Consider the following 57671-nt stretch of genomic DNA (forward strand, 5'->3'; position numbering starts at 1 on the left):
GGGTTTTGTCTTTCTGGCTGTTGCACAACACAGTCAGGCTCGCCGAGCATGATAAGGTTTCCCTCTGCCCGCACAGCCTCAAGGATGCCCAATGCCGCACACAAACCCACTCCTACCAGGTTTCATGGTGGTTCACGGCAACCGCCTGGATGAACTGCGCAGCCTGGTGGTGAGCTGGATGCGGCGTTACCCGCTGGCACCGCTGGAAAACGAAATCGCCCTGGTGCAGAGCAACGGCATCGCCCAGTGGTTGAAGCTGGCCCTGGCCGAAGACCCTGAAGACGACGACCAGGGCGGCTGCGGCATCGCTGCGGCGGTCGAGGTGCAGCTGCCCGGCAGTTTCATGTGGCAGCTGTACCGCAAGGTGCTGGGCCGCGAAGAAATCCCCGAGGTGTCGCTGCTCGACAAGGCGCCGCTGACCTGGCGCTTGATGCGCCTGCTACCAGAGGTCATCGACAAGCCGCACTTCGAGCCCTTGCAGCGCTTTCTCACCGACGACAGCGACCTGCGCAAGCGCTACCAGCTGGCCGAGCGCCTGGCCGACCTGTTCGACCAGTACCAGGTGTATCGCGCCGACTGGCTCAAGGACTGGGCCGCTGGCCGTCATGTGCTCAATACCGCCCGTGGCGAATCCAAGCCGCTGCCGCCCGCCAACTGCTGGCAGGCCGAGCTGTGGCGCGCCTTGTTGCTGGATGTCGGCGAAGAGGGCATGGCCCAGAGCCGCGCCGGTGTGCACCAGCGCTTCATCGAACGGATCAACAGCCTGGAGCAGGCGCCCGCTGGCCTGCCGTCCCGGGTTATCGTTTTTGGTATTTCGTCGTTGCCTGCCCAGGCGCTGGAAGCCCTCGCCGGCCTGGCGCGTTTCAGCCAGGTGCTGCTTTGCGTGCACAACCCCTGCCGTCACCATTGGGCCGACATCGTCGCCGACAAGGACCTGTTGCGCCATCAGTACAAGCGCCAGCAACGCAAGCAGGGCATGCCCAGCCTGATTGACGCCGAAACCCTGCACCAGCACGCCCATCCCTTACTGGCAGCCTGGGGCAAGCAGGGCCGCGATTACATCAACCTGCTCGACAGCTACGACGACCCTGGCAGTTACCGCGCAGCCTTCAGCGACGGGCGTATCGACCTGTTCAGTGACAGCGAGCCCAAGACCCTGCTCAACCAGTTGCAGGACGATATTCTCGAGTTGCGCCCGTTGGCCGAAACCCGCGAGCTGTGGCCTGACGTCGATCCCGGCAAAGATCGCTCGGTGCGTTTTCATATCGGCCACAGCCCGCAACGTGAAGTGGAAATCCTCCACGACCAGTTGCTCGCCCGCTTCAGCGCCGATGCGGCGCTGCGCCCCCGCGACATCATCGTCATGCTCCCGGACATCAACACCTACGCGCCGCACATCCGCGCCGTGTTCGGCCAGCTCGACCGCAACGACCCGCGTTTCATCCCCTTCACCCTGACCGACCAGGGCCAGCGTGGCCGCGACCCGTTGCTGATCGCCCTGGAGCACCTGCTGAAGTTGCCCGACAGCCGTTTCGCCGTCAGCGAGATCCTCGATCTGCTCGATGTGCCGGCCTTGCGCGCGCGCTTCGCGATCAAGGAAAGCGACCTGCCGACCTTGCACCGTTGGATCGAAGGCGCGGGCATTCGCTGGGGGCTGAACGCCGAGCAACGCGCCGGTCTCGGTTTACCGGCGGACCTTGAACAGAACAGCTGGCGATTCGGCTTGCGACGCATGCTGCTGGGTTACGCCGTCGGTGTCGGCGAAGGATGCGACGGGATCGAGCCGTTCGATGAGATTGGCGGCCTGGATGCCGCCTTGATCGGCCCGTTGGTGGCCCTGCTCGATGCCCTGGAAATTGCCCACGAGCAGCTCTCCCAGGCGGCGACGGCTGCCGAGTGGGGCGAGCGCCTGCATGCCTTGCTGCAAGTGTTCTTCCTCGCCGAAACCGAGCATGATGACTATCTGTTAGTGCAACTGCAGACCCTGCGTGAGACCTGGTTGCAGACCTGCGAGTCGGTCGGCCTGCAAGACTTGCTGCCGCTCACCGTGGTCCGCGAAGCCTGGCTGGCCGGGCTCGACCAGGGCCGCTTGTCCCAGCGCTTTCTCGCAGGTTCGGTGAATTTCTGCACCTTGATGCCCATGCGCGCGATCCCGTTCAAGGTGGTTTGTTTACTCGGTATGAACGATGGCGACTATCCGCGTGCGCAGCCGCCGCTGGACTTCGACCTGATGGGCAGTGATTACCGTCCGGGTGATCGCTCGAGGCGCGAGGACGACCGCTACCTGTTGCTCGAGGCGCTGCTGTCGGCCCGTGATCAGTTGTACGTCAGTTGGGTCGGGCGCAGCATCCGCGACAACAGCGAACGCCCGGCCTCGGTGTTGATCGGCCAGTTGCGCGATCATCTGTCGGCAGGTTGGCGTCTGGCCGGTGCCGAGGTGGGCGGCAAGCTCAACGCCGGTGAGCAGTTGCTGCATGCGTTGACCGTGGAGCATCCGTTGCAGCCGTTCAGCGCCCGCTACTTTCACAAGGGCAGCAACCTGTTCAGCTATGCCCGTGAGTGGCGCTCCCTGCATCTGCCTGGCGAACAACAGCTCAGGCCTGAGGATGAGCTGCCGGCTTACAGCAGCGATGAACCGCTGACCCTGACCTTGCTGCAAGACTTCCTCCGCCATCCGGTACGGCACTTCTTCAGCCAGCGTTTGAAGGTGTTCTTCGAGTCGGTGGAAGCGCCCCTGGCCGATGAAGAGCCATTCGTGCTCGATGCCCTGCAGCGCTACAGCCTGAGTGAAAGCCTGCTGGCAGCAGCCCTGGCCGACCCGCAAGACAGCGAGCGGGCGCTGACCACCCAGGCCAGGCGCCTGCAGGGCTACGGGCTGCTGCCGCTGGCAGGTTTTGGTGAATGCCTGCAGGCCGAACTGATCGAGCCGTTGCCCGACCTGCTGCAGCGTTATCAACAGCTGCTGCAGCAGTGGCCGTTGCCTGTGGATAACGCCGTGCCGATCCGCTTCGAGTATCGCCAGCTCAAGCTTGAAGGCTGGTTGGGCCGGGTCTACCAGCGCGAAGACGAGTCCTTGCTAAGCATCACCACCTTGCCCAATGGCATCAGCAGTGGCCGCACCCTCAAGTGGCACCGGCTGACGCCAACCTGGGTCATGCACCTGGCCGCCTGTGCGGTGGACCTGAAGCTGCACAGCGCCGTGGTCGCCACCGACGTTACGCTATTGTTGGCGCCGCTCGAACAAGCCCGTGCCGCTGAACTGCTGGGCGACCTGTTACTGGCCCGGCAAACGGGCATGAACGCACCGCTACCGGTGGCGGTGAAAACGGCCTTTGCCTGGCTAGCCCAGAGCGATGCCGACAAAGCCCTGGCCGCAGCGGCCAAGGCCTACGACGGCGATGGCCAGAACAGCTTTGGCGAGCGCAGCGAAAGCACCGCGCTGGCCCGGCAGTTCAGCGATTTTGCTGCACTCAGTGCCAGTGAAGAATTCGAAGGCTGGTGCGAGGCCCTGTACCGCCCGATGTTCGAAGCGCCCTGGCAGACGCTGGGCAAAGAGGAGAGTGCTCGATGAGCCGTGGAGTTGCCCCTGCCCCCCTGGCCCTGACCTTTCCCCTGCACGGCAGCCAGCTTATCGAAGCCAGCGCCGGTACCGGCAAGACTTTCACTATCTCGGCGCTGTACCTGCGCCTGGTGCTCGGCCATGGCGGCGAGCAGGGCTTTGGCCGCGAACTGTTGCCGCCGCAGATTCTTGTCGTGACCTTTACCGACGCCGCCACCAAGGAGTTGCGCGAACGCATTCGTACTCGCCTGGCAGAAGCTGCGCGCTATTTCCGTGGCGAGTTGAGTGAAGCCGACCCTTTGCTTGAGCAACTGCGCGATGACTATGAGCCGTCGCTGTGGGCAGCGTGCGCCAATCGCCTGGACGTGGCCGCGCAATGGATGGACGAAGCCGCGGTGTCGACCATCCACAGTTGGTGCCAACGCATGCTGCGCGAGCACGCTTTCGACAGTGGCAGCCTGTTTACCCAGACCCTGGAAACCGACCACAGCGACCTGCTGGGCCAGGTCATGCGCGATTACTGGCGACGCTTCTGCTACAGCATGCAGGGCGATGCGCTGGCCTGGGTCCGAGCCCATTGGGTCAGCCCGGAAGCCTTGTTGCCACGGGTGCGCGCGTTGTTCGGCCGCCAGCGCATCGAGAGCGACGAAGAAGAGCCCCAGGCTTTGATTGAGGCGGTGCTGCAGCAGCGTACCGAGTTGCTGCAAACGCTCAAGGCACCCTGGGCGCAATGGTCCGACGAGTTGCTGCAGATCTGCCGGGACGGCCTGGCCGCCAAGCAGGTCGATGGGCGCAAGATGCAAGCACGCTATTTCGAGCCCTGGTGCGAGAAGCTCAAGGCCTGGGCCGAAGACCACCAGGCACTGGAGCTGGACCTGGGCACCGGGTTCAGCCGCTTTACCCGCGCCGGCATGGCCGAAGCCTGGAAGGGCGAACCGCCAGCGCACCCGGCATTGCAGGCAATGGAGGCGCTGCGCGACCAGCTTCAGGGCCTGCCCACGCCTGATGCCTGTCTGCTTGAGCACGCTGCGGCCTGGGTTGGCGCCCGCTTCGAGCAGGAAAAGCGCCGCCGCGCCGAAATGGGCTTCGACGACATGCTCCTGCGCCTCGACCATGCGCTGCACGGTGACGCCGGCGAGCGCCTGGCCGGGCTGATTCGCGAGCAGTTCCCGGTGGCGCTGATCGACGAATTCCAGGACACCGACCCGGTGCAGTACCGGATCTTCCAGCGCATCTACCGGATTGAAGAGAACGTCCGCGACACCGGCCTGTTCCTGATCGGCGACCCCAAGCAGGCGATCTATGCCTTCCGCGGCGCCGACATCTTCACTTACCTGGGGGCACGCCGGGCCACGGCCGGGCGCCTGCACAGCCTGGATACCAACTACCGCTCCAGCCAGGCCATGGTCACGGCGGTCAACCATGTGTTCATGCAGGCTGAAGTGCGTGAGTCGGGCCGTGGCGCCTTCTTGTTCCGTGACGGCAATGACAACCCGGTGCCGTTTCTCGAGGTCAAGGCCAAGGGCCGCAGCGAGCAATTGCAGGTCGATGGCGTGCCGGTGCCAGCACTCAACCTCTGGCAACTGATAAGTGAAGAACCGGTTTCCGGCGCCGTTTACCGGCAGCAGCAGGCTGCCAGCTGTGCCAGCCAAATCGTCGCCTTGCTCAATGGCGGACAGCAGGGGCGCAGCGGTTTCATGCAAGCCGATCAGTCGCTGCGTGGCTGCCTGCCTTCGGATATCGCCATCCTGGTGCGCGATGGCCGTGAGGCGCAGCTGATTCGCGGCGAACTGGCGGCTCGCGATGTGCGCAGTGTGTACCTCTCCGACAAGGATTCGGTATTCGCCGCCCAGGAGGCCCATGACTTGCTGGCCTGGCTCAAGGCCTGCGCCGAGCCGGATGCCGAGCGCCTGCTCAAGGCGGCACTTGCCAGCATCACCCTCAACCTGCCGCTCAGCGCCCTGGCGCAATTGAACCAGGATGAGCGGGTATGGGAGCGCTGGGTCATGCAGTTTCGCCAGTACCGGCTGATCTGGCGTAGCCAGGGTGTGCTGCCGATGCTGCGGCGCCTGCTGCACGATTTCGACTTGCCTCAAGTGTTGATGGCCCGCAGTGATGGCGAGCGGGTGCTGACCAACCTGCTGCACCTTGCCGAACTGCTGCAACAGGCGGCCACCGAGCTGGATGGCGAGCAGGCGTTGATTCGCCACCTGGGCGAGCACCTGGCCAGCTCGGGTCAGGCTGGCGAAGAGCAGATCCTGCGCCTGGAAAGCGACGAACAACTGGTCAAGGTGGTAACCATCCACAAATCCAAAGGCCTGGAATACCCCCTGGTGTTCCTGCCCTTCATCTGCACCAGCAAGCCGGTCGATGGCTCGCGCTTGCCCCTGGCCTGGCACGACGGCGAAGGCCAGGCGCACCTGACCCTGACCCCTGATGCCGAACAGATCGCCCTGGCTGACGACGAGCGCCTGGCCGAAGACCTGCGCCTGCTGTACGTGGCCTTGACCCGCGCCCAGCATGCTTGCTGGCTCGGTGTTGCCGACCTCAAGCGTGGCACCGGCAAGGCCTCGACCCTGCATCGCTCGGCCCTGGGTTACCTGTTGGGTGGCGGCACGCCCCTGGCGGCTTCGACCCAACTGGGTGATTGGCTGCAGGCCTTGCAGTCCGGCTGCCCGGCCATCGCCAGCATCGATTTGCCAGCGCCGGATGAACAGGCCTACAGCGCCCCGCGCAACCAGGCCGAACTGCTGCCTGCACGCCAGCCCAAACGCCGGGCTGCGGAGAACTGGTGGATCGCCTCCTACAGTGCTTTGCGCATCGGCGAAGAGGCCATGACCCTGGCAGCCGACAGCTCTCAGGCGCAACAACTGCTCGATGACGAGCGGCCTGACGCGCAGCAGCTGCGTGAAGTGATGCCCGGTAGTGGCGACATCCACCGCTTCCCGCGCGGGCCGAACCCCGGCACCTTCCTCCACGGCTTGCTTGAGTGGGCCGGGCACGAAGGGTTCGCCCAGGTCAGCGCCGACCCCGAGCAATTGACCCGCACCGTCGGCCAGCGCTGCAACCGCCGCGACTGGACCGGCTGGATCCCGACCCTCAGCCAGTGGTTGCAGGAACTGCTCGCACAGCCCATGGCCCTGGCACCTGATAGCTCACCGTTGTCCTTGAGCCAGCTAAGCCAGTACCAGATCGAAATGGAGTTCTGGTTCGCCAGCCACAAGGTCGATGTCGGCCGGCTCGACCAGCTGGTGTGCGAATACACCCATCAGGGCGTCGCGCGCCTGGCTGCGCAACCGGCGCTGCTCAATGGCATGTTCAAGGGTTTTATCGACCTGGCCTTCGAACACGACGGCCGTTATTACGTGGCGGACTACAAATCCAACTGGCTGGGGCCTGATGACCTGGCCTACAGCGAACTGGCCATGGAAGGCGCGATCCTCAGCCACCGCTATGACCTGCAATACGTGCTCTACCTGCTGGCCCTGCATCGCCAGTTGCGCGCGCGGCTGCCGGGTTATGACTACGACCTGCATGTCGGCGGGGCACTGTTCATCTTCCTGCGTGGCGTCGATTCGGCTTCTCGCGGCCTGTATTTCGTCAAGCCACCGCGTGAGCTGATCGAGCAGCTCGATGCGCTGTTCCGCGGCGTCAGCGCCCCGCAGCAACACGACCTGTTTTTCGGAGACGCCCCATGAGCCGTAGCCTCGACGACCTGTTGCCGACGCCGCTGGATGCCGGCCACCTGGCGGCACTGCAGCCGCTGAGCAAGGGCGCAGACCTGCTGGCCTTGCTTGATCGCTGGGTCGAGCGTGGCTGGTTGCGTGCCCTGGACCGGGCCTTTGTGAGTTTCCTCGGTGAGCGCGACCCTGGCGGCGAGCCCTTGGTGCTGCTGGCGGCGGCCCTGGCCAGTCATCAGCTGGGCCACGGGCATGTCTGCCTCGACCTGGGTGAAACTTTGGCCGAGCCGGATTTTGCCCTGTCGCTGCCGCCGGAGGGGGACGCCCTGGCCGGGCCATTGCTGTTGCCCTCGCAACTGCTCGAGCGCCTGACCCTCGACACCTGGCTGCAGCAACTGGGCCGCAGCCGGTTGGTGGCCCATGGCAACAACAGTGAAGACAGCGCCCGCCCGCTGGTGCTCAATGGCCAGCGCCTGTACCTGCGCCGTTACTGGGCCTACGAGCGGCGTATCGACAACGCCTTGCGCGAGCGCCTGCAGCAGGTCGAGCCAACCCCGGCGGACCTCTCGGCGCGGCTGGCGCAACTGTTCGAGGGTGGCGTTCCTGGCGCTCAGGTGGACTGGCAAAAGCTGGCCTGTGCCCTGGCCACCCGCAGCGCCTTCAGCATCATTACCGGCGGCCCGGGTACCGGTAAAACCACCACGGTGGTGCGTTTGCTGGCCCTGTTGCAGGCGCCTGCGGTGGAGGCGGGGCGACCGCTGCGCATTCGCCTGGCGGCACCCACCGGCAAGGCCGCCGCGCGCCTGACCGAGTCCATCGGCCAGCAGGTCGAGCGCCTGGCGGTGGCTGTCGAGGTCCGAGACAACATTCCCACCGACGTCTCCACTGTTCACCGTCTGCTCGGCAGCCGCCCGGGCTCACGGCATTTCCGGCACCATGCCGGCAACCCGCTGCCGCTGGATGTGCTGGTGGTCGACGAAGCCTCGATGATCGACCTGGAGATGATGGCCAACCTGCTTGGCGCCTTGCCGCCCCATGCGCGCCTGGTGCTGCTGGGCGACAAGGACCAGCTTGCTTCGGTGGAAGCCGGCGCGGTACTCGGTGACCTGTGCCGCGATGCCGAGGCCGGGCGCTACAGCCCCGAGACCCAGGCCTGGCTGGAGCAGGTCAGTGGTGAAACCCTGGCGGGCAGCGAACTGCTGCCGGGCAGCGCCGGGCAGTATCCGCTGGCGCAGCAAGTGGTGATGCTGCGCTACTCGCGGCGCTTTGGCGAAGGCAGCGGCATTGGCCAGCTGGCACGCCTGGTCAACCGCCAGGAGGCCGATCAGGCCCGGGCCCTGCTCAACCAGAAACAGGACGATGTGTTTGCCCTGACCCTGCGCGGTGAGCAGGACCGCAACTTCGATCGCTTGCTGCTCGAAGGCCTGGGCCGTGGCAGTGATGGCCCCCAGGGTTATCGCAGCTACCTGCAAACCCTTCGCCAGCAGCGCCCGCAACCTGGTACGCCGGTGGATGATCCACGCTGGGAAACCTGGGCCATGCAGGTGTTGCAGGGCTTCGAGACCTTTCAGTTGCTGTGTGCCGTGCGCAAGGGGGCCTGGGGTGTCGAAGGCCTGAACCAGCGGGTCAGCCGGGTGCTCGGCGCGGCGGGGCTGATCGACAGTGAGCAGCCCTGGTATGAAGGCCGCCCGGTACTGATGACCCGCAACGACTACAGCCTGGGTTTGATGAACGGTGATATCGGCATCGCCCTGCGCCTGCCCGATGAGCAGCATGAGGGGCAACAGGTACTGCGCGTGGCTTTTGCCCGCAACGACGGGCACGGCGGCGTGCGTTTCGTCTTGCCGAGCCGGCTCAATGAAGTCGAAACCGTGTTCGCCATGACCGTGCACAAGTCCCAGGGCTCGGAGTTCACCCACACCGCGCTGGTGCTTCCAGACGCCCTGAACCCGGTTTTGACCAAGGAGTTGATCTACACCGGTATCACCCGGGCCAAGACCTGCTTTAGTTTGATCGAGCCACGCCAGGGCGTGTTTGAAGACGCGGTGCGGCGTAAGGTCAAACGTATCTCGGGGCTGATGCTGGAGCAGGTTTAAGCACGGCGATTCGGCCTATTACCGGATCGCCGGGGAGGTGCTCCCTCGCTGGAAAATCGGCCTCTGTGCTATCGTTGCGGCATCATCCTGCGTGGTTTTAAGAGATTTCCCTCATGAATGTGGCCGCCCCGACATCGGGACGTGTGACGAGCCTGACGCGTTCGCTGCTGGCCGCGATGCTGTTGCTGTTCGCCGCGCAGGCCGGTGCCGAGGCTGAGGTCACGTCGAACCTGGCCGAGCAGCGAGCCAAGGCAGTCACCCAGGTTGTGCTGGGTATCCTCAGTTACGCACGCTGGCCGGTTGAGCCGGCACAACTGCGCCTGTGCCTGATCGGCCCGACCGAATATGCCGACGATCTGGTCAAAGGCACCACCCAGGCCACCGGTCGCCCGGTGCTGGTGCGCCGCTTGCTGGCCAGCGACCCGCGCATCGCCAATGAGTGCGATGCGATCTATATCGGCAAGCTCAGCCAGGACGAACGTAGCCGGTTGTTCACGGCGTTGAGCGGTCATCCGGTGCTGAGCATGAGCGAGGCCGATGACCCGTGCACGGTCGGCAGCCTGTTCTGCCTGCGGGTCGGCGATCGCCAGGTAGCGTTCGACGTCAACCTCGACTCGGTGGCGCGCAGCGGCGTGCGCATCCACCCCAGCGTGCTGCAGCTCTCGCGGCGGCGGGCGGCGCAACCATGATCGGCTTTGGCAAGGGGCGCGAGCGCCCGACCCTGCGTGCCGTGCTTGGTCGCCGCCACCTGAGCGTGGCGCTGCTTGCCGTCGGCCTTGCCGGGGTCTCGCTGACCCTGCTCGGCGTGCTGGCCTTGCGCGTTTACGCCAATCACAACCTGCACCTGATTGCCCGTTCGATCAATTACACCGTGGAAGCGGCAGTGGTGTTCAACGACGCCGGTGCGGCCAACGAAGCGCTGGCGTTGATTGCCACCACGGAAGAAGTCGCCGACGTCAAGGTGTTCGACGACAATGGCGAGCTGCTGGCGCGCTGGCAGCGCAATGACAGCGGCCTGCTGGCGCAGACCGAGCAACTGATCGCCCGCAGCCTCCTGGAAGAGCCGATCATTCTGCCGGTGCTGCACCAGGGCCAGCAGGTCGGGCGTATCGAACTGGTGGGGCAGGGCGGCAGCCTGGTGCGCTTCCTGCTCAGCGGCCTGGCCGGGATCCTGTTGTGCACGGCGCTCAGCGCTTTCAGTGCGCTGTACCTGTCGCGGCGAATGTTCGGCGACATCGTCGGGCCGCTGCGCAGCCTGGCCAACGTCGCCCATGCTGCGCGCCGCGAGCGCAGCTTCGACCGCCGCGTGCCACCGGCGCAGATCGCCGAGCTCAACGAGCTGGGCAACGACTTCAACGCCTTGCTTGACGAGCTGGAGTCGTGGCAGAGCCACCTGCAGAGCGAGAACGAAAGCCTGGCCCATCAGGCCAGCCACGACAGCCTCACCGGCTTGCCGAACCGGGCGTTTTTCGAAGGCCGCCTGAGCCGCACTCTGCGCAATGCGCAAAAGCACAATGAACACCTGGCCTTGCTGTTTCTCGACAGCGACAACTTCAAGGAGGTCAACGACAACTTTGGCCACGCCGCTGGCGATGAAGTGCTGATCAGCGTGGCCACCCGGGTGCGTGCGCAGCTTCGTGAAAATGATCTGGTGGCTCGCCTGGGCGGTGACGAATTCGCCGTGCTGCTGGCGCCACTGCACGCGCACGAAGACGCCCGGCGCATCGCCGAGAAGATTGCCGCCAGCATGAAACTGCCAATCCGCCTGAGCGAAGGGCAGATCATCGTCACGTCGCTGAGCATCGGTATTGCCTATTTTCCCGACGACGGCGGTAATCCTTCCGACCTCCTCAATGCCGCTGATGCGGCGATGTATCAGGCCAAGCGCAACTTGCGTGGCCAGGGGCAAATGGCAGAGCCGGAGCGCTCTGCTCATCATGTAAAAAACAGGAGCTGAACCGTGATTCACTTGAGCCAACGACTACGTTTTCATTTTATCTGCCTGGCCCTGGCGTTGTTCGCCCTGGGCGGCTGCCAGAGCGTGCCACCCAAAGGGCTGACCGCCGAACAGATTGCCCTGCTCAAGCAGGAGGGTTTCCAGCTCACCGATGAAGGCTGGGAATTCGGCCTGTCGAGCAAGGTACTGTTCGGCAGCGATGTCGACACCCTCAACCCCCAGAGCCGGACGATTGTCGAGCGCATCGGCAAGTCGCTGCTGTCGGTGAACATCCAGCGCGTGCGGGTCGACGGCCATACCGATGCCTCGGGCCGCGCGGCCTACAACGAACAACTGTCCAAGCGTCGGGCACAGAGCGTGGCCAATGTGCTGGTCGGCGTCGGCATGCGTCCCGAGAACGTCGAAACCCGCGGCCTGGGCAGCAGCGAGCCGGTGGCCAGCAACGACACCCGCGCCGGGCGCCTGGAAAACCGCCGGGTGTCGATTGTGGTCGCCTCCGACTGATCAGTCGGCAAAGCTCATCGCGCGCGACTCGCCCATCAGCAGCGGGGTGTTGCGCTCGGTGACATCGCGGATGTAATCCCACAACAGGGTGATCCGCTTCAACTTCCTCAAATCCTCCCGGCAGTACATCCAGAACTGCCGGGTAATCTCGACCTCCTCCGGCAGTATCGCCACCAGGCGCGGGTCCTGTGCGGCCAGGAAACACGGCAGGATCGCCAGGCCGCGACCCTGCTGGGCCGCTACATACTGGGCGATCACGCTGGTGCTGCGCAGGTTGGCGCTGGCGGCCGGGATCAGGTTGGCCAGGTACAGAAGCTCGGAACTGAAAGCCAGGTCGTCGACATAGCTGATGAACTGATGGCGGGCCAGGTCGCTGCTGCGGGTGATCGGCTCGTGGCTGTCCAGGTATTCCTGGGTGGCGTAAAGGCGCAGGCGGTAGTCGCACAGTTTGCAGCACACGTAGGGCCCGTGTTCCGGGCGCTCGAGGGCGATGACGATGTCGGCCTCGCGCTTGGACAGGCTGATAAAGTGCGGCAGCGGCAGGATGTCCACCGAGATTGCCGGGTAGGCATCAACGAAATGGCTCAGCTGCGGGGTGACGAAGAAGCTGCCGAAACCTTCGGTGCAGCCCATGCGCACATGCCCTGACAACGCCACGCCGGAGCCGGAAACCTGCTCGCAGGCCATGTGCAGGGTGCTTTCGATCGACTCGGCATAGCTGAGCAGGCGCTGGCCTTCGGCGGTGAGCACAAAACCGTTGGTCCGCGACTTTTCGAACAGCAAAGTGCCCAACGCCACTTCCAGCGAACTGATCCGCCGCGACACCGTGGTGTAGTCGACGCCCAGGCGTTTGGCCGCGCTACTGGCCTTGCGGGTACGCGCCACTTCAAGGAAAAACTTCAGGTCATCCCAGTTCAGCGACCCCAGGGAGGTGATGTTTTTTTGCATGTTGGTCCGGCTTTTATGTGCGTTCTTATTAGATGTTTGCACATCTATACTCCAAAAAAGCCCTGGACCCAAGCGCCCGCCGTGGCTGACCCGGTGGCGTCGATCTCTCCCTAACAACAATTTCAGGAGAACGCACATGAACGCATCCCTTACTCCCGGCCAGACCAAGGTCGAGCAGGTCAAGCTGCTGATTGACGGCCAATGGGTCGAATCGAAAACCAGCGAATGGCGCGACGTGGTCAACCCGGCCACCCAGCAAGTGCTGGCCCGCGTCCCCTTCGCCACCGCCGAAGAAGTCGACGCCGCCATCGCCGCCGGCCAGCGTGCGTTCAAGACCTGGCGCGACACCCCGATCGGCGCGCGCATGCGCATCATGCTCAAGCTGCAGGCGCTGATCCGCGAACACTCCAAGCGCATCGCCGTAGTCCTCAGCGCTGAACAGGGTAAGACCATTGCCGACGCCGAAGGCGATATCTTCCGCGGCCTGGAAGTGGTCGAGCATGCCTGCAGCATCGGCACCTTGCAGATGGGCGAGTTCGCCGAAAACGTTGCCGGTGGCGTCGACACCTACACCCTGCGCCAGCCGATCGGCGTCTGCGCCGGTATCACCCCGTTCAACTTCCCGGCGATGATCCCGCTGTGGATGTTCCCGATGGCCATCGTCTGCGGCAACACTTTCGTGCTCAAACCGTCCGAACAGGACCCGCTGTCGACCATGCTGCTGGTGGAGCTGGCGGTCGAAGCCGGTGTGCCGGCCGGCGTGCTCAACGTCGTCCATGGTGGCAAGCAGGTGGTCGATGCGCTGTGCACCCATACCGATATCAAGGCGATCTCTTTCGTTGGCTCCACCGAGGTCGGCACCCACGTCTACAACCTGGCTGGCCAGCACGGCAAGCGCGTGCAATCGATGATGGGCGCCAAGAACCACGCCGTGGTGCTGCCGGACGCCAATCGCACGCAAACCCTCAATGCCCTGGTTGGTGCCGGTTTCGGCGCGGCTGGCCAGCGCTGCATGGCCACCTCGGTAGCGGTGCTGGTGGGCAAAGCCCGCGAGTGGCTGCCGGAGCTCAAGGCGCTGGCGTCCCAGCTCAAGGTCAACGCTGGCAGCGAGCCGGGCACCGATGTCGGCCCGCTGATTTCCAAGCGCGCCAAGGAACGGGTGCTGGGCCTGATCGAAAGCGGCATCAAGGAAGGTGCCAAGCTTGAGCTCGACGGCCGCGAAGTCAGCGTGCCGGGCTATGAACAGGGCAACTTCGTCGGCCCGACCCTGTTCTCCGGGGTGACCACCGACATGCAGATCTACACCCAGGAAATCTTCGGCCCGGTGCTGGTGGTGCTGGAAGTCGACACCCTCGACGAAGCCATTGCCCTGATCAACCGCAACCCGTTCGGCAACGGTACCGGCCTGTTCACCCAGAGCGGCGCGGCGGCGCGCAAGTTCCAGAACGAGATCGACGTCGGCCAGGTCGGCATCAACATCCCGATCCCGGTGCCGGTACCGTTCTTCAGCTTCACCGGCTCGCGCGGCTCCAAGCTCGGCGATCTGGGCCCGTACGGCAAACAAGTGGTGCAGTTCTACACTCAGACCAAGACTGTCACCAGCCGCTGGTTCGATGATGACAGCGTCAACGATGGCGTGAACACCACCATCAGCCTGCGCTAAGGAGCTCATCATGCGTATTGCATTCATCGGCTTGGGCAACATGGGCGCGCCCATGGCCCGCAACCTGATCAAGGCCGGGCATCAGCTGAACCTGTTCGACCTGAACAAGACCGTGCTGGCAGAGCTTGCCGAGCTCGGCGGGCAGATCAGCAGCTCGCCGCGCGATGCCGCGCAGCAGAGCGAACTGGTGATCACCATGCTGCCGGCCGCCGCCCATGTGCGCGGCGTGTACCTCAACGAAGATGGTGTGCTGGCTGGGGTAAAGGCCGGGACCCCGGTGGTCGACTGCAGCACCATCGACCCGCAGACCGCCCGTGACGTAGCAGCCGCAGCGGCCAAACAGGGCGTTGACCTTGCCGATGCGCCGGTGTCCGGTGGTACCGGCGGTGCCGCAGCCGGCACCCTGACCTTCATGGTCGGCGCCAGCGATACGCTGTTTGCCACCTTGCAGCCGGTGCTGGCGCAGATGGGCCGCAACATCGTCCACTGCGGCGAAGTCGGCACCGGGCAGATCGCCAAGATCTGCAACAACCTGCTACTGGGAATCTCGATGATCGGCGTGTCCGAAGCCATGGCGTTGGGCAACGCGTTGGGGATCGACACCAAAGTCCTGGCCGGGATCATCAACAGCTCGACCGGCCGTTGCTGGAGTTCGGACACTTACAACCCGTGGCCGGGCATCATCGACACGGCCCCGGCATCGCGTGGCTATACCGGTGGCTTTGGTGCCGAGCTGATGCTCAAGGACCTGGGCCTGGCAACTGAAGCCGCGCGTCAGGCACACCAGCCGGTGATTCTCGGCGCAGTGGCCCAGCAGCTGTACCAGGCCATGAGTTTGCGCGGCGAGGGTGGCAAGGATTTCTCGGCGATTGTCGAAGGTTATCGCAAGCCCGAGTAAAAGAGCATCGCCAGCAAGGCTGGCTCCCACAGGTACTGCGCACACCTAACTCTGTGGGGGCTGGCCTTGCCAGCGATGGGCCGCCAAGGCAGCCCCAACGGTCAGGCAAAGACGAAGTACTTGCGCACCGTCTCCACCACCTCCCAGGTGCCTTTCATCCCAGGTTCGATGACGAACACGTCACCGGCCTTCAAATGTACCGGCTGCTCACCTTCCGGGGTGATCACGCAGTAGCCGTCGAGAAAGTGGCAATACTCCCACTTCTCGTAATGGACCTGGAACTTGCCCGGCGTACAGATCCAGGTGCCCATGATCTTGCTGCCATCGGCCGACACATAGGCGTTGAGGTTGACGGTGTGCGGGTCGCCGCCGATGCGTTGCCACTTGGTCGCATCCAGCACGGGGGTAGGGCAGGTCTCGCGCAGCACGGTGATGAAATCGGACATTCCAGGCTCCAGAGGTTGACTCAAAGGTCCATCACCATAGGCGCGATCGGCGCCGGGCAGATGTCTGGTCTCGACCTTTGGCTGTCTGGGAGCGCAAACCTGCGATTAGCGCTCGAGGCTGTCACCAAAACCGCGGATCACTTCCAGCAGCGCCTTGACCCGTTGCGGCAAGCTGCCGGCCGGGTACACCGCGTGCATTTGCGGGCTGTCGCCGTTGCTGGCGGTCAGCCGGTACTCGGCACAAACCCGCTGCAAGCGCCCTGCCTGCACCTCGGGTTCGGCCAGCCAGTCGGCCAGGCGGGCGATGCCGACGCCGGCCAGGGCGGCCTGGAATACAGCGATCCCGGAGCTGAAGCGAAACTTTGGATGCACCCGCAGGCTGACGGCCTGGTCGGCGCTGCGAAACTGCCATTCCTTGAGGATCCGCGGCGCGGTATGCAGGATCAGCGCGTGTGTTTCCAGCGCCTCGATTGATGCGGGCATGCCGTGTTTTTGAAGGTAGGCAGGGCTGGCATACAAGGAGCGCGAGTAGCGCCACAGCGGATAACCGATCAGTTCGCTGTCCTGGGCAAAGGCGCCACGAATGGCGAAGTCCAGTTTGCTCTTGGCCGGGTCGATCGGCTCGTCGCTGAAGATCACATCGACGTTCACCTGCGGGTAGCGTTCGCCATATCGCGCAATCAGGCCAGGCAATACCGGCGCCAGTGATTCGGGGGCGCAGAACCGTACCCAGCCGGAGGCCAGGCCGCTGAGCCCGGCCAGCTCTTCATCGGCCTCGCGTTGCAGATCAAGCATCTTGTTGGCATAGGGCAGCAGGCGCTCGCCGGCTTCGGTGAGGCTCACGGCATTGGCCGAACGGTTGAACAATTTGGCCCCGGCGTTGACCTCAAGGGCCTGCACCGCGCGGGTTACAGTGCTGGGCGAACGACCCAGGGCGCGTGCCGCGGCGACGAAGCTGCGCTTGCGGGCAACCATTGCGAAGGCTTCCAGCTCCGCGAGCATATCCAGGGCCATGCACTACCTCGTTGCAGTTTTTGCAATATGGCATTGCAACACAAAACCCGGCCGTTGGTTAACCTTGGCGCGCCCTTCTTTGACTGCCAGAGCCTGAAACCCATGGTCGATATCGTTGTGCTTTGCGTGTTTGCCTTTGCCGCCGGGCTGATCGATGCGGCAGTCGGTGGTGGCGGGCTGATCCAGATTCCGGCGCTGTTCAACGTGCTGCCGGCGTCGCCCCCGGCTGCCTTGCTGGGCACCAACAAGGTTGCCTCGGCCTGCGGCACGGCGTTTGCCGCCCGCTCGTTCGTGCGCAAGGTGGTGATCGACTGGGGGCTGGTGGTTCCGGCGGCCTGTGCGGCCTTTGCCATGGCCTTCGTCGGCGCCGCCACGGTATCGCTGGTGCCGCAAGGGCTGATGCGCCCGGCGGTACTGGTGTTGATCGTGCTGATGGCGATCTACACCTTCTGGAAAAAGGACTTCGGTGCCCTGCACAAACCGATGCGCATCGGCACCCGCGAAAAATTGCTGGCGATCGTCATCGGCGGCGCCATCGGTTTTTACGATGGCCTGTTCGGACCGGGCACCGGCAGCTTTCTGATCTTCCTGTTCATTCGCTGCTTCGCCTTCGACTTCCTGCATGCCTCGGCGTCGGCGAAACTGGTGAACATCGCCACCAACGTCGCCGCACTGATGTTCTTCATTCCCACCGGCAACGTGCTCTACCTGATCGCCATTCCCATGGCCGCCTTCAACATCCTTGGCGCGCTGACTGGCACCTGGCTGGCAGTGCGCAAGGGCGTACCCTTCGTGCGCGCGCTGTTCCTGGTGTTGCTGCTGATACTGATCGGCAAGCTGTCCTACGATCTGTTGGTATAACGCTTACGCCCACCAGTAACGCACGAAGTGGAAGAACACCGGCGCGGCGAAGCATACCGAGTCCATGCGGTCGAGCATGCCGCCGTGGCCTTCGATCATGTGGCCCCAGTCCTTGACGCCGCGATCGCGCTTGATCGCCGACATCACCAGGCCGCCGGCAAAGCCCATGAGGTTGACGGTCAAGGCCATCAGCGCCGCCTGCCAGAAGCTGAACGGCGTGATCCAGCACAGGGTGGCGCCAATCAGGGTGGCCAGGGCCACGCCGCCAACCAGGCCTTCGACGGTCTTTGACGGCGACAGCTTCGGCGCCACCTTGTGTTTGCCGAACAGCTTGCCGCAGACGTACTGCAGCACATCGGAGATCTGCACCACGAGGATCAGCCAGGCGATCAGCAGCAGGTTGCGGCCTTCGTATCCGGGGATGTCCAGGGTCATCAAGGCCGGTACCGAAGACAGGCAGTAGACCGCGATCATCAAGCCCCACTGCACCTTCGAGGCACGCTCGAGAAAGCGCGTGGTGTCGCCGCCGAAACTGGCGAGAATCGGCAGCAGCAGGAACAGGTAGACCGGGATGAAAATGCTGAACAGCCCGTACCAGTCCATGGCGATCAACAGGTACTGCACCGGCAGGGCGACGTAAAAGGCCGCGACCAGTGCCGGGTAGTCGCTGCGCCGGGTGGGTGTCAGGGTGAGGAATTCACGCAAGGCGTAGAACGACACGCAATAGAACAGCAGGATCACGCCGAGCTTGCCGAACAGAAACGCCAGGCCGATGACCAGGACCATCACCCACCAGGCGTTGATCCGCGCGTTGAGGTTGTCGATTACCGCGTGGGGGGCGGGGCCGGCGCGCCATTTGAGCAGGCGGCCGATCAGGCTGGCGAGCAGCAGCAGGCCGCCGATGCCGGCGAACAGCGAAAGGGTGTTGTTGTCCATCTCAGGATTCCTTCGGGGCCAGGGCCAACAGGGCCTGGCGGGCCCGGTCGAGAAACGCGTGCTTGCTTTCATCCGCTTGCAGGTGCAGCGGCTCACCAAAGCTCAGGGTGCACAGCAAGGGCAGCGGCAGGGCGCGACCCTTGGGCATGACCCGGTTGAGGTTGGCGATCCACACCGGGATCACCTCGACCTGCGGGTGGGCGCTGGCCAGGTGGAACAGGCCGCTCTTGAACGCCAGCAACGGTTCGTCGCTGAGGTTGCGCGTGCCTTCGGGGAAGAAGATCAGCGAATCGCCCTGGGCCAGCGCATCCTGGATAGGTTGCAGGGGATTGCTTTGGGCGTCGTTGTGCTGGCGATCGATCAGCACGCCATTGAACACCCGCTTGATCAGGAACTGGCGGACACCGGGTTTTTGCCAGTAATCGGCACCGGCCACCGGCCGCGTGTGCTGGCGCAGCGGCTGGGGCAGCGAGGCCCAGATCAGCACGAAGTCGCCGTGGCTGCTGTGGTTGGCGTAGTACAGCCGTTGCACCGGTTGCGGCGTGCAGCCCAGCCACAAGGCGCGGGCGCCGGTGATCAGGCGGGCGACCGAGGTGATGGCAAAGGCGGTGAGGGCAGCAAGCATGGGCAAGGTCCTTATCCGGCGAAATGAAGCAAGGGCAAAAGCAAAATGCCGACCAGCGCCAGCACGGCCTGTACGGCAAAGCACAGCAGTTGTTTGCGCAGCAGGCCCAGCGCCGCCAGGCCGCGTGCCTGCCAGTCGCGGTTATCGGCCGGGTTGGCTTTCAGGCCCAGGCTGAACAACGACTGGTCCAGCGCCTGGGTGTGTTGCTCAAGCTGATCGCTGCGCGTGGCCAGGTGCGCAAACAGGTCGGCGTCCAGCGCGACGCGCATGGCAAAGAACTTTTGCAGCAAGCCTGCCAGCAACAACAGGCCGCTCAGTACTGCGCAGTATCCCGGGGCAGGCGAGCCGATCAGCAGCGCCGCCAGGCCAAGCAGCACCGCCAGCAGGCTGATGCCGTCGGCCAGGCGCTCGACCTGGCGGCCGCGCTTGAGCAGGCTGGCAACCACGGCCAGGTGGATTTCATCGCTCACAGGCAAGGCTCCGTTTGCAGGCGTTCGATTACCTGCAGGTGCTGCGGGTGCAGGACCACCCCAGGGCGAGCCTGGCTGATGCGCTGTTGCGCTTGCCCGGCATCGGCGCAACGGCCGCTGAGCACCAGCCAGGCGGCTACGGCGTTGGCGCTTCGCGAATAACCGAGCGCGCAACAGACCAGCACCGGGCCCTGGGCACGCAGCTGTTCGATGGCCGCCGCCGCTTCCCGGCAGCGCTCGGCCGTGGGCACCACCAGGTCGAGGCTGGGCAGCGCACGATAAGCCTGGCCCGGGGCAACCGAGGCGGGTAGTTCGGCGCACAGGTCGACGATGGCGGCGAACTGCGCCGCTTGCCCCTTGCCCGGAATCCGCCCCAGGTACACGCCGTCGCAAACTTCATCCGCTTGCGGATGGCGCCGGGTCCACCAGCGCGAATTGAGCCAGGCGCCGATCAGGTAGGGCGCCAGCAGCCAGCGCGTGGCGTACGACAGCTGGCCGTCGGCGCCTTTCTGAAAACCTTCGGCGCCCAGTTGCGCGTAGTTGAGTGCCACCACCAGCAGCGCCACCGCCGGCCACAACAACCACAGGGCAACGCCTGCAAGGTACAACGCCAGACCACCCAGCAGGGCGGCGCCGGCGAAGTAACGCAAGGCCAGGCGCCAGCGCTGCGGATCACGGGCAAGTTGCATAGGGCGCAGTACCGGCTGACCCGCAACCGGCCACAGCCAGCAACACAGCACCCCCACCAGCGCGCCGCTGGGCAGGTCGATAAAGTGGTGTTGCCAGGTGGTCAGCACCGACACGCCGATCAACGCCATCCAGCCATGCACCAGCAAGCGCGGCAGCCTGGCGTGGATATGCCGGGCAAACATCGCCCAGATGATCACCAGCAAGGCGATGTGCAGTGATGGCGCCTGGTTGAAGGGTTTGTCAAAGCCCATCAGCACATCGAACAGCCAGCCGAACAGGCCATCCAGCGCGGGCCGCTCGACGGTAAAACGCAGCGGCCAGAGCAGAAACCCGAGGATGCAGATGACTTGCGCAGTGAGCAGGCGCAGGGCGTGGCGGTCCATCTCCAGGCGACTTAGCGGCAACAGGAACGACAGCCCGTAAAGCAGGTCGATCGACCAGTAGGGGATGATGGTCCAGGGCCACAGCGGGATATGGCCTTCCCAGGCGAACACCAGGCTGCCGACGTCGCTGCGCCCGGCGGTGTAGGTGTTGGTCAGGCCGTAGCTGAGAAAGAACAACGGCCCCAGCAACAGCAGCCAGAGCACCCCGCGCTTGATCAAGCCTGGCTCGCGTGCCGTGCTCATCAAACGACCCGCTGGGCCAGGCTGACGCTGAAGATGCCCCACTCATCAATACGCTGGCAGACCTTGCGAAAACCGGCCGCCTCGACCAGTTGGTCCATTTCCACCTGGCTGCGCCGGCGCATCACCCAGGCTTGGCCGGCGCGGTGGCTGGTCAGGGCGCGGGCGATCATCTCCAGCTGCGGGTGCCAGGGCTGGCCGGTGTACACCAGGTAACCACCGGGCTCCACCGCCTGGGCCAGGCCGCTCAGGGAGTCGCCAACCATCTGGTTGCTGGCGAACAGCTCATACAGGCCCGAAACCACCGCCAGGGTCGGGCGTGGATCGAGGCTGGCCAGGCTCTGGGCATCGAAGGCATCACCCTGGACGAAGCGGGCAATGTCGGCCAGGCCCTTTTCGGCGATCAGCGCGCTGCCCTGCTGGACATTGAGCTCGCTGTAGTCGCGCAGCAGGATCGACTCCGGCTTGCGTTCCAGGCCCTGCAACGCTTCGAGGATGTAGCGGCCATGGCCGGCAGCGATATCGACGATATCCACCGGCTTGCCCTGTTCGCGCAGGCGTTCGATGGCCAGGCGCAGCAGCTCTTCGACATGCAGTTTGCGCTGGCGGATGCCGCGCCAGCCGATGGCGTTGAGGTAGTTCTGGTCGATCATGCGCCCGATCGCGCCCTTGCCGGTGGGCTGGTTGCGGTAGATGTAGTCCAGCGTGCTGCCCGAGTCGAAGCCGGTGTCAAAGCCCAGCTTGACCCCGTCCGACAAACCCTTGCCCAGCCGCAGGCCGGCGCGGGTGGCGCGCCAGTAAAGATCGGCCGGCGAGTTGCGCGGCAGCGGCGCGGCCAGGCTTTCGGCTTCGGCGCAGCTGGCGCCCAGTTGGTCGGCAGCGAGCAGCGAAGGGCGCTGCGGCGCCAGGCTGAAGCAGTGCTCGATAAACCGCCGGATCCGCGCCAGGGCATGGCTGCGGTCACGCTCGCCAAGGGTGTCGTGGAAGAATCCGGGGAGGATGTGTTTCTCTTTGTGCACGCTGCCCAGGCGTTCGAAGAACTGCTCCTGGGGTTTGCGCTTGACCACGAAATCGGCGCCGGAAATCAACAGCTGGGTCGGCACCTGAATCGCCTGGGCATCGGCCACCACGCGGTCGGCGGCTTCATACAGGCCAAGCAGCATGGTCACCGAAATCGGCCGGCTGATCAGCGGGTCGCTTTCGTACGAGGCGATGCGCTCGGGGTCGTGGCTGAGCAGGCGCGGCTTGACGTAGCTGTTGACGAAGAAGTTGCCGCGCCAGGCGCGCATCAGCTTCAGCCCCGGGCGGGCGAACGGCACGTAGAGCTTGACCTTGAAGGCCGGCGAGGCCAGTACCAGGCAGCGTACCTTGGGCGCGTAGTCGTGGGCCCAGGTGGCGATCAGTACGGCGCCGACGCTTTGCGCCAGCACCGCCATGTCTTCTTCGGCGATGCCGTGCTCGCGGGCGATGTGCTCGATGAAGGTCTGCACGTCGCGCACGCTGCAGGCAAAGCTTGGGCTGTCGCCACGGGCGCCAGGCGACTGGCCGTGGCCACGGGCGTCCCAGGCGAAGAAGTCGTGGTCGGGCAGTTGCAGCTCATCGGCCAGATGGGCCATGCGCCCGCCGTGTTCGTGGCCGCGGTGGAACAACACCACGGCACGCCGTGGCTGGTCGTCAGCGACCTCGGCGGGCCAGTGGCGGTAATGCAGTTCGACGCCGTCGTGGGTGGTGAAGTGCAGCGATTGCGCGTTGCGCATGGCAAATATCCTTATCTGGCACAAAGTGCTTCAGCGGGTTTGCGCCAGACCGCGGCTGACCCGGTTGTAGAGGGTATAGAGCGAGAGCAGCAAGATCACCAGCAACACGCCATTGAGCCAGCTGGCCGGCAACAGGCCGCTGGCAACGCCGGCGCCGAGCACGCCGAAGGCAAAGGCCCGGTCGCTTTTGCCCATCGGGCCGTCGTAGCGGCGTTCAGCGCCGACCAACGGGCCCATGACCCCGGCGTATTCGCTGATCAGCGCCGCCAGCACGACGATCACCACCAGCGCCGACGACACCCCCGGCAGCAGCGCGAAGGGCAGGTACAGGGCGCTGTCGGCGACCAGGTCGCAGAGTTCGTTGTAGTAGGCGCCGAGCTTCGATTGCTGGCCGAATTCGCGGGCGAGCATGCCGTCGATGGCATTGAGGGCCATGCGCAGCAGCATCCATACCGGCACCAGGGCGAACAGCCAGGTGAGGTGTGGCAGCCAGGCCAGCAACAGGCCGAGCAGAACGGAAACCACGGCGGCGCTCAGGGTTACCTGGTTGGCAGTGACGCCGCGTTGGTACAGGCGCTCGACCGTCGGGCGCAACAGCGCCTGGAAGCGGGGTTTGAGCTGGTAGATCGACGGCACGGTGAAACTCCCTTTTACGACTCGGTTGGCGATCAGTGCAGCAACAGCTAGGTCCGCGGGGGCGATTGTCGGTGGATTGCCCCTGCCGGAGCAATAGCGCTGGCACTCAGGCAGTCGATCAAGGCCTGGGCATGCCCGGGCAGGCTGGCAAAATCCCGGCTGCACAGGCGCAACTGGCGTTTTGCCCAGGGCTCGTTCAGCGCCAGGCTGTGCAACGGCAATAACCCCTGCCAGCGCTGCACCGCGGCCATCGGCACGATGCCCAGGCCAGCGCCGTGGGCGACCATGCGGATCACCCCGTCAAACCCTTCGGCGCGCACCCGCACCTGCAGGCGCCGGCCCAGATGCAGGGCTTGTTCTTCAAGGTGCAGGGCCAGGGCGCTGTCGGCTTGCAGGCCAACGTAGCCGTGGCCGAGGGTGTCGGCAAAGCGCAGGTTGGGGTTGGCGGCCAGCGGGTGGGCGGGCGGCATGATCAGCATCAGCGGGTCGTCGCGAAACGCCAGGGTTTGCAGGTGTTCGCTGGCCACCGCGCTGGAGATGATGCCGATATCGGCCACGCCCTGGGTGATGGCCTGGACGATGCGCAGGCTCGGCAGTTCGTGGATGTCGATATCGATGGCCGGGTATTGCCGGAGAAACCCGGCGAGCAATTCCGGCAGGTATTCGGTCAGCGCTGCGGTATTGCACAACAGCCGCACCTGGCCCTGCAGGCCCTGGGCGTATTGGCCGAGGTCGAACTGCAGGCGCTCGACCTGCTGGGCGATCAGCCGCGCATGCTGCAGCAGCGCCTGCCCGGCAGGCGTGGCCTGCACCCCGCGACGGTTGCGTTCAAGCAGCGGCGTACCCAGCGAACTTTCCATGGCGCGGATGCGCGCGCTGGCGGCGGGCAGCGACAGGTGGCTGCGCTGGGCGCCGGCGGTGATGTTGCCGCACTCCAGGGTGTGCTGGAACAGGCGCAGGTCAATCAGGTCGAAATGCATCAGCCTCTTCCTGGGCAATAGTCTGACTGAGTATATGGCAGATTTTCAGCCTGGGTGGCAGGGTGCAGGATAGTGCCATGACTACCTTCTTTAGCTTCTATCAGGATATCGGTCCAGCGCTGTCGCTGCTGGTCATTGTCACCTTCGTGCTGGCCGGTGCGGTCAAGGGTGTGATCGGCCTTGGCCTGCCGACCATCGCCATGGGCCTGCTCGGCATGGCTATGTCTCCGGCGCAGGCAGCGGCCTTGCTGATTGTGCCTTCGACCCTGACCAACCTCTGGCAACTGGCCTTTGGCGGGCACCTGCGCGCCTTGCTGAAACGGCTGTGGCCGATGCTGGCGCTGATCTTTATCGGCACCTTGCTCGGTAGCGCCTGGCTGGGCATCAACAGTGGCGCCTGGGCGGCACATGCCTTGGGAGGGGCGTTGCTGGTGTATGCGTTGTACGGCCTGTGCGGCCGCGGGATGAGGCTTGCGCCTGCGCATGAGTCCTGGATCGGACCGTTTTGCGGGCTGATCACCGGGGTGATCACGGCGGCCACCGGAGTCTTTGTGATTCCCGCAGTGCCTTATCTGCAAAGCCTGGGCCTGAGTCGCGAGGAAATGGTCCAGGCCCTGGGCCTGTCATTCAGCGTCTCGACCCTGGCCCTGGCAATCGGCCTGGCCGGCCAGGATGCGCTCGGCGCCCAGGCCCTGGGCGCGTCAATGCTGGTGCTGGCGCCGGCGCTGCTGGGCATGCTTGGCGGCCAGTGGCTGCGTCAGCGCATTAGTGCGGTGCTGTTCAAGCGCTGCTTCTTTATCGGCCTGGCGCTGCTCGGCACGCACCTGTTGCTCAACGGCTAGCCGAGGAGGGGCTGAGCATTTTGATCAGCTGGATATCGAAGTCGCGCTCCAGGTAGTCCATGCGTTTTTCGAAGAACGCCGCCATGTGCGGCAGGGCCGAGTGCACATCCAGTGCGGCCTTGCTGGCCCAGATCTCGTAGAACACAAACAGGCTTGGGTCCTGCTGGTCGCGCAGCATGTGGTATTCGATGCAGCCCGGTTCCTGGCGGCTGGGCTCGACGTAGGCGCGAAACAGCGTTTCGAAGGCTTCGGACATTTGCGGTCGGGTCTTGGCTTTGAGGATGAAACCGTACTGCTCGCTCATGGAGATGCCTCTGAATGGAAGAAGTGAAACGATTCTATGGCAACAATAAGCGTTTGATTCGTGCTTTTTAGGCAAATGTATTTTGCCCCGGCACGGCTGTTTCCCCGCGAGGCCTGCCTCTAATCTGCCGCCATCAAATTCACTCGGTCACAGGCTTCTTTGCCCCTGATCGAACATAGATGAGGCACCCCATGAAAAAAGTCCTGTTGCTCAACGGTGGCAAGAAGTTCGCCCACTCCGATGGCCGCCTGAACGAAACCCTGCACGAAGCCGCGCTGGCCTTCCTGGACCGCGCAGGGTTCGATGTGAAAACCACCTACATCGATGGTGGCTACGACAACGCCGAAGAAGTGCAGAAATTTCTCTGGGCCGACGTCATCATCTATCAGATGCCCGGCTGGTGGATGGGCGCCCCCTGGACCGTCAAGCAGTACCTGGACGAAGTCTTCACTGCTGGCCATGGCAGCCTCTACGCCAACGACGGCCGCACCCGTTCCGATGCGTCGCAAAAGTACGGCAGCGGTGGCCTGATCCAGGGCAAGCAGTACATGCTGTCGCTGACCTGGAACGCACCGCAGCAGGCGTTTGACGACCCGGCCGACTTCTTCGAAGGCAAGGGCGTGGACGCGGTGTACTTCCCGTTCCACAAGGCCAACCAATTCCTCGGCATGAGCGGCCTGCCGACTTACCTTGCGGTGGATGTGATGAAGCGCCCCAACGTCGAGGCCGCTGTGGCCGCCTACGAGCAGCACCTGGCCGAGGTTTTCCAGACCCAGGCCTGATGAAGCCTTGCGCAAGCCGCGCCAAGCGGCTATCTATCACGGCTGTTGCCAACCCCGGGGTACAGCCGTGAAAGCCAGGTCCGATGAATTGCAGGTGTTCGTCTCGGTGATCGAGTGCGGCTCGATTTCCGCGGCCGCCGAGCAGGGCGGGCAGACGCCGTCGGCGATCAGCCGCACCCTGTCGCGCCTGGAAACCAAGCTCGGCACCACCCTGATCAACCGCACCACCCGGCGCATGGACCTGACCGAAGAAGGGCGGTTTTTCTTCGAGCGGGCCAAGTCGATCCTGCAGCAGATGGACGAGCTCGAAGAGCACCTGTCGGTGCACCACCAGACGCCGTCCGGGCGCTTGCGCATCAACGCCGCGCTGCCGTTCATGCTCCACGCCATCGTGCCCTGGGTTGGTGAGTTTCGCGCGCTGTACCCGCAGATCCAACTGGAGCTCAACACCAGCGACCTGATCATCGACCTGATCGAGCAGAGCACCGACGTCGCCATTCGCATCGGCGAGCTGGCCGACTCCAGCCTGCATGCCCGCGCCCTCGGTTGCAGCCCGTTGAACCTGCTGGCCAGCCCCGAGTACCTGGCCCGGCATGGCACGCCCGAGCGGGTTGAAGACCTGCAAGGCCACGCGCTGCTTGGCTTTACCCAGACCGAAACCCTCAACCACTGGCCGCTGCGCCATGCCGAAGGCGACCGCCTGCTGATCCGCCCGGCGCTGTCGGCCTCCAGCGGTGAAACCCTGCGCGAACTGGCCTTGGCCGGTGAGGGCATCGTCTGCCTGTCGCACTTCATGACCCATGAAGACATCCGCAGCGGGCGCCTGCAGGTGCTCCTGGCCGAGCACAACAGCGGCTATCGCCAGCCGATCAATGCGGTGTACTACCGCAACACCCAGCTGGCGCTACGCATCCAGTGCTTTCTCGATTTCATTCAGAACAAGCTGGCGATCTACGCCTGCTGAAGCGTCCATCTGCGACAGCTTCTGCCTATGCGCGGCGAAAACTCCTACGGTGTTTGATAACTCGTCTGACATCAGCCTTAATGGCTGTTCAACGAAAACAACACTAAGGAAGCTCTCATGCGCGTTGTGATGTTCCGATCCCTGGCCCTCGGCGCCGCGATCCTCGCCAGTAATGCGGCTTACGCGGTTACCCTGGAGGGCGGTGCAGTTGCGGCACCCGATCAATATGGTGCACAGGTCGCCGCCGATATCCTGAAAAAAGGCGGCAACGCGGTGGATGCGGCCGTGGCCACCGCCTTCACCCTGGCGGTCACCTACCCCGAGGCGGGCAACATCGGTGGTGGTGGTTTCATGACCCTGTATGTCGACGGCAAGGCCTACTTCCTCGACTACCGCGAAACCGCGCCGAAGGCCGCCAGCCGCAACATGTACCTGGACGACAAGGGCGAGATCATCGAGAACCTCAGCCTGGTCGGTTCCCGCGCTGCCGGCGTGCCCGGTACGGTGATGGGGCTGTGGGAGGCGCATCAGAAATTCGGCAAGCTGCCGTGGGCCGAACTGCTGACCCCGGCGGTCGGTTATGCCAAGAACGGCTTCAAGGTCGCCTCCAAACAGTACCAGTACCGCGAAGACGCCCTGGGCCTGTTCAAGGACAGCACCAACTTCAACGACTATTTCGGCAGCATGAAAGTCGGCGAGACTTTCAAGCAGCCGGAGCTGGCGCAAACCCTGGAGCGCATTGCCGACAAGGGTGTCAGCGAGTTCTACCAGGGCAAGACCGCCGACCTGCTGGTGGCGCAGATGCAGGCCGACAAGGGCCTGATCAGCAAGGACGACCTCAAGGACTACAAAGCCGTCTGGCGCGAGCCGATGAAGATCGACTGGCGCGGCAACACGGTCTATACCGCGCCGCTGCCAAGTTCGGGCGGCATCGCCCTGGCCCAGCTGCTGGGCATCAAGGAAGCGCGCGCCGCCGACTTCAAGGGCGTCGAGCTGAACTCGGCGCGCTACATCCACCTGCTGGCCGAGATCGAAAAACGCGTGTTCGCCGACCGCGCCGACTATCTTGGCGACCCGGCGTTCTCCAAGGTGCCGGTCGAGCAACTGATCGCCAAGGACTACATCGCCAAGCGCGCCCAGGAGGTCAACCCGACGGCCATCTCGGACACCGAGAAAGTCCGCCCTGGCCTTGAACCACACCAGACCACGCACTTCTCCATCGTCGACAAGGACGGTAATGCGGTCAGCAACACCTACACCCTGAACTGGGACTACGGCAGCGGTGTGGTGGTCAAGGGCGCAGGCTTTTTGCTCAACGACGAAATGGACGACTTCAGCTCCAAGCCGGGCGTGGCCAACGCCTTTGGGGTGGTCGGTGGCGACGCCAACGCGATCGAGCCGGGCAAGCGCATGCTGTCGTCGATGAGCCCGAGCCTGGTGACCCGCGATGGCAATGTCACCCTGGTACTGGGTACCCCCGGTGGTTCGCGGATTTTTACCTCGATCTTCCAGGTGTTGAACAACCTCTATGACTACAACCTGCCGCTGGAAAAAGCCGTGGCTGCGCAGCGCGTGCATCACCAGTTGCTGCCCAAGGACACGATTTATTTCGATGCTTTTGCACCGCTTAACGGCAAGGTTGCTGAAGAGCTGAAGACGATGGGCTACACCCTGGAAGATCAGGGTTGGGAGATGGGCGACATCCAGGCTATCCGGGTTAACGGCACGGCGCTGGAAACCGCTTCCGATCCGCGTGGGCGGGGTGTGGGGCAGATCGTTAAATAGGTGTTGAGTTGATCGCGGGTCAAGCCCGCTCCTACAAACCTGTAGGAGCGGGCTTGACCCGCGATGCTTTTAAACGCGGAAGTGGCTGACCATGGTCTGCAACTGGTTGCCCAGCCGCGCCAGTTCAACACTCGACGCCGCGGTCTCGTCACTGGCCGCGGCGGTCTGCTCGGACACATCGCGAACATTGAGAATGCTGCGGCTGATCTGTTCGGCCACTGCGCTCTGTTGCTCCGCCGCCGCCGCAATCTGCTGGTTCATCGACTGAATGTTCGACACCGTACGCGTGATGCTTTCCAGCGAAGCACCGGCCTTGCGGGTCAGCTCGACGCTGCTGTCGGTCAGGTTGCGGCTGCCAAGCATGACATTGGCCACCTGCTGGGTACCGCTCTGCAGGCCGGCGACCAGCTCTTCGATCTCTTCGGTGGACTTCTGCGTACGCTGGGCCAGGCCGCGAACTTCGTCGGCGACCACGGCAAAACCACGCCCTGCTTCACCGGCGCGGGCCGCTTCGATGGCCGCGTTGAGGGCCAGCAGGTTGGTTTGCTCGGCCACCGACTTGATCACGTCCATGACGCTGCCGATCTTCTGGCTTTCCTGTTGCAGCAGGCCCATGGCCTCGGTGGAGCGGTGCACCTCTTCGGCCAGGCGTTCGATCTGGCTGATCGCTTCGGCGACAACCTGGTCACCGGCACGGGCCTGACCATCGGCTTCGGTGGCAGCCTCGGAAGCATGCTCGGCATTGCGCGCAACTTCCTGCACGGTGGCGGCCATTTCGTGCATGGCGGTGGCGACCTGGTCGGTTTCAACTTTCTGGCTGTTGACCCCGGCGCTGGTCTCTTCGGTAACAGCCGAGAGTTCTTCGGCAGCGCTGGCGATCTGCGTGACGCCGTCGCGGATGCCGGTGATCAGGTCACGCAGGGTCGAGCCCATGCGCTGGATGCCTTGCTGCAACACGCCCAGTTCGTCACGGCGGGTGACGCGCATGTTATGGGTCAGGTCGCCGGCGGCGATCTTCTCGACCACGGCCAGGGTTTCACGCAACGGGCGAGTGATCTGACGGGTGATGATTACCGCAGCCAGGACGCCGACCAGCAGTGCCAGCAAGGTGGCCGTCAGCTGCAGGGAGCGGGCCTGGGTGCTCTCGCTGTCGCGGCGGTCCAGCTGGATCTGGTACAGGGCGTCGCTGGTCTTGACGATATCGGCGCCTTGAACGGTCATTTCCTGACGCGCTACGGCGATATCGGCAGTGGCGTCGCGGAACTGGCGTACAGCGTCACGGTAGGCCATCACTGCGGATTCAAACTGCTTGATGCGCGTCGCTTCGCCTGGCATCTGGCGGTTCAGGCCGGCGATTTCGGCCAGGGCGGTATCGAGCTGACGCAGGGCCAGTTGCTCGGTCTCGCTGCTGATGTCGGCGATGTAGCTGCGCACGGCCAGGCGAACCAGCAGCAGTTGCTCCTTGGCCTGGGTGATGGTGCGGAACTGCTCCAGGCGGCTGGCGTCACCCTCGGGCAGGGCCAGCACGTCGCGGTTGATCGCTTCGATCAGTTCGATAGCGCGGGCTGCGGCCTGGTTCATCGAGTCGCGTGCGGCCAGGCTGGTCTTGTAACCGGCGCGCATCTTGTTGATCGACACCTGGTATTCGCTGATGGTCTGGCCCAGCTCCTGGAGCAGCTTGATGTTCTCCGGGCTCTTGAAGCTCTTGAGCAGTTTTTGCTGCTGCTCGCTGAAGGCATTGAGCTTGACCTGGACGTTGCCGGCCGCGGCGTCGTCGCCATTGGTCAGCATGTACTGCAGGCGGGTGATGCGCAGGTTGGTCAGGTCACTGTTGAGCTGGGTAATGTCGCTCATCCAGTTGCTGCGATCGATCAGGCTGCCCAGGCTATTCCAGCCGGTCAGGGCCAGCAGGCCGGTCAGCAACAGCACCAGGCCAAAGCCCAGGCCGAGTTTCAGGTTGACGCTGATGTTGGCAAACCAGCTATTCATGCAATCCCTCCAGGAACGTTGTGCTTCTTGATCCGAATCGGTGGAAGGTTGTTGTTATTGATGGCCAGCCGATGTTCTGAGCAGGGTTTATCGGCGGCTTGCGCCGGAGCTGAAACGCTTTTTCAGCAAAAATGATCAGCGGTAGGTAACAGGGGATTTCTGCGGCCAGCCCGAGGCTTCAGGCGGCCGCAAAATGGCTCAGAGCGAGCGTGCGCCGAAGGTGTCGCACTGGTTGATATCGCCCTTGGCGAAGCCGGTCTTGAACCAGCGCTGGCGCTGTTGCGAGGTGCCGTGGGTGAACGAGTCCGGTACTACGCGGCCCTGGCCCTGCTGCTGCAGGCGGTCGTCACCGATGGCGTTGGCGGCGTTCAGGGCTTCTTCGATATCGCCCGGTTCCAGCCAGTTCAGGCGTTTTTGCGCCTGGTAGGCCCAGACCCCGGCCAGGCAGTCGGCCTGCAGTTCCTGGCGTACCAGCAAACCGTTGTCGCCTTCCATGCGCTCACCGCGCTGGCGTGCGGCCTGGATCTTGGCCGAAACGCCCAGCAGGGTTTGCACATGGTGGCCGACTTCGTGGGCGATCACGTAAGCCTGGGCAAAATCGCCGGCGGCCGAGAAGCGCTGTTCCATTTCACGGAAAAAGCTCATGTCCAGGTAGACCTTCTGGTCGGCCGGGCAATAGAACGGCCCGACTGCCGAAGAGGCAAAGCCGCAGGCTGAGTTGATCTGGCCGCTGAAGAGGATCAGGTTGGGGTCTTTATACTGGCGGCCGGCCTGGGCAAAGATGGCCTTCCAGGTGTCTTCGGTGTCGCCCAGCACCGACCTTACGAATTCCGCCTGCTCGTCATTGGCCGGTGGTGCCTTGCCGGTGCCGGTGGTCACTGGCGCGGTCTGTTGCTGGCCCATCTGCCCGGCCAGCTGGCCGAGGATCTGCAGCGGGTCCTGGCCGGTGATCCAGCCAATCCCGACAATCAACAGGATCGCGCCGATGCTCAGGCCCTTGCCACCGCCGAAGCGCATGCCGCCACCGCCCTCGCCACGGGCATCGACCACATTGTCGCTACGCCTGCCTTTTCGCCATTGCATGAGTGCTCTCCGGAGCTTGGAAACATGAGGACAAAGATTAGTTCACGGCGCGGGGCTCTGTCAGATTCCTGATTTATACATAACCATTTGGTTATGAATGGCGCTGTTCTTTTCAGTATTCGCCGGACCCTGCATACCGGAAACTGCAAGCTCGCCTGCCACGCCCAGGCCCTCCAATAATTCCAAGACAGGAGAACGGCATGTCTGCACAAGACAACAGTCGCTTCGCTATCCGTGATCGCAACTGGCACCCGAAAGCCTTGACCCCAGATTACAAGACCTCCGTCGCGCGCTCGCCGCGCCAGGCCCTGGTGAGCATCCCGCAGTCGATCAGCGAAAGCACCGGTCCGGATTTCTCCCACCTGAAATTCGGCCCTAACGATCATGACCTGCTGCTCAACTTCAATAACGGCGGCCTGCCGATCGGTGAGCGCATCGTCCTTGCCGGGCGCGTCTGCGACCAGCACGGCAAACCAATCCCGCACACCCTGGTAGAGATCTGGCAGGCCAACGCCGGTGGCCGCTACCGGCACAAGAACGACCGCTACCTGGCGCCGCTGGACCCCAACTTCGGCGGTGTCGGCCGTGCGCTGACCGACAGTGAAGGTTATTACAGCTTCCGCACCATCAAGCCGGGCCCGTACCCATGGCGCAATGGCCCCAACGACTGGCGCCCGGCGCATATCCATGTGTCGATCAGCGGCCCGTCGATTGCCACGCGGCTGATCACCCAGCTGTATTTCGAAGGCGATCCGTTGATCCCGATGTGCCCGATCGTCAAGTCGATTGCCAACCCTGACGCGGTGCAGAGCCTGATCGCCCGGCTGGACATGAGCAATGCCAACCCCATGGATTGCCTGGCCTATCGCTTTGACATCGTGTTGCGCGGACAGCGCAAGACCCACTTCGAAAACTGCTGAGGAGGCGCCCCATGCCTATCGAACTGCTGCCGGAAACCCCTTCGCAGACCGCCGGCCCCTACGTGCATATCGGCCTGGCCCTGGAGGCCGCTGGCAACCCGACCCGCGACCAGGAAATCTGGAACTGCATGGCGCAAGCCGACGCGCCGGGCGAACACATCCTGGTGTTCGGCAACGTCTATGACGGCAACGGCCATCTGGTGCGCGACTCGTTCCTGGAGTTCTGGCAGGCCGACCACAACGGCAATTACCAGGGCGATTTCAACCTGGAAAAACCCTTCAACAGCTTTGGCCGTACCGCCACCACCTTCGATGCCGGTGAGTGGACCCTGCACACCATCAAGCCGGGCGTGGCCAAGAACGCCGCCGGCGTGCCGATGGCGCCGCACATCAACGTCAGCCTGTTTGCCCGGGGTATCAATATCCACCTGCAGACGCGCCTGTACTTCGATGACGAAGCCCAGGCCAATGCCCAGTGCCCGGTGCTCAACCTGATCGAGCAGCCGCAGCGCCGCGAGACCTTGGTGGCGACCCGCTGTGAAGTGGACGGCAAGCTGGCGTATCGCTTTGATATCCGCATTCAGGGTGAAGGCGAGACGGTGTTCTTCGATTTTTGAATGTCGAAGCGAGTGGCATGAGCAAAGCCCGCCATTGGCGGGCTTTTTGTTCGGATCAGCGTGGTGTCGTAACGCCAATGGATTCGGACTTCAGCAGTTTCAAGCCTTCATCGGCGTTGTAGCCATGAATCTCTTTCACGTCGAGCTTGCGCATGAACGAGAGCGTTTCAGCAGTGATTACCTGGCCTGGTACCAGGATCGGAAACCCCGGCGGATAAGGGATCACGAAGTTTGCTGAAATCAACGGCGGGCCGTTTTCCAGTCGTTCGTCGATGGTTTTGTCGAACAGGCGAAGATGCTCGCACGCTGCACTGTCATAGGCTTTGTAGTAAGCACTGCGAATGTCTCCTTCTGCCGTACTGCTGTTCGCCGACTCACGAAAAGCGGGGTAGAAATGGCTGAAGTCGGGCAGGTCCGGCACATCCTCCATAAGTGACGTGACGCGTGCATTAAAGGCTTCACGCAGGTTGTCGTCACTGGTGCCCAGGCGGTCCTCCAGTTCGCGGCTGATACGTACCAGCACCCGGATCAGGTGTGCCACGTCACTGCGAGTGTTGTTGATGTTGGTTTGCAGCAGCACGCTGTTGCGAGAGGTTTTGTTCAACTGGACATCGTAGCGGTTGGTCAGCAAATTCTTGAACGTGGTGCCGTCAAAGCCTGCATGGCCACAAACCAGCGTCAGGCGGGTAGGATCCAGGGCGACTTCATCGGTGTTCAGGGCATCGACGACGGTGGACCACGCAGTGCCCTTGGCCAGGTAATCCTGCAGCCCTGAAGCCCGATAGGCCGTTGGCACCAGGTCCTCGATCGTGAGTATCTTGAAATACTTGGATATCAGCGGGTGGCGGCCGACCTCCCGACGGATGTCGAAGGCCAACTGGGTTGCCGACATCACCAGTTCATAGCCTTCCAGCTCCATTTGCCGGCGGGCAACATCCAGGGACGCAATGATTTGCTGATTGGGGGAGGTGGACGTGTGGGTAAATACCGCCTCGCGGAACGATGCTTCGACGTGGTGGAAGTCCTGATCGTCGACCAGGATCATCGAGCCCTGGCGCAGCGCCGACATAGACTTATGGGTGGAGTTGGTCTGGTAGACGCGCACGCGGGTGGTGTCCGGGTCCATCAGCAGGTGCTCCTGCAGCAGCGCAGGGTCATCGCCAGCAAGCGCTTGCAGTCGTTCGCGCTGGCATTCGAAGGCGTGCCGGTACTGCGGACAACTGAGCGCCTGCTTGAGTTGTGCGGCGGCGCCCATGCCGGTTCGACGACGCAGCAGGGGTGAAAAGCGTGCAAAACCGAACCAGGCTTCATCCCAGAGAAAGGCCAGGTCCGGTTTGATTGCCAGGCATTCTTCCATGACCCGGAAGGTTTTGTAGACGTGCCCATCGAAGGTGCAGTTGGTCAACACCAGCAGTTTGACCCGATGCAGTTTTCCTTCTTTTTTCAGGTCGAGTAGCGCTTGCTTGATAGCGCTCAGTGGCACTGCGCCGTACATCGAGTATCGGGGCAGCGGGTAGGCTTCGACATACAGCGGATAGGCGCCGGTCAGCACCATGGCGTAGTGGTGTGACTTGTGGCAGTTACGATCGACAATGACAATGTCACCGGGCGCAAGCAGGGCTTGTTCAACGATCTTGTTCGAGGTCGAGGTGCCATTGGTGACGAAAAACGCCTGCTGTGCGCCGAACGCATGGGCTGCCCGGTCCTGGGCCTTTTTGATGTTGCCGGTGGGCTCTAGCAGGCTGTCGAGCCCGCCCGTGGTGGCGGAGCTTTCGGCCAGAAACAGGTTGATGCCATAGAATTCGCCCATGTCGCGGATCCAGTTCGACTTGAATATCGATTTTCCGCGGGCAATGGGCAGCGCATGGAAGGTGCCGATAGGACGTTGAGCATAGTGTTTCAGGTTGTTGAAAAACGGCGTTTCATAGCGCTTTGCAACGCCTTGCAGCAGGCTCAGGTGGATCTCCAGCGGCTCCTCGACTTCGTAGAACACCCGGCTGATGAACGCGTAGTCTTCATCACCGGCAATTCGCTCAACCTGACGATCGCTGAGCAGCAGGATATCGAGCTCTGGCCTGATGGACTTGATCGCTCGGGCCAGTGGCAAGGCCAGGTTCGTGGAGTCTTCGCCGCCCGGGCTGCTGCCCAGGTGTGGCGCCAGCAGCTCACGCACCCAGGCGGCGCGACAGCTCGATGTAAAAGCGAAACCTTCGTAGATCACCACCGCTTGCAGGTTGACGTTGAGTATCACCGCGAGCAACGCATCCTCAAAGGAGCCGGTCATGACGGGCTCGTAGATGAAGGGGTCCTGGTGGCGGCGCAACTGGCGAATGGCCTGACGGTGCTGCGGCCATGTCGAGATTGGCGCGGGGCTGACAATCAGTGTTTCGAAATACGGACGATGTGCGGACGCAGCGGCGAAACTACGGGGCGCGGGTGCGTCGGGCAGGTCCTCGCTGGCCTCCCAGTCGTTTGCGTCTTGCTTGTAACTGCGGTCGAGCAGCGAACTGCTGATGCGCTGAGCCAGATGCAGGGCTCCGATGCCATTGCCCGCTGCTACGCGTTCGACCAGCAGGGCCAGCAGGCGAGGGCCCGGGTAGGCCTGGTAAGCCTCCAATTGCGCAAGCTGCTCGAGTTGGGCAAGGCATTGCTGCTGGACCTTCGCGCTAGCGGGCTGATCTTTGCAGTTGCGCCAGCGGCGACACAGGGCGTTGAGTTCACGCCACAAGTCAACGCGGGCAGTGGTACAGGAAAACAGTTGATCGATTGGCTTTGCGTCGCCATCGGGCAGGGTCAGGTTGTTCACGGTTCAATTCCTTTTGAACGGTCGCCGGGGCCGTGAAGTATTCGCGTGGCGGATAATCGTGAGCAGCCTGTCTGCTTTCCCTGTGATGCAATGCTGCAAGGTACGCCTTACTCGTAGTCTGTCACCCCGGCAATATGCCGCCCGGCGATATAGCCGAACGTCGCCGCCGGCCCCAGGTTGATCCCGCCCGCCGGATAGTGCCCGCCCATGATGCTGGCCATGTCGGTGCCCACCGCATACAACCCGGCAATCACCTCACGCTTTTCATCCAGCACCTGCGCGTGGGTGTTGGTCCTGAGCCCAGCGAAGGTGCCGAAACAGCCCGGTTCGACCTTTACCGCATAGAACGGTCCGTTCTCGATCGGCGCCACGCACGGATTTGGTCCGTGCAGGGCATCGCCCTGCTTGCGGTTGTAAGGGGTGGAGCCGCGGCCGAAGTGCGGGTCTTCGCCGTTGCGGGCATGCCGGTTGTACTCGGCGACCGTTGCCACCAGGCCTTGAGGGTCAATGCCGCAGGCCCGCGCCAGGGCTTCGATACTGTCGCCGGTCTTCAGGTAGCCGGATTTGATCAACGGCTGCAGCGGCAACGGAAACGGCCGTGAAATGCCCAGGCCATAACGGCGCTGGAAGGCATGGCTGCAGATCAGCCACGATTCGACCTTGTCCCCCGGCGCCTTGGCGACCATGGCGCTGACATAGTCGTAGTAGCCGTCGGCCTCGTTGACGAAGCGCTTGCCGTCGGCGAGCACGCCGATGATGCCGGGCTTGGCCCGTTCGATGATGTGCGGGAAATGCCCGCTGCTGCCGTCCTTGTAAGGCACCCGCGATACCGGCGCCCAGGCCACCGGGCTGTGCAGGTCGTCAGCCACCTGGCCGCCAACGCTTTCGCCCAGGCGCAGGCCGTCACCATTGGCGCCCAGCGGCGGCAGCGCCAGGTGTTCGTGGCCGGTGGGTGTGCGCGGGAACAGCGCCTTGCGCCGTTCGATGTCGTTGGCAAAGCCGCCGGCGGCCAGCACCACGGCCTTGCGCGCATTTATTTGGATCGGCCCGCGCGCGGTTTCAATCAGCGCAGCGCTGACCCGGCCATGCTCGCGGAGCAACTGCCGAGCCGCTGCCGATTCCCAGAGCAACACGCCAAGGTCTTCAGCCGACTTGGCCAGCCGCGCGACCAGGGCTACGCCGTTGACCAGTTGCAGGGCCCGGCCGCGGGTTGCCAGATCGAGCAGGTGGCGGCTCAAACGCTTGCTCACATGCAGCAGCGAGCGCCAGGAACGGGTGAGGCTGAGGAAGGCGCCGAGGTCCTTGCCGGCCATGATCGGCATGCCCATGAACGAGGTTTCGCGCATGGTTTTGCGCAGGCGCTTGAGCAGCTTTTTGCCCAGCTGGCGGCCATCGTAGGGGGCGGCAATTACCGAACGCCCGCCGGTGCCGGCGCCAGGAGTATTGCCGTGAATGTCGGCGATGCCATTGCCGTCGGCAAATTGCAGGGCGGTATGGCGCTCGAAGAACGACACCATGTTGGGCGCCGCGTCGAGAAACGCATCGATCATCGGCCCATCGAAACGTTCGCCCAGTTCATGCTCCAGGTAAGTGCGCGGCTGCGAGCGCTGCTCGATGATCCCGGCGCGCTGCGCCAGCGGGTTGCACGGTACCCACATCCAGCCACCGGACCAGGCCGTGGCGCCGCCGAACACCGCATCCTTTTCCACCACGATGACCTTCTGGCCATGCCAGGCGGCGGTCACGGCGGCGGCCAGCCCGGCGGCGCCGGAGCCGATCACCAGTACATCGCATTCGACCAGCGGGGTATCGACGGGCATGAGCAGTATCCTCCAGGCAGTTTTGTTATATTTTGGAACTGTATTCCATATTTTATGGTTTGATCTGTCGCCCAGCCAAGGCGTGCCACGACAAAGTGGGCGAAGATCGGACAGTGATTTGCGCTTTCGCCGGGGCTCTTTAGAATCGGCACAAATTTCAGGGACCATGACCATGGCCGGCAGTCAGATCGAACGCGCGTTCAGCCTTCTCGAACGCCTCACCAGCGACCCGCGCGGGCTGCCCCTGCAGACCCTGGCCGAAGAGCTGGACATCCCCAAGAGCGCCACCCATCGCATGCTCGCCGAGCTGATGCGCCTGGGCTATGTGCGCCAGAACGCCGAGAGCAGCCGCTATCACCTGAGCACCCGCCTGGTGGCCATGGGTTTTCGCTATCTGGCCAGCAGTGGCGCCGATATCGTCCAGCCGATTCTTGATCAACTGGCCCAGCAGACCGGCGAGCTGGTGCGCCTGGGGGTGATCGACGGCGAACGCCAGACCTGGATCGCCAAGGCCCAAGGCGCCCGCTCCGGCTTGCGCTACGACCCGGACATGGGCCGTGATGCGCCGTTGTTCTACACCGCCTCCGGGCATGCGTGGCTGTCGAGCCTGAGCGATGCCCAGGCCTTGTTGCTGGTGGAGCGCCAAGGCATCGCCGACCCGGCGCAGTTCGGCCCCAACGCACCGAAGTCCAATGCCGAGCTGCTCGAACGCCTGCGTGTTGCCCGCGAGCATGGCTATGCCTGGGTGGTGGAGAGTTCGGCAGTGGGGATGTCGGCGCTGGCGGCGGTGGTGCGGCACCCGCTGGATGGCCATGCGGTTGGCGTGCTCAGCGTTGCCGGACCCAGTGCGCGGATGAGCGAGGCACGCATGCACGAGCTGGCGCCGGTGTTGCTGGCGGCGGTGGCGGAGTTGTCGGCGGCAAGTCCTGCTTCTGAGTTGTTTGTCTAGAAGCATCACGGGTCAAGCCCGCTCCTGCACTCGCGATCCGTTTTTTCGCTTGCATTGAAATTGGAACTAAGTTCTAAATATTTCCAAATTCAATTCGCCGAGAAAACAACAATGAGCCAACGCGTGATGTCCCTTGCCGCCCTGACGGTACTCGAGCTGTCGCCTGTCGACATGGTCGAGGTTGCTGCCCGCGCAGGCTACAGCCATGTCGGCCTGCGCCTGGAACCGGCCACGGCCGAGGAACATCACTTTGCGCTGGTGGCCGACGCCGGCCTGCGCCGGCAGACCGCCGCGCGCCTGCGCGATACCGGCATCCAGGTGCTGGATGTGGAGATTTTGCGGCTCAAGCCCGAGACCTGCGTGGCCGACTTCGAAGCCCTGCTGGCGGTCGGCGCCGAGTTCGGCGCCAGCGAGCTGCTGGTGGCCGGCAACGATCCTGACGAGCAACGCCAGAGCGACAATTTTGCGGCCCTCTGCGACCTGGCCGCAGATTACGGCCTGCATCCGCACCTGGAGTTCATGCCCTGGACCGACGCCAAGAACCTCACCCAGGCCTGGCGCATCGTCGAGCAGGCCGGGCGCGACAATGGCGGGGTGCTGGTCGATGCCTTTCACTTTGACCGCTCCGGCTCGTCGCTGGATGAGTTGCGCCAGGTGCCGGCCTCGCGGCTACGCTATGCACAGTTGTGCGACGTGGCCGGGCCGCGTCCGCACGATATGGCCGAGATCTTGCGTCAGGCGCGCAACGAGCGGCGGTTTCCCGGCGATGGCAATTGCGATTTGCCCGGCTTGTTGCGTAGCCTGCCGCAGAACATTGCGCTGAGCCTGGAAATTCCCGTTCGCGACCAGGGCCTGAGCGCCTTGCAGCGGGCACAGATGGCCCTGGACAAGACCTGTCAGTTGCTCCGTCAACTCTGAACCTGCGAGCTTTTATCGATGCCCCGTCCTACTGCGCTCGACGCTGTCAGCCAACCGCTCAAGGGCATTGCCCTGGTGGTGCTGGCGACCTTTCTGTTCGCCAGCCACGACGCCTTGTCGAAGTACCTGGCGGGGTTCTATCCGATTCTCTGGGTGGTGTGGGCGCGCTACCTGGTGCACACCCTGCTGATGATGGTGATCTTCCTGCCGCAGTCGGGCCTGCGCGTGTTGCGCACCCGGCGACCGGGGCTGCAGACCTTGCGCGCGCTGTGCCTGCTGGGCACCAGCCTGTTGTTCACCACCGCCCTGCAGTACATACCGCTGGCCGAGGCGACGGCGGTCAACTTCCTCGCGCCGTTGCTGGTCACGGCGCTGTCGCTGCCGCTGCTGGGCGAGAAGGTCACGCGCGGGCAATGGGTGGCGGTGCTGGTGAGTTTTGTCGGGGTGACGGTGATCATCCATCCGGGCGGGGCCTTGTTTACCCCGGCGGTGTTGCTGCCATTTGGCTCGGCCTTGTGCTTCTGCTTCTACCAGTTGCTGACGCGCAAGCTCAGCGGCACCGACAGCCCGACCACCAGCAACTTCTTCACCGGCCTGCTCAACACCTTGGTGATGAGCGCCGTGGTGCCGATGTTCTGGCAGACCCCGAGCTTCATCCATGGCCTGATGGCCGTGGCCCTGGGCACCTGCGGGATGACCGCGCACCTGTTCCTGACCCAGGCGTTCCGGCATGCGCCACCGGCCATGCTGGCGCCGTTCAGTTACTGTCAGATCGTGTTCGCCGGTGTTCTCGGCCTGGTGTTGTTCGGACACAGCCCGGACATGGCCGGGCTGGTGGGGATTGCCTTGATCTGCCTCAGCGGCCTGGGCGCCGCCTGGTTGCAACGGCGGCGTTAGGCCTCGACCTTCGGCACCTTGCGCGGGGCCATGAAGTACATCCAGGTCAGGGCGATGAAGTACATGGCCGGGATCATGGTGAACAGCAGGGTGTAATTGTTGTTGGTGGTGGTCAGGATGTAGCCGACCAGCTGGGTCATGAACATGCCGCCGATGGCCGCGCACATGCCGCCGAAACCGAACACCGTGCTCATCATGTGCTTGGGCGTGTAGTCCATGACCAGGCTCCAGATGTTGGCGGTCCAGGCCTGGTGCGCGGCGATGGCCAGGGAAATCGCCAGCACCGCGACCCACAGGCTGCTGGCGCCGGCGGCGAAGATTACGCCGATGATAGTGGTGGCGAACAGCAGCATCGACAGCAGCCGCGCCTTGACCGGGGCCATGCCGCGGCCGATCAGGAACGACGAAAGAATGCCACCGCCGACACTGCCGAAATCCGCACTCAAGTAGATGACGATCAGCGGGATACCCATCTGCGTGACGCTGATGCCCAGGCTGTATTGCTGGTTGAGGAACGGTGGCAGCCAGTACAGGTAGAACCAGAACACCGGCGCGGTCATCGAGTAGGCCAGGGCAAAGGCCCAGGTGCCGCGCATGCGCAGGATCCGTGAGAACGGCACGCGGGCTTGTTCCGGTTCCACTTCGCTTTGCACGTAGGCCAGTTCTTCTTTGCTGACGCTCGGGTGATCTTCCGGGTTGAAGTATTTCAGACCCCAGAACACTACCCAGACCAGGCCCAGGGCGCCCATGCCGATGAACGCCGCTTGCCAGCCCCAGACGGTGAGGATCAACGGCAACAGCATCGGCGTGAACATGGCGCCGACGTTGGTGCCGGCGTTGAAAATGCCGGTGGCCACGGCGCGCTCACCGGCCGGGAACCATAAGCGGGTGGTCTTGACGCAGGCGGGGTAGTTGGCCGCTTCGGTCAGGCCGAGAATGAACCGGCAGACCATGAAGCCCACCGCCGAGGTGGCCAGGCCATGGGCGCCGGTAGCCAGGCTCCAGAGCAGCACGGCGCAGAAGAACACGCGCTTGACCCCGACCCGGTCGATCAGCCGGCCTTGCAGCACGAAACCGATGGCGTAGCCGACCTGGAACCAGAAGTTGATGTTGGCGTAGTCCATCGCCGTCCAGCTCATCTCCTTGGCCAGAATCGGCTGCATCACCCCGAGGGCGGCGCGGTCGATGTAGTTCAAGGTGGTGGCGAAGAACACCAGCGCGAGCATGACCCAGCGGGTCTTGCCGACGGCCATGGCGCCACGCAGCTTGTCGCCGATGCCGGCGTGCGCAGTAGTACCCAGGGGCTGGGCCATGCGGGTGGATTGAGAGTGGATCATCGCGGGTTACCCGTATTTTTATGTTTATGGGTCAAGCCTTGGTGTCGAAATGGTGCGCCTGTGGTCAAAAAAGGGTCAATTGACTGAACGCTATATTGGGCGATAATCGAACACAAAACTAACTAGTTCGTACCTTTTGCATTGAGCAAAATTTGCTCAACACCAATAATTCCTCCACCGGTTTTTGCCTGCCCATCGGAGCCAGAATAATGCAGCGTTCGATCGCCACCGTATCCTTGAGCGGTACTTTGCCAGAAAAACTCGAAGCCATCGCCGCCGCGGGCTTCGATGGGGTCGAGATCTTCGAAAATGACCTGCTGTACTACGCCGGCAGCCCGCGCGAAATTCGCCAGCGCTGCGCCGATCTGGGCCTGGCGATTACCCTGTTCCAGCCGTTTCGCGATTTCGAGGGCTGCCGCCGCGATCGCCTGGCGCGCAACCTGGAACGCGCGGAACGCAAATTCGATTTGATGCAGGAACTGGGCACCGATCTGGTGCTGGTGTGCAGCAATGTCGCCGCCGATTCCCTGGGTGAGCGCCAGGTGCTGATCGACGACCTGCGCCTGCTGGCCGAGCGCGCTGGGGCCCGTGGCCTGCGCATCGGCTACGAAGCCCTGGCCTGGGGCCGCCACGTGAACACCTGGGAGCAGGTCTGGGACATCGTCAAAAGGGCTGACCACGCAAGCCTGGGGATGATCCTCGACAGCTTCCACACCTTGTCGCTCAAGGGCGACCCACGGGCTATCGCCCAGGTGCCGGGGGACAAGATTTTTTTCGTGCAGATGGCCGATGCGCCGCTCCTGGCCATGGACGTGCTGGAGTGGAGCCGGCACTTTCGCTGCTTCCCGGGGCAGGGCGAGTTCGACCTGGCGGGTTTTCTCGCGCCGATCCTGGCCAGCGGTTACAGCGGCCCGCTGTCGCTGGAGATCTTCAACGATGGCTTTCGCGCCGCACCGCCTCGGGCCAATGCCGCCGATGGCCTGCGCTCGCTGCTGTACCTGGAAGAAAAGACCCGCCAGCGCCTTGAGCAAGACCGCGTAGCGCCGGCCAGCGACGACCTGCTGTTCGCCCCACCACGTGCCAGCGCCTACGATGGCGTCGAGTTTCTCGAGTTCGCCGTCGACGACGCCCTGGGGGCCAAGCTCGGCAACTGGCTGGAGCGCCTGGGCTTTACCCGCGCCGGGGTGCACCGTTCGAAGAATGTCAGCCTGCTGCGCCAGGGCAACATCAACCTGATCCTCAACGCCGAGCCTTATTCCTTCGCCCATAACTTCTTTGAGAGCCATGGCCCGTCGCTGTGCGCCACGGCGATCCGGGTCAAGGACAGCGCCCAGGCCCTGGCCCGTGCCGTGGCCTACCATGGCCAGCCCTATCGCGGCCTGGTCGGCCCCAACGAGCGCGAGCTGGCGGCGGTGCGTGCGCCGGACGGCAGCTTGATCTACCTGGTCGACCAGGATGCCCAGGGCCGGACTATCTATGACACCGACTTCAGCCTGCAGCCGCAAGCGGGCAGCAGCCTGGGCCTGACCCGCATCGACCATATGGCCCTGGCCTTGCCGGCCGACGGCCTGGACAGCTGGGCGCTGTTCTACAAGAGCGTGCTGGACTTTACTGCCGACGACGAAGTGGTGTTGCCCGACCCTTATGGTCTGGTCAAGAGTCGCGCCTTGCGCAGCCGTTGCAGCTCGATCCGCCTGCCGCTGAATATTTCGGAAAACCGTAATACGGCGATTGCCCATGCCTTGTCGCATTACCGCGGTTCCGGCGTTCACCACATTGCCTTTGACTGCGAGGACATTTTTACTGCGGTCAAACAGGCCAAGGAGTCGGGGGTGGCTTTGCTCGACATTCCGCTCAACTACTACGACGACCTTGCCGCACGCTTTGATTTCGACGACGAGTTCCTCAGCGAACTGGCTTACTACAACGTGCTCTACGACCGCGATGCCCAGGGCGGTGAGCTGTTTCATGTGTACACCGAGCCGTTTGAGGAGCGCTTCTTCTTCGAGGTGCTGCAGCGGCGTAACGGTTACAGCGGCTATGGCGCGGCCAACGTCGCCGTGCGCCTGGCCGCCATGGCCAAGGCCCGCGCCGGCGCGCCGGCCCAGGCCAAGTTGTAGGGCGCAGGCACCGAGGCTTCCTTACTCAGCACCCGGGGCTCATAATTGCCGGGTTAACCGATGGCCATGAGTCCCGTATGACGACTACCCCAGCACTCTGCGCAGCCCCCGAACAAGCGCCGCGCAAGGGCCGCAAGAACAATCCGGAAAAGACCCGCGAGAACATTCTCCAGGCGGCGATCAGCGAGTTCGTCCAGCAGGGGCTGGCCGGCGCCCGGGTCGATGCGATCGCCGAGCGCACGCAAACCTCCAAGCGCATGATCTACTACTACTTCAACAGCAAGGAGCAGTTGTACGTAGAAGTGCTGGAGAAGCTCTACGGCGATATTCGCAGCACTGAAAGCAACCTGCACCTGGCCGAACTCGAGCCGCGCCTGGGCATCCGCCGGCTGGTGGAATTCACCTTCGATCACCATGATCGCAACGTCGATTTCGTGCGCATCGTCTGCAACGAGAACATGCACCACGGCGAGTACGTGAAGCGCTCGGCGGCGATTCGCTCGATGAACAAGACCGTACTCACGGCGCTGGATGAAGTGCTCAAGCGCGGCGCTGGCGAGGGGGTATTCCGCCAGGGGCTGGAGGCGCTGGATGTGCACCTGCTGATCAGCTCGTTCTGCTTCTACCGGGTGTCGAACCGGCACACCTTTGGCGAGATCTTCCAGGTGGACTTCGAGGACAAGGCGGTCAAGGACCGGCATCGGCAGATGATTTGCGAGTCGGTGCTTAGATTTTTGCAGGCCTGAGTATTTTCGCGGGGCAAGCCCGTTCCTACCGTAGGAGCGGGCTTGCCCCGCGATGCTTTTCAGTCACCCAGACTGTTGAAGTGCTCGATCATCCGCGCCGCATCAGGCTTCACCCCGCTGAACAGTTCAAACGCCTTCACCGCCTGGAACACCGCCATGTTCGCCCCGCTCAGGGTGCGGCAGCCCAGGGCCCGGGCTTGGCGCAGCAGTTCGGTTTGCAGCGGAAAGTAAACAATCTCCGCCACCCACAGATCCGCCCGTAGCAGCGCCTTGGGCACCGGCATGCCCGGCAGCTTGGCCATGCCCATGGGCGTGGTGTTGACCAGGCCGTCGGCGCTGGCCATGGCGCTTTGCAGGTCATGACCGACCCTGGCGCGGCTGCCGGCAAAGTGCTGGTTGAGGTTGTCCACAAGGGCCTGGGCACGGGCCGGTTCGACATCGAACACGCTCAGTTGCCCGACCGCTTCTTCCAGCAGCGCGTGGGCTACCGCAGCGCCGGCGCCACCGGCGCCTATCTGCACCACCTGGCGGCGCGGCGCGTCGCTCAGGCCACGGCGAAAGCCCTCGGCAAAACCCAGGCAGTCGGTGTTGTGGCCGATGCGTTTGCCGTCCTTGAATACCACGGTGTTCACCGCGCCGATACCGCGCGCTTGCGGTGACAGTTCGTTGAGCAGCGGCAGGATCGCCTGCTTGCACGGGAAGGTGATGTTCAGGCCGGTGAAGCCCATGTGCTCGGCCGCGGTCAGCAGCTCTTCGAGGGCGCTGCTGTCGAGCTTGAGCTGGTCCAGGTCGATCAGCCGGTACAGGTAGTTCAGGCCTTGCGCGGCGCCTTCGTGCTCGTGCAGCGCCGGGGTGCGCGAAGCCTGGATGCCCGCGCCGATAAGGCCGGCAAGAATGCCGGAAGAAGAGGCCAAAGCCATGTTGAAAACTCCGTTGTTATTCTTGGTGATGAAGCGGGAGTGCCTTCGCTTAAAAATGTACCGAATGGTTAATTTGGTCAATCGGGCGCAAGGCCGCAGGGGTGTTTTCTGTGCGCTGATCGCACAGCCTGTGCTACACCTGTTGCTTTGCACCTGACCACGGAGGGCAACATGGCAACGCCGATCAACGACCTGCAGTCGCTGGGTGAAACCTGGCCGGGCCTGGCCAACCTCACCCAGTCGATTTTCGCGGCCCTGGGTGGCCACGGTTTTCGCAATGCCTTTCGCCTCGACCATTCGCGCAGCACCTGCCTGCTGCTGATCGACGGCCTGGGCTGGAACCTGCTGCAGGCCCACGCCCGGCATGCGCCGTTTCTTGCCTCGCTGATGCAGCCGGACAGCCACTTCAAGGTAGGCTTTCCAGCCACCACGGCGACCAGCCTGGCCTCTGTGGCTTGCGGGCTGGGCAGCGGCGCCCACGGTATCGTCGGCTGCGGCTTTGCCCTGGATGAGCACACTGAACTGTCGCCACTGACCTGGACCACCTCGCCCTTGCAGGTCGAGGCGCAGGCCAGTGGCGCGCCGCCGCCGGAGACTTTTATCGTGCCCGCCGATGCCTGGAGCCAGGCGGCGGCCCAGGGCATCGCCATCAGCACGGTGATGCTCGGGCGCTATGCCGGTTCGGACTTCACTCGGGCGATCTACCGGGCCGGCAAGATCCTCCCGGCGCCGGCCTATGATGCCTATCCGGAACTGGTCAATGCCGCCCTGGCAGTGCCTGGGCCGGCGTTCTGCTTCGCCTATTTCGGCGACCTGGATTTTGCCGGGCACCTGTTCGGCCCAGGCTCCGAGGGCTGGCTCAAGCAACTGCAGATTGCCGACCAGCTGGCCCGGGCCATCGCCCAATCCTTGCCTGAGCAGGCGCGGCTGATGGTGATTGCCGACCACGGCATGCTGGCGCTGGACAGCGAACAGGTGCGCGACTTTGATTTGGACCCGGTGCTGCAGGAGGGCGTGCGGGCGATGGCCGGAGATATTCGCGCGCGCTACCTGTACACCCACGCGCACCAGCAGGACCGCGTGCACGAGCGCTGGCAGAATCGTCTGGGGGAGGGCTATCACGTGTTGAGCAAGGCCCAGGCGATTGCCAAGGGGCTGTTCGGCGATGTGCTGCTAAGCCAGGCGGAGGCGCGGATTGGCGATCTGATCGTGGTCCCGCGCGGGGCGGGCGGGATCATTCGCAGCGAGGTGGAAAAGCACGCCAGCCAATGGCGCGGGCACCATGGGGCGTTGACCGATGAGGATCAGCTGGTGCCGTTGTTGATGTGTTCGGGGCTCGGCTGAAGGGCCCGCTCCTGTAGGAGCGGGCTTGACCCGCGATAGCTTCAACGGCGAACCAGCAACACCCCGCTCTCCATGTGATGGGTATACGGAAACTGGTCAAACAACGCACAGCGCTCGATGCGATGGGTGTCGTGCAACTGGGCGATGTTGGCCGCCAGGGTTTGCGGGTTGCAGGAGATGTACAGGATGTTGTCGAAGCGCCGGGTCAGCTCGCAGGTATCCGGGTCCATGCCGGCGCGCGGCGGGTCGACGAACACACTGGCGAACTGGTAGCTCTTGAGGTCAATGCCTTCGAGGCGGCGGAACGGACGCACTTCGTTCAGCGCTTCGGTCAGCTCTTCAGCCGACAGACGCACCAGGCGCACGTTATCCACAGCGTTGTCGTCGAGGTTGTGCAGGGCGGCATTGACCGAGGTCTTGCTGATCTCGGTGGCCAGTACCTTGCGCACCCGGGTGGCCAGCGGCAGGGTGAAGTTGCCGTTGCCGCAGTACAGCTCAAGCAGGTCGTCCTGGCGCTCGCCCAGGGCTTCATAGGCCCAGTTGAGCATCTTCTGGTTGACCGCGCCGTTAGGCTGGGTGAAGGCGCCTTCGGGCTGGCGGTAGCGGAAGGTGCGCCCGGCAATCTGCAGCTCTTCGACTGCGTAATCGCGGCCGATCACCACGCGCTTGCCCTTGGAGCGGCCGATGATGCTCACGCCCAGGTCGCTGGCCAGTTGCTGCGCGGCGCGCTCCCAGTGCTCGTCCAGCGGACGGTGATAGCACAGGGTGATCATTGCATCGCCTGCCAGGGTGGTGAGGAACTCCACCTGGAACAGCTTGAAGCTCAACGCCGAGCTGGCTTGCCAGGCGGCCTTGAGCCGTGGCATCAGGTCGTTGATCTGCAGACTGGCAATCGGGAAGTCTTCAATCAGGATCGGCGTGTGTTTCTCGCCCGGGGCGAACATCGCGTAGAAGCGCTGCTCGTTTTCGCGCCACAGGCGGAACTCGGCGCGCAGGCGATAGTGCTCGCGCGGCGAGTCGAATACCGCAGGCTCGGGCGCCGCGAACGGCGCCAGCAGCTCGCGCAGGCGCGCGACCTTGGCGTCGAGCTGCTGGGTGTAGGTCGAAGGGTCGAAGACAGCACTCATGCGTTGAACCAGCCCAGTTTGATGACGAACAGGACCGAGAGGATCACCAGTGCCGCGTTGAGGTCACGGGCGCGGCCGGAAAGCAGCTTGATCGCGGTCCAGGCAATGAAACCGAAGGCGATGCCGTTGGCGATCGAGTAGGTCAGCGGCATGGCCAGGGCAGTGACCACCACCGGCGCGGCTTCGGTAATGTCGTCCCAGTTTATTTCAGCCAGGCCCGAAGCCATCAACACGGCGACGAACAACAGCGCCGGTGCCGTGGCGAAGGCTGGCACGCTGCCGGCCAGCGGTGCGAAGAACAGCGCCAGCAGGAACAAAATGGCTACCACGATGGCGGTCAGGCCGGTGCGGCCACCGGCGCTGACGCCGGCTGCAGATTCGATGTAGCTGGTGGTGGTCGAGGTACCCAGCAGGGAACCGGCCATCGCCGCGGTGCTGTCGGCGATCAGCGCCCGGCCCATTTTCGGCATGTGGCCGTCCTTGCGCATCAGGCCGGCGCGCTTGGCGACGCCGATCAGGGTGCCGGAGTTGTCGAACAGGTCGACGAACAGGAAGGCGAAAATCACGCTGATCAGGCCGACGTCCAGCGCGCCCTTGATGTCCAGCTGCAGGAAGGTCGGCGCCAGCGACGGCGGCATCGACACCACGCCGTTGAATGGAGTCACGCCCAGGGCGATCGAGGCCACGGTCACCGCCAGGATGCCGATCAGCACCGCGCCGCGGACCTTCATGGCCTCCAGCGCGACGATCAGGAAGAAGCCCAGGGTGGCGAGGATCGGCGCCGGTTTCTTGAGGTCACCGAGGCCCACCAGGGTGGCCTGGTTATCGACGACGATGCCGGCGTTATGCAGGGCGATCAGCGCCAGGAACAGGCCAATACCGGCGGCAATTGCCGAACGCAGCGGCAACGGGATGCTGTTGACGATCCATTCGCGGATGCGAAAGATCGACAGCAGGAAGAAGCACACCGCCGAGATGAACACCGCGCCCAAGGCCACCTGCCAGGTGTGGCCCATGTGCAGGACCACGGTGTAGGTGAAGAAGGCGTTCAGGCCCATGCCCGGTGCCAGGGCGATCGGGTAGTTGGCGATCAGGCCCATGGTGGTCGAGCCGATGGCCGCTGCCAGGCAGGTGGCGACGAACAGCGCGCCCTTGTCCATGCCGGTCTCGCCGAGAATGCTCGGGTTGACGAACAGGATGTAGGCCATGGCCAGGAAGGTGGTCACGCCCGCGAGAATCTCGGTGCGGACATTGGTGTCGTGTGCTTTTAGTTGAAACAGCCTTTCCAGCATGCCTGCTCCCCGTGGCGCTCCCGGCGCCGTGAATGTATCGACCCAGTTAGCAAAGCACAGACTGTACCGGGAGACTGTGGTTTTTCCCTGGGTCGGAAAAAAGCCGCGCATCATACCAGCATGCTCGGGCAGCGGTAATTAATGTCGCGATACACTGCAGATATCTGCAGGTTCTGCGCCGTTCCCCCCATCCCGAGTTGACCATGCTGTGCACTTGACCGACTACCGCGACCTTAACCCGGCCCAGCGCGAGCAACTGCTTGACATCCAGGTGCGGCCTGAGCAACTGCGCTTTGCCGGTGATATGGCTAGCGCCTTGTACACCCTGCAAAGTGGCAACAGTCCCGACCGGCGTGGCGTGGCGCTGCTGCTGGACAACCTGCCGCGGGCCTTCTTGCTGCTTCAGCGCGGGGTGTTCCTGGCGCCCTGGGCCCGGGCCGATGCGGCGACGATCAATGCCTTGCAAGTCGATCAGCGCTTGCAGGGCCAGGGCCTGGGGCGATTTTTCATGCAGGCGTTGCCGGGCCTGGTGTGCGAGGCGTGGCCCGAGGTGCGTTGCCTGCAGCTTTCTGTAGACCGGGACAACCACGCCGCCCTGGCGCTGTACCTGGCCAGCGGCTGGGTCGACAGCGGCGACGGCTACCGCGCACGCCAGGGCCACGAGCGTCAACTGACCCTGTTGCTGTGAGCGACTAAGCTTGTGGGATACCCCGGCGGAGAGCAGTTGATGACCCACAGAGCCCTGATCGTAGTCGCCGAAGGCGTGGATGACCTGCAGAGCGTGACCCTGATCGACGTGCTGCGCCGCGCCGAGATCGAAGTGGTGGTGGCCAGTATCGAAGGCCGGCGGATGCTCACCTGTGCCCGCGGCACGCGCTTGACCGCCGACGGCATGCTGGTCGACCTGCTGGCCCAGCCGTTCGACCTGATGGTCTTGCCCGGGGGCGAAAAAGGCGCACAGCACATGGCCGCGCACCAACCACTGGCGCAGCAGGTCAAGGATCAGGCCAGGGCCGGCAAGTTTTTTGCCGCGATCGGCGAAGCGCCGTTGGCGCTGCAGGCCTATGGTGTGTTGCGCCAGCGACGCATGACCTGTGACCCGGCTGTCAGCCAGGGGTTGTCCGGGTGCAGCTTTGTCGATCAGCCGGTGGTGGTGGACGGTAATTGCATCACCGCCCAGGGGTCGGCGGCGGCGCTGGAATTTGCCTTGGTGTTGGTCGAGCAACTGGCGGGCAGGGTGCTGCGCAAGCGGGTGGCGGCTGAGCTGCGGGTGTGACTATCGCGGGGCAAGCCCGCTCCCACAGGCCCTCACTGCTTATGCATATGATCGCGCCCAGCCAGGGTCGGAAACAGCTTGATCCACACCCCGGTCACCAGCAGCGTGCCGACCCCGCCCAGCACTACCGCCGGTACCGTGCCGAACCAGTGCGCAGTCACTCCTGACTCGAACTCACCGAGCTGGTTCGAGGCGCCGATGAACAGCCCGTTCACCGCGCTGACCCGGCCGCGCATTTCATCCGGTGTTTCCAGCTGCACGAAGGCACCGCGTATTACCATGCTGATCATGTCGGCGGCGCCCAGCACCGCCAGCACGGCGAGGGAAAACCAGAACGAAGTGGACAGGCCAAAGGCAATGGTCGCCACCCCGAACACGCCGACAGCGGTAAACATCACCCGCCCGACCTTGCGCTCCACCGGAAAGCGCGCCAGCCACAGCGACATCAGCAGGGCGCCCACCGCCGGCGCCGAGCGCAGCAGGCCCAGGCCCCAGGGGCCGGTCAGCAGGATGTCCTTGGCAAACACCGGCAACAGCGCGGTGGCGCCGCCCAGCAGCACGGCGAACAGGTCCAGGGAGATCGCCCCGAGGATGTCCGGGCGGCTGCGGATAAAGCGAATGCCGGCCATCAGCGATTCGAGGCTGGCGCGGCCCTGGTTGCCTGGTTGCTGGCGCGACACCAGGCCCAGGGTCAACACGCAGGCAATCAGGTACAACGCTACCGTCGGCCCGTACACCCAGACGCTGCCAAAGGCATAGAGAAAACCGCCCACCGCCGGCGCGACGATGGTCGCCGCCTGCATCGCCGAGGCAGAAGCAGCCACGGCACGTGGAAACAGCTCGGAGGGCACCACATTGGGCAGCAGCGCCTGGGTCGCCGGCATTTCAAAGGAGCGTGCGCTACCGAGCAAGAACGCCAGCAGGAAGATCAGTTCGCGGCTGACGCTGTGGGTGCTGCTGGCGACCACCAGCACCAGGGCGATCATGGCCTGGGCACTCTGGCACAGGGCGGCGACCCGTCGCCGGTCATAGCGGTCGGCGACGTGTCCGGTGTGCAGCATGAACAGCACCCGCGGGGCGAATTCCACCAGGCCCACCAGGCCCAGGTCGAGGACATTGCCGGTCAATTGGTAGAGGTGCCAGCCGATCGCCACGGTAAGCATCTGAAAGCCGCTGGCGGTAAATACCCGGGCCAGCCAGAAGGCCAGGAAGGGACGGTGATGACGCAGCAGCAAAACGGGGTCTGACATCGGCGAAACAGAGCCTCGGCGCAGGGATCGACGCTGCAGGTTATCACCACTTTGTAACAACAGGTTGCGAGGGATGGCACCTGTGTGCGGTAAGCGCACTGTTTTGGGGCGCGGTAAAGGGGGTGAGACAACCGGTCACGCGGCAATCAACCACACAAGCGCACAGCCCGTTCAGGACTATCCTTTCAGGCATCCGTTGATCTGGATCAATTGTTTCATTTGCAACGGCATGGCCAGACGGCCGAATTCCCTGCGATGTGATGTTTACAGAACAATTCCAACTTGCCGCACTCAACTACCGTGGGGGCAGTTGGCGCCAAGGCCACCGCCTGACGCCGGATTACCTGACAGAGGAAGCACTATGTTCGGATTAGAGGCTCTAGATCTCGCCCGAATTCAGTTCGCGTTTACCGTGTCCTTTCACATCCTGTTCCCGGCCATCACCATTGGCCTGGCGAGCTACCTGGCTGTTCTCGAAGGGCTGTGGCTGAAGAGCAACAACAGCGTCTACCGTGACCTTTACCATTTCTGGTCGAAAATCTTTGCCGTCAACTTCGGCATGGGGGTGGTCTCCGGCCTGGTCATGGCCTACCAGTTCGGCACCAACTGGAGCAAGTTCTCCGATTTCGCTGGCTCCGTCACCGGGCCGCTGCTCACTTACGAAGTTCTCACCGCCTTCTTCCTTGAAGCCGGTTTCCTTGGCGTCATGCTCTTTGGCTGGAACCGCGTGGGCCGTGGGCTGCACTTTTTCGCCACGGTCATGGTGGCCATCGGCACTTTGATCTCGACCTTCTGGATCCTCGCCTCCAACAGCTGGATGCAGACCCCCCAGGGCTACGAAATCGTCAACGGCGTCGTCGTGCCGGTGGACTGGTTCGCGGTGATCTTCAACCCGTCGTTCCCTTACCGCCTGGCGCACATGGCGACTGCCGCCTTTGTTGCTACAGCGTTCTTCGTCGGCGCCTCGGCCGCCTGGCACTTGCTGCGCGGCCGCGATAACCCGGCGATTCGCAAGATGCTTTCGATGGCCATGTGGATGGCCCTGATCGTCGCCCCGGTACAAGCGGTGATCGGCGACTTCCACGGCCTCAATACCCTCAAGCACCAGCCGGTGAAAATCGCTGCTATCGAAGGCCACTGGGAAAACAAGCCAGGCGAACCGACCCCGCTGATCCTCTTCGGTATCCCCGACATGGAAGCCGAGACCACCCGCTTCAAGGTGGAAATCCCGGCGCTGGGCAGCCTGATCCTGACCCACAGCCTGGACAAGCAAGTGCCGGCGATGAAGGAGTTTCCGAAAGAAGACCGGCCTAACTCGACCATCGTCTTCTGGTCGTTCCGGGTCATGGTCGGCCTTGGCATGCTGATGATCTTCGTCGGCCTCTGGAGCCTGTGGCTGCGCAAGAGCGACAAGCTCTACAGCTCGCGGCCGTTCCTGTACCTGACCTTGTGGATGGGCCCCTCCGGCCTGATCGCGATCCTCGCCGGCTGGTTCACCACCGAGATCGGCCGCCAGCCCTGGGTGGTCTATGGCCTGATGCGCACCGCTGATGGCGCCTCGAACCACAGCTACGGCCAGCTCGGCCTGACCCTGGTGATGTTCGTGGTGGTCTACTTCGCGCTGTTCGGTACCGGCCTTGGCTACATGATGCGCCTGGTGCGCAAAGGGCCGAAAACCGGTGAAGGCGACGAGACCAACCCGGGTGGCCCCGGCCAGCAACGCACCCCGGCACGGCCGCTGTCTGCCGCCGATGACGATCATGACAATGGCGAGCACGCCAGCCTGAACAAGGGGAACTGAATCATGGGTGTTGATCTTCCGCTTATCTGGGCCATCATCATCATCTTCGGCATCATGATGTATGTGGTCATGGACGGCTTTGACCTTGGCATCGGCATCCTCTTCCCGTTCGTCAAGGGCGAGCAAGACCGCGATGTGATGATGAACACCGTCGCCCCGGTCTGGGACGGTAACGAAACCTGGCTGGTGCTCGGTGGTGCGGCGCTGTTCGGCGCCTTCCCGCTGGCCTACGCCGTGGTGCTTTCAGCGCTGTACCTGCCGTTGATGCTGATGCTGATCGGGCTGATCTTTCGCGGCGTGGCCTTCGAGTTCCGCTTCAAGGCCACTGCAGCCAAGCGTCACCTGTGGGACAAGGCCTTCATCGGCGGCTCGCTGGCGGCTACCTTCTTCCAGGGCGTGGCCCTGGGCGCCTTCATCGAAGGCTTTGAGGTGGTCGATCGCAGCTACGCTGGCGGCAGCCTCGACTGGCTGACCCCGTTCAGCCTGTTCTGCGGCCTGGGCCTGATCGTGGCTTACGCCTTGCTCGGCTGCACCTGGCTGATCATGAAGACCGAAGGCAAGCTGCAACTGCAGATGCACGACCTGGCGCGGCCGCTGGCCCTGGTGCTGCTGGCGGTGACCGGCATCGTCAGTATCTGGACGCCGCTGGCCCACCCGGACATTGCCGAGCGCTGGTTCAGCCTGCCCAACCTGTTCTGGTTCCTGCCGGTACCGATCCTGGTCCTGGTAACCCTTTACGGTTTGCTCCGGGCGGTGGCGCGTAACGCACACTACACCCCGTTCCTGCTGACCCTGGTGTTGATCTTCCTCGGCTACAGCGGCCTGGGCATCAGCTTGTGGCCGAACATCATCCCGCCGTCGATCTCGATCTGGGACGCTGCCGCGCCGCCGCAAAGCCAGGGCTTCATGCTGGTCGGGACCTTGTTCATCATCCCGTTCATCCTCGGTTACACCTTCTGGAGCTATTACGTGTTCCGCGGCAAGGTGACCCACGAAGATGGCTACCACTAGGGGAGCATGGCAATGACTGGCAAAGGCACGATGGACGAAGAGAAGAAACCGCTCTGGCAGCGCCTGGGCTGGTTGGTAGCGATCTGGGTCGGCAGCGTGGTGAGCCTGGCCCTGGTCGCCTGGCTGATGCGCCTGTTCATGAGTGCGGCCGGATTGAGCACGCACTAGTACGATATTTCCCATCCCGCCTTGCGGCGGATTTACAGCCCTTCGCAGCGTCAGCTGCGGAGGGTTTTTTTTAGGGCCTCATCGCTGGCAAGCCAGCTCCCACATGGCCAGTGGACACCGGTCTATTGTGGGAGCTGGCTTGCCAGCGATGCAGGCGACGCAGTGCTGGTTTACTTACGCGCCTTGAGCACCACGAACTTGGGCGTCGCCGCCACCTGCTCGACCCCACGGAACAAGCGCGCCAGCTTGCTGTGATAACCCAGGTGGCGATTGCCGACGATATACAGCGCACCACCGACCACCAGCGCCTCGCGCGCTTGCTGGAACATCCGCCAGGCGAGGAAGTCACCGACTACCTGCTGTTGATGGAACGGCGGATTGCACAGCACCACATCCAGCGACTGCGCTGGCTGCCCGGCCAGGCCGTCGTCGGCGCGCACCGTGACTTCACGCGGGCCCAACGCCGCCTGCCAGTTTTCCAGTGCCGACTGCACGGCCATGTATGACTCGTCGACCAGGGTGTACTGCGCCTGCGGGTTGGCCAGGGCGCTGGCGATGGCCAGCACGCCATTGCCGCAACCGAGGTCCGCGACACGTGCATCGCCGAGGTCCTTGGGCAGGTGCGGCAGGAACGCCCGGGTGCCGATGTCCAGGCCTTCGCGGCAGAACACGTTGGCGTGGTTGAGCAGCACCAGGGGGGGCGCGTCGAGTTGGTAGCGGGTCGGGTAGGGCGAAACGAACGCCGGCTTGGCCTCGAAGGTGGCAATCAGCAGCCGGGCCTTTTTCTGCGCCAGCGATGCCTGCACCGGGCCGATGTATTTCTCCAGCAAGTCACCGGCGGCGCGCGGCAAGTGTTTGATCATGGCCCCAGCCACCACCTGTGCGCCGGGCGCCAGTTGGCCCTGCAGGCGAATCAGTTGCTCTTCGAGCAGGGCCAGAGTCTTTGGCACGCGTACCAGTACCCGGTCGAACGGGCCTTGCCAGGTGCTACTGGCCGCCACGAACGGCACCGCGTCGAAGGCCAGGCCATTGCGCACCAGGTTCTTTTCCAGGGCCAGATGCGCCAGGTGCGAATCGCCGCTGCTGAGCACCGACACATGCGCTGCCAGGCTGATGGCCAGGGCGCCGAAACTGTCGTTGAGCACCAGTACCCGGGTATCGGCGGCAGGTGCCTGCGCGGCCAGGTGCTCCAGCAGATACTCGTCGGCAGCATCGAAGGCTTGCAGGGGATCGTTGGCTTGTTCGGGCTGGCGAAGCAGGTCGAGTTCGGCGAAGGGGCTGGTCAGCAGGGGCATGGTGTAAGGCTCTGGGGCATTGATGTGCGTGCGCGCGGCGCGCTCTACAGGGCCGTGATTCTACCGTGCTTTGCGAAGGTACGGGGGCGTTGGCTCAGATCAGGCCACGCATCGCCGCAATGGCGATTGCGCCGGCTTTGTTGCTGGCGTTGGTTTTGTTGATGATGCTGCGGATGTGAAAGTTCACCGTGCTCTGTGACAGCGAAAGGATGCAGGCGATGTCGGCGGCGGTCTTGCCGGCGGCCGACCATTTGAGCACTTCGGTTTCCCGCTCCGAAAGGTTGTACGCCGGGGTTGCTTGCCCGGGTTGGCGGTCAATCATCAGCGTGTGCAGCAGGTTGCACAGCCAGATGGTCTGGCCGGCCTTGTCATAGAGTTCGTCTAGATTGATTGCGCCCTGGCTGCGGGCGATGCTGAGGATGCTTTCGTTGTGACGCATGTCGTGGGCCGACTGGCTCCAGCCGTGGCGCAAGCCGAAGGATTTTGCCTCTTCGCGAAATTCCGGTGTCTCTCGGAACACATCATCGCACCACAGCAACGGCATCAGGGAGTGGTGGCAATGGGCGACGGTGGGATCGATGTCCACGTAGTTGCAACGTTGGTAGCGTTCGTTCCAGGCGTCGGGATAGTTGTTGAAGAATCGCATTTGCGGCGCGAAAGTGGCGATCTGCACGCGCATGCCGAAACACAGGTACTCCATGCCCAGTTGCTGGGCCAGGGAAACCGCGAGGTCAAACATCCGTTGTTCGTTGGTTTCGGCTAGCAACTGCTCGAGTTGCTGTTCTTTCCAATGCGGCATGATGGGGATCTCAATGGGGTGGATCCAAGATCTGGCGAGGTGCAACGTAGTGTAGGAAATGTCCCACGGTTTTGTTGGGTTTTTTGGCTATAGAAATGTGAACATTTTGGCAGGGCTGTTCTTTGCCAGTTACGAATGAAAAACTTGATATCTTTTTGATGTTGCA

Annotated in this window: 48 protein-coding genes; 26 read left to right on the forward strand and 22 right to left on the reverse strand. The window is 63.7% G+C overall.

The window, feature by feature from the left end; all coding sequences use genetic code 11:
• Positions 1–91: 91 nt before the first annotated feature.
• The 6 genes from recC (at position 92) to UB48_RS08190 (ending at position 11796) form a co-directional block, all read left to right on the forward strand.
• Positions 92–3571 carry an exodeoxyribonuclease V subunit gamma gene (recC, locus tag UB48_RS08165; RefSeq protein ID WP_045195808.1) on the forward strand — a complete coding sequence of 1160 codons (3480 nt, stop codon included), beginning with the start codon at positions 92–94 and terminating at the stop codon, positions 3569–3571.
• Entirely contained in the window at positions 3568–7257 is a 3690-nt protein-coding gene (gene recB, locus UB48_RS08170) for an exodeoxyribonuclease V subunit beta (RefSeq protein WP_045195810.1), read from the forward strand. The genes recC and recB overlap by 4 nt, the downstream gene beginning before the upstream one ends.
• On the forward strand, positions 7254–9335 hold the full coding sequence (gene recD, locus UB48_RS08175; RefSeq protein ID WP_045195812.1) for an exodeoxyribonuclease V subunit alpha: 2082 nt from the start codon (positions 7254–7256) through the stop codon (positions 9333–9335). The genes recB and recD overlap by 4 nt, the downstream gene beginning before the upstream one ends.
• Before the next feature lie 113 nt (positions 9336–9448).
• Complete coding sequence (locus tag UB48_RS08180) at positions 9449–10024, forward strand: YfiR family protein (protein WP_045195814.1); 576 nt, start codon at positions 9449–9451, stop codon at positions 10022–10024.
• Positions 10021–11292: a diguanylate cyclase gene (locus UB48_RS08185; protein WP_045195816.1), complete on the forward strand. Its 1272-nt coding sequence runs from the start codon at positions 10021–10023 to the stop codon at positions 11290–11292. The genes UB48_RS08180 and UB48_RS08185 overlap by 4 nt, the downstream gene beginning before the upstream one ends.
• A gap of 3 nt (positions 11293–11295) precedes the next feature.
• On the forward strand, positions 11296–11796 hold the full coding sequence (locus tag UB48_RS08190) for an OmpA family protein (protein ID WP_082075421.1): 501 nt from the start codon (positions 11296–11298) through the stop codon (positions 11794–11796).
• Here the strand turns inward: UB48_RS08190 and UB48_RS08195 are convergent, their stop codons facing one another.
• Positions 11797–12744, reverse strand: coding sequence for a LysR family transcriptional regulator (locus UB48_RS08195; protein ID WP_045195818.1), 948 nt, complete (start codon positions 12742–12744; stop codon positions 11797–11799). It lies immediately after the preceding gene.
• 136 nt (positions 12745–12880) lie between these two features.
• Between UB48_RS08195 and UB48_RS08200 the strand changes: the two genes are divergently transcribed.
• Both UB48_RS08200 and mmsB read left to right on the forward strand, forming a co-directional pair.
• Positions 12881–14407, forward strand: a complete 1527-nt coding sequence (locus UB48_RS08200) for a CoA-acylating methylmalonate-semialdehyde dehydrogenase (protein WP_045195820.1) — start codon at positions 12881–12883, stop codon at positions 14405–14407.
• Between the two features lie 10 nt (positions 14408–14417).
• A complete protein-coding gene (gene mmsB / locus UB48_RS08205) occupies positions 14418–15305 on the forward strand; it encodes a 3-hydroxyisobutyrate dehydrogenase (RefSeq protein ID WP_045195822.1) in 888 nt (295 codons plus the stop codon).
• 101 nt (positions 15306–15406) lie between these two features.
• Here the strand turns inward: mmsB and UB48_RS08210 are convergent, their stop codons facing one another.
• Together UB48_RS08210 and UB48_RS08215 are read right to left on the reverse strand one after the other, a co-directional pair.
• Positions 15407–15751 carry a cupin domain-containing protein gene (locus tag UB48_RS08210; RefSeq protein WP_045195824.1) on the reverse strand — a complete coding sequence of 115 codons (345 nt, stop codon included), beginning with the start codon at positions 15749–15751 and terminating at the stop codon, positions 15407–15409.
• A 105-nt stretch (positions 15752–15856) separates the two neighbouring features.
• Complete coding sequence (locus UB48_RS08215; RefSeq protein WP_045195826.1) at positions 15857–16765, reverse strand: LysR family transcriptional regulator; 909 nt, start codon at positions 16763–16765, stop codon at positions 15857–15859.
• Positions 16766–16867: 102 nt separating this feature from the next.
• Between UB48_RS08215 and UB48_RS08220 the strand changes: the two genes are divergently transcribed.
• Entirely contained in the window at positions 16868–17626 is a 759-nt protein-coding gene (locus UB48_RS08220) for a TSUP family transporter (protein ID WP_045196566.1), read from the forward strand.
• Positions 17627–17629: 3 nt separating this feature from the next.
• Here UB48_RS08220 and UB48_RS08225 read toward each other — a convergent pair whose 3' ends face one another.
• From UB48_RS08225 to UB48_RS08255, 7 genes are read right to left on the reverse strand one after another with little or no spacing between them, the layout of a single operon-like run.
• On the reverse strand, positions 17630–18562 hold the full coding sequence (locus tag UB48_RS08225; RefSeq protein WP_045195828.1) for a phosphatidate cytidylyltransferase: 933 nt from the start codon (positions 18560–18562) through the stop codon (positions 17630–17632).
• Position 18563: 1 nt separating this feature from the next.
• Positions 18564–19187: a 1-acyl-sn-glycerol-3-phosphate acyltransferase gene (locus tag UB48_RS08230; protein WP_045195830.1), complete on the reverse strand. Its 624-nt coding sequence runs from the start codon at positions 19185–19187 to the stop codon at positions 18564–18566.
• An 11-nt stretch (positions 19188–19198) separates the two neighbouring features.
• Positions 19199–19657: a hypothetical protein gene (locus tag UB48_RS08235; protein ID WP_045195832.1), complete on the reverse strand. Its 459-nt coding sequence runs from the start codon at positions 19655–19657 to the stop codon at positions 19199–19201.
• Complete coding sequence (locus UB48_RS08240; RefSeq protein ID WP_045195833.1) at positions 19654–20973, reverse strand: phosphatase PAP2/dual specificity phosphatase family protein; 1320 nt, start codon at positions 20971–20973, stop codon at positions 19654–19656. The genes UB48_RS08235 and UB48_RS08240 overlap by 4 nt, the downstream gene beginning before the upstream one ends.
• Positions 20973–22727, reverse strand: a complete 1755-nt coding sequence (locus tag UB48_RS08245; RefSeq protein WP_045195835.1) for a bifunctional alpha/beta hydrolase/class I SAM-dependent methyltransferase — start codon at positions 22725–22727, stop codon at positions 20973–20975. The genes UB48_RS08240 and UB48_RS08245 overlap by 1 nt, the downstream gene beginning before the upstream one ends.
• A gap of 30 nt (positions 22728–22757) precedes the next feature.
• The gene (locus UB48_RS08250; protein ID WP_045195837.1) at positions 22758–23363 is read right to left on the reverse strand and encodes a CDP-alcohol phosphatidyltransferase family protein; all 606 of its coding nucleotides are present in this window, start codon (positions 23361–23363) and stop codon (positions 22758–22760) included.
• Between the two features lie 47 nt (positions 23364–23410).
• Positions 23411–24343 (reverse strand): LysR substrate-binding domain-containing protein, encoded by a 933-nt coding sequence (locus UB48_RS08255; protein WP_045195838.1) that lies wholly within the window; start codon positions 24341–24343, stop codon positions 23411–23413.
• Between the two features lie 77 nt (positions 24344–24420).
• Here UB48_RS08255 and UB48_RS08260 point away from each other — a divergent pair, with 77 nt between their 5' ends.
• Entirely contained in the window at positions 24421–25185 is a 765-nt protein-coding gene (locus UB48_RS08260; protein ID WP_045195841.1) for a sulfite exporter TauE/SafE family protein, read from the forward strand.
• On the opposite strand, the gene UB48_RS08265 is transcribed toward UB48_RS08260, so the two are convergent.
• Positions 25175–25489, reverse strand: coding sequence for a putative quinol monooxygenase (locus UB48_RS08265; protein WP_045195843.1), 315 nt, complete (start codon positions 25487–25489; stop codon positions 25175–25177). The genes UB48_RS08260 and UB48_RS08265 overlap by 11 nt on opposite strands.
• A gap of 191 nt (positions 25490–25680) precedes the next feature.
• On the opposite strand from UB48_RS08265, the gene UB48_RS08270 reads away from it, so the two are divergent.
• From UB48_RS08270 to ggt, 3 genes are all read left to right on the forward strand, one after another.
• Positions 25681–26271, forward strand: a complete 591-nt coding sequence (locus tag UB48_RS08270) for an NAD(P)H-dependent oxidoreductase (protein ID WP_045195845.1) — start codon at positions 25681–25683, stop codon at positions 26269–26271.
• 67 nt (positions 26272–26338) lie between these two features.
• Positions 26339–27235, forward strand: a complete 897-nt coding sequence (locus UB48_RS08275) for a LysR family transcriptional regulator (protein WP_045195847.1) — start codon at positions 26339–26341, stop codon at positions 27233–27235.
• Positions 27236–27352: 117 nt separating this feature from the next.
• Positions 27353–29020: a gamma-glutamyltransferase gene (gene ggt, locus UB48_RS08280; RefSeq protein ID WP_045195849.1), complete on the forward strand. Its 1668-nt coding sequence runs from the start codon at positions 27353–27355 to the stop codon at positions 29018–29020.
• Between the two features lie 69 nt (positions 29021–29089).
• Here the strand turns inward: ggt and UB48_RS08285 are convergent, their stop codons facing one another.
• Entirely contained in the window at positions 29090–31009 is a 1920-nt protein-coding gene (locus UB48_RS08285) for a methyl-accepting chemotaxis protein (RefSeq protein ID WP_045195851.1), read from the reverse strand.
• Positions 31010–31207: 198 nt separating this feature from the next.
• On the reverse strand, positions 31208–32092 hold the full coding sequence (locus UB48_RS08290) for a neutral zinc metallopeptidase (protein WP_045195853.1): 885 nt from the start codon (positions 32090–32092) through the stop codon (positions 31208–31210).
• A gap of 200 nt (positions 32093–32292) precedes the next feature.
• Between UB48_RS08290 and pcaH the strand changes: the two genes are divergently transcribed.
• Both pcaH and pcaG read left to right on the forward strand, forming a co-directional pair.
• Positions 32293–33012, forward strand: a complete 720-nt coding sequence (pcaH, locus tag UB48_RS08295) for a protocatechuate 3,4-dioxygenase subunit beta (protein WP_045195856.1) — start codon at positions 32293–32295, stop codon at positions 33010–33012.
• Positions 33013–33023: 11 nt separating this feature from the next.
• A complete protein-coding gene (pcaG, locus tag UB48_RS08300) occupies positions 33024–33629 on the forward strand; it encodes a protocatechuate 3,4-dioxygenase subunit alpha (RefSeq protein ID WP_045195858.1) in 606 nt (201 codons plus the stop codon).
• Between the two features lie 55 nt (positions 33630–33684).
• Here pcaG and UB48_RS08305 read toward each other — a convergent pair whose 3' ends face one another.
• Positions 33685–36435, reverse strand: a complete 2751-nt coding sequence (locus tag UB48_RS08305; RefSeq protein ID WP_275559295.1) for a beta-eliminating lyase-related protein — start codon at positions 36433–36435, stop codon at positions 33685–33687.
• 107 nt (positions 36436–36542) lie between these two features.
• The gene (locus UB48_RS08310) at positions 36543–38255 is read right to left on the reverse strand and encodes an FAD-dependent oxidoreductase (RefSeq protein WP_045195860.1); all 1713 of its coding nucleotides are present in this window, start codon (positions 38253–38255) and stop codon (positions 36543–36545) included.
• A 172-nt stretch (positions 38256–38427) separates the two neighbouring features.
• Between UB48_RS08310 and UB48_RS08315 the strand changes: the two genes are divergently transcribed.
• The 3 genes from UB48_RS08315 (at position 38428) to UB48_RS08325 (ending at position 41019) form a co-directional block, all read left to right on the forward strand.
• The gene (locus UB48_RS08315) at positions 38428–39204 is read left to right on the forward strand and encodes an IclR family transcriptional regulator (protein WP_045195862.1); all 777 of its coding nucleotides are present in this window, start codon (positions 38428–38430) and stop codon (positions 39202–39204) included.
• Positions 39205–39315: 111 nt separating this feature from the next.
• Entirely contained in the window at positions 39316–40122 is an 807-nt protein-coding gene (locus UB48_RS08320) for a sugar phosphate isomerase/epimerase (protein ID WP_045195864.1), read from the forward strand.
• An 18-nt stretch (positions 40123–40140) separates the two neighbouring features.
• Positions 40141–41019 carry a DMT family transporter gene (locus UB48_RS08325; protein WP_045195866.1) on the forward strand — a complete coding sequence of 293 codons (879 nt, stop codon included), beginning with the start codon at positions 40141–40143 and terminating at the stop codon, positions 41017–41019.
• On the opposite strand, the gene UB48_RS08330 is transcribed toward UB48_RS08325, so the two are convergent.
• Complete coding sequence (locus tag UB48_RS08330; RefSeq protein WP_230090943.1) at positions 41016–42332, reverse strand: MFS transporter; 1317 nt, start codon at positions 42330–42332, stop codon at positions 41016–41018. The genes UB48_RS08325 and UB48_RS08330 overlap by 4 nt on opposite strands.
• Before the next feature lie 233 nt (positions 42333–42565).
• Between UB48_RS08330 and quiC the strand changes: the two genes are divergently transcribed.
• Together quiC and UB48_RS08340 are read left to right on the forward strand one after the other, a co-directional pair.
• Positions 42566–44476 (forward strand): 3-dehydroshikimate dehydratase QuiC, encoded by a 1911-nt coding sequence (quiC, locus tag UB48_RS08335; protein WP_045195873.1) that lies wholly within the window; start codon positions 42566–42568, stop codon positions 44474–44476.
• Positions 44477–44553: 77 nt separating this feature from the next.
• Positions 44554–45222: a TetR/AcrR family transcriptional regulator gene (locus UB48_RS08340; RefSeq protein WP_045195875.1), complete on the forward strand. Its 669-nt coding sequence runs from the start codon at positions 44554–44556 to the stop codon at positions 45220–45222.
• 59 nt (positions 45223–45281) lie between these two features.
• On the opposite strand, the gene UB48_RS08345 is transcribed toward UB48_RS08340, so the two are convergent.
• A complete protein-coding gene (locus UB48_RS08345) occupies positions 45282–46136 on the reverse strand; it encodes a shikimate dehydrogenase (protein ID WP_045196570.1) in 855 nt (284 codons plus the stop codon).
• A 177-nt stretch (positions 46137–46313) separates the two neighbouring features.
• Here UB48_RS08345 and UB48_RS08350 point away from each other — a divergent pair, with 177 nt between their 5' ends.
• Entirely contained in the window at positions 46314–47486 is a 1173-nt protein-coding gene (locus tag UB48_RS08350; protein ID WP_045195877.1) for an alkaline phosphatase family protein, read from the forward strand.
• Positions 47487–47527: 41 nt separating this feature from the next.
• Here the strand turns inward: UB48_RS08350 and trmA are convergent, their stop codons facing one another.
• The gene (gene trmA / locus UB48_RS08355; protein WP_045195878.1) at positions 47528–48613 is read right to left on the reverse strand and encodes a tRNA (uridine(54)-C5)-methyltransferase TrmA; all 1086 of its coding nucleotides are present in this window, start codon (positions 48611–48613) and stop codon (positions 47528–47530) included.
• Complete coding sequence (locus UB48_RS08360) at positions 48610–49905, reverse strand: NCS2 family permease (protein WP_045195880.1); 1296 nt, start codon at positions 49903–49905, stop codon at positions 48610–48612. Before UB48_RS08360 ends, trmA begins: the two co-directional genes overlap by 4 nt.
• A 208-nt stretch (positions 49906–50113) precedes the next feature.
• Here UB48_RS08360 and UB48_RS08365 point away from each other — a divergent pair, with 208 nt between their 5' ends.
• On the forward strand, positions 50114–50593 hold the full coding sequence (locus tag UB48_RS08365; RefSeq protein WP_045195883.1) for an N-acetyltransferase: 480 nt from the start codon (positions 50114–50116) through the stop codon (positions 50591–50593).
• A 39-nt stretch (positions 50594–50632) separates the two neighbouring features.
• Positions 50633–51181 carry a DJ-1 family glyoxalase III gene (locus UB48_RS08370; RefSeq protein ID WP_045195885.1) on the forward strand — a complete coding sequence of 183 codons (549 nt, stop codon included), beginning with the start codon at positions 50633–50635 and terminating at the stop codon, positions 51179–51181.
• Positions 51182–51213: 32 nt separating this feature from the next.
• Here the strand turns inward: UB48_RS08370 and UB48_RS08375 are convergent, their stop codons facing one another.
• A complete protein-coding gene (locus tag UB48_RS08375) occupies positions 51214–52431 on the reverse strand; it encodes an MFS transporter (RefSeq protein ID WP_045195887.1) in 1218 nt (405 codons plus the stop codon).
• Positions 52432–52792: 361 nt separating this feature from the next.
• On the opposite strand from UB48_RS08375, the gene UB48_RS08380 reads away from it, so the two are divergent.
• The 3 genes from UB48_RS08380 to UB48_RS08390 are packed head-to-tail and all read left to right on the forward strand — an operon-like array spanning position 52793 to position 55411.
• Entirely contained in the window at positions 52793–54232 is a 1440-nt protein-coding gene (locus UB48_RS08380; protein ID WP_045195889.1) for a cytochrome ubiquinol oxidase subunit I, read from the forward strand.
• A gap of 3 nt (positions 54233–54235) precedes the next feature.
• The gene (gene cydB, locus UB48_RS08385; protein ID WP_045195891.1) at positions 54236–55243 is read left to right on the forward strand and encodes a cytochrome d ubiquinol oxidase subunit II; all 1008 of its coding nucleotides are present in this window, start codon (positions 54236–54238) and stop codon (positions 55241–55243) included.
• 12 nt (positions 55244–55255) lie between these two features.
• Entirely contained in the window at positions 55256–55411 is a 156-nt protein-coding gene (locus tag UB48_RS08390) for a DUF2474 domain-containing protein (RefSeq protein ID WP_045195893.1), read from the forward strand.
• Positions 55412–55581: 170 nt separating this feature from the next.
• Here UB48_RS08390 and UB48_RS08395 read toward each other — a convergent pair whose 3' ends face one another.
• Together UB48_RS08395 and UB48_RS08400 are read right to left on the reverse strand one after the other, a co-directional pair.
• Positions 55582–56706 (reverse strand): methyltransferase, encoded by a 1125-nt coding sequence (locus UB48_RS08395; protein WP_045195894.1) that lies wholly within the window; start codon positions 56704–56706, stop codon positions 55582–55584.
• A gap of 94 nt (positions 56707–56800) precedes the next feature.
• The gene (locus UB48_RS08400; RefSeq protein ID WP_045195895.1) at positions 56801–57505 is read right to left on the reverse strand and encodes an autoinducer binding domain-containing protein; all 705 of its coding nucleotides are present in this window, start codon (positions 57503–57505) and stop codon (positions 56801–56803) included.
• Between the last annotated feature and the right edge of the window lie 166 nt (positions 57506–57671).

The organism is Pseudomonas sp. 2(2015) (genome assembly GCF_000955865.1).
In the GTDB taxonomy this organism is placed as follows: Bacteria; Pseudomonadota; Gammaproteobacteria; order Pseudomonadales; family Pseudomonadaceae; genus Aquipseudomonas.

What these genes read in the sequence shown, in the direction of transcription:
- UB48_RS08185 (WP_045195816.1), top strand. Translation starts at nt 10,021, where the DNA reads ATGATCGGCTTTGGCAAGGGGCGCGAGCGCCCGACCCTGCGTGCCGTG.
- UB48_RS08245 (WP_045195835.1), bottom strand. Translation starts at nt 22,727, where the DNA reads ATGCGCAACGCGCAATCGCTGCACTTCACCACCCACGACGGCGTCGAA.
- UB48_RS08260 (WP_045195841.1), top strand. Translation starts at nt 24,421, where the DNA reads ATGACTACCTTCTTTAGCTTCTATCAGGATATCGGTCCAGCGCTGTCG.
- UB48_RS08230 (WP_045195830.1), bottom strand. Translation starts at nt 19,187, where the DNA reads ATGCTTGCTGCCCTCACCGCCTTTGCCATCACCTCGGTCGCCCGCCTG.
- pcaG (WP_045195858.1), top strand. Translation starts at nt 33,024, where the DNA reads ATGCCTATCGAACTGCTGCCGGAAACCCCTTCGCAGACCGCCGGCCCC.
- UB48_RS08380 (WP_045195889.1), top strand. Translation starts at nt 52,793, where the DNA reads ATGTTCGGATTAGAGGCTCTAGATCTCGCCCGAATTCAGTTCGCGTTT.
- UB48_RS08285 (WP_045195851.1), bottom strand. Translation starts at nt 31,009, where the DNA reads ATGAATAGCTGGTTTGCCAACATCAGCGTCAACCTGAAACTCGGCCTG.
- UB48_RS08215 (WP_045195826.1), bottom strand. Translation starts at nt 16,765, where the DNA reads ATGGCCCTGGATATGCTCGCGGAGCTGGAAGCCTTCGCAATGGTTGCC.
- UB48_RS08390 (WP_045195893.1), top strand. Translation starts at nt 55,256, where the DNA reads ATGACTGGCAAAGGCACGATGGACGAAGAGAAGAAACCGCTCTGGCAG.
- quiC (WP_045195873.1), top strand. Translation starts at nt 42,566, where the DNA reads ATGCAGCGTTCGATCGCCACCGTATCCTTGAGCGGTACTTTGCCAGAA.
- UB48_RS08375 (WP_045195887.1), bottom strand. Translation starts at nt 52,431, where the DNA reads ATGTCAGACCCCGTTTTGCTGCTGCGTCATCACCGTCCCTTCCTGGCC.
- UB48_RS08340 (WP_045195875.1), top strand. Translation starts at nt 44,554, where the DNA reads ATGACGACTACCCCAGCACTCTGCGCAGCCCCCGAACAAGCGCCGCGC.
- UB48_RS08330 (WP_230090943.1), bottom strand. Translation starts at nt 42,332, where the DNA reads ATGGCCCAGCCCCTGGGTACTACTGCGCACGCCGGCATCGGCGACAAG.
- UB48_RS08195 (WP_045195818.1), bottom strand. Translation starts at nt 12,744, where the DNA reads ATGCAAAAAAACATCACCTCCCTGGGGTCGCTGAACTGGGATGACCTG.
- ggt (WP_045195849.1), top strand. Translation starts at nt 27,353, where the DNA reads ATGCGCGTTGTGATGTTCCGATCCCTGGCCCTCGGCGCCGCGATCCTC.
- UB48_RS08180 (WP_045195814.1), top strand. Translation starts at nt 9,449, where the DNA reads ATGAATGTGGCCGCCCCGACATCGGGACGTGTGACGAGCCTGACGCGT.
- cydB (WP_045195891.1), top strand. Translation starts at nt 54,236, where the DNA reads ATGGGTGTTGATCTTCCGCTTATCTGGGCCATCATCATCATCTTCGGC.
- mmsB (WP_045195822.1), top strand. Translation starts at nt 14,418, where the DNA reads ATGCGTATTGCATTCATCGGCTTGGGCAACATGGGCGCGCCCATGGCC.
- UB48_RS08240 (WP_045195833.1), bottom strand. Translation starts at nt 20,973, where the DNA reads ATGAGCACGGCACGCGAGCCAGGCTTGATCAAGCGCGGGGTGCTCTGG.
- UB48_RS08210 (WP_045195824.1), bottom strand. Translation starts at nt 15,751, where the DNA reads ATGTCCGATTTCATCACCGTGCTGCGCGAGACCTGCCCTACCCCCGTG.
- UB48_RS08315 (WP_045195862.1), top strand. Translation starts at nt 38,428, where the DNA reads ATGGCCGGCAGTCAGATCGAACGCGCGTTCAGCCTTCTCGAACGCCTC.
- UB48_RS08310 (WP_045195860.1), bottom strand. Translation starts at nt 38,255, where the DNA reads ATGCCCGTCGATACCCCGCTGGTCGAATGCGATGTACTGGTGATCGGC.
- UB48_RS08360 (WP_045195880.1), bottom strand. Translation starts at nt 49,905, where the DNA reads ATGCTGGAAAGGCTGTTTCAACTAAAAGCACACGACACCAATGTCCGC.
- UB48_RS08395 (WP_045195894.1), bottom strand. Translation starts at nt 56,706, where the DNA reads ATGCCCCTGCTGACCAGCCCCTTCGCCGAACTCGACCTGCTTCGCCAG.
- UB48_RS08325 (WP_045195866.1), top strand. Translation starts at nt 40,141, where the DNA reads ATGCCCCGTCCTACTGCGCTCGACGCTGTCAGCCAACCGCTCAAGGGC.
- UB48_RS08265 (WP_045195843.1), bottom strand. Translation starts at nt 25,489, where the DNA reads ATGAGCGAGCAGTACGGTTTCATCCTCAAAGCCAAGACCCGACCGCAA.
- recD (WP_045195812.1), top strand. Translation starts at nt 7,254, where the DNA reads ATGAGCCGTAGCCTCGACGACCTGTTGCCGACGCCGCTGGATGCCGGC.
- pcaH (WP_045195856.1), top strand. Translation starts at nt 32,293, where the DNA reads ATGTCTGCACAAGACAACAGTCGCTTCGCTATCCGTGATCGCAACTGG.
- UB48_RS08255 (WP_045195838.1), bottom strand. Translation starts at nt 24,343, where the DNA reads ATGCATTTCGACCTGATTGACCTGCGCCTGTTCCAGCACACCCTGGAG.
- UB48_RS08220 (WP_045196566.1), top strand. Translation starts at nt 16,868, where the DNA reads ATGGTCGATATCGTTGTGCTTTGCGTGTTTGCCTTTGCCGCCGGGCTG.
- UB48_RS08270 (WP_045195845.1), top strand. Translation starts at nt 25,681, where the DNA reads ATGAAAAAAGTCCTGTTGCTCAACGGTGGCAAGAAGTTCGCCCACTCC.
- UB48_RS08350 (WP_045195877.1), top strand. Translation starts at nt 46,314, where the DNA reads ATGGCAACGCCGATCAACGACCTGCAGTCGCTGGGTGAAACCTGGCCG.
- recB (WP_045195810.1), top strand. Translation starts at nt 3,568, where the DNA reads ATGAGCCGTGGAGTTGCCCCTGCCCCCCTGGCCCTGACCTTTCCCCTG.
- UB48_RS08320 (WP_045195864.1), top strand. Translation starts at nt 39,316, where the DNA reads ATGAGCCAACGCGTGATGTCCCTTGCCGCCCTGACGGTACTCGAGCTG.
- UB48_RS08225 (WP_045195828.1), bottom strand. Translation starts at nt 18,562, where the DNA reads ATGGACAACAACACCCTTTCGCTGTTCGCCGGCATCGGCGGCCTGCTG.
- UB48_RS08370 (WP_045195885.1), top strand. Translation starts at nt 50,633, where the DNA reads ATGACCCACAGAGCCCTGATCGTAGTCGCCGAAGGCGTGGATGACCTG.
- recC (WP_045195808.1), top strand. Translation starts at nt 92, where the DNA reads ATGCCGCACACAAACCCACTCCTACCAGGTTTCATGGTGGTTCACGGC.
- trmA (WP_045195878.1), bottom strand. Translation starts at nt 48,613, where the DNA reads ATGAGTGCTGTCTTCGACCCTTCGACCTACACCCAGCAGCTCGACGCC.
- UB48_RS08290 (WP_045195853.1), bottom strand. Translation starts at nt 32,092, where the DNA reads ATGCAATGGCGAAAAGGCAGGCGTAGCGACAATGTGGTCGATGCCCGT.
- UB48_RS08400 (WP_045195895.1), bottom strand. Translation starts at nt 57,505, where the DNA reads ATGCCGCATTGGAAAGAACAGCAACTCGAGCAGTTGCTAGCCGAAACC.
- UB48_RS08200 (WP_045195820.1), top strand. Translation starts at nt 12,881, where the DNA reads ATGAACGCATCCCTTACTCCCGGCCAGACCAAGGTCGAGCAGGTCAAG.